The organism is Streptomyces griseoluteus (assembly GCF_004784465.1).
Taxonomy (GTDB): Bacteria; Actinomycetota; Actinomycetes; order Streptomycetales; family Streptomycetaceae; genus Streptomyces; species Streptomyces griseoluteus.
On record NZ_SRRU01000007.1, the window covers coordinates 284,305 to 341,975 of the forward strand.

General features: G+C 71.6%; 52 protein-coding genes (2 of these 52 only partly in view). 48 read left to right on the forward strand and 4 right to left on the reverse strand.

The window, feature by feature from the left end:
* The 6 genes from ruvB to E5082_RS20835 form a co-directional block, all read left to right on the forward strand.
* Window positions 1-530: the 3' portion of a Holliday junction branch migration DNA helicase RuvB gene (gene ruvB / locus E5082_RS20805; RefSeq protein ID WP_135792743.1), read on the forward strand. The gene continues 541 nt to the left of window position 1, outside the view; only the last 530 of its 1,071 coding nucleotides appear in the window; its start codon lies off the left edge, out of view; it ends in the stop codon at window positions 528-530.
* Between the two features lie 163 nt (window positions 531-693).
* A complete protein-coding gene (gene yajC / locus E5082_RS20810; protein WP_135792744.1) occupies window positions 694-1,236 on the forward strand; it encodes a preprotein translocase subunit YajC in 543 nt (180 codons plus the stop codon).
* 144 nt (window positions 1,237-1,380) lie between these two features.
* On the forward strand, window positions 1,381-3,162 hold the full coding sequence (gene secD, locus E5082_RS20815) for a protein translocase subunit SecD (protein WP_190045347.1): 1,782 nt from the start codon (window positions 1,381-1,383) through the stop codon (window positions 3,160-3,162).
* A 3-nt stretch (window positions 3,163-3,165) separates the two neighbouring features.
* Window positions 3,166-4,275: a protein translocase subunit SecF gene (gene secF, locus E5082_RS20820; RefSeq protein ID WP_135792746.1), complete on the forward strand. Its 1,110-nt coding sequence runs from the start codon at window positions 3,166-3,168 to the stop codon at window positions 4,273-4,275.
* Complete coding sequence (locus E5082_RS20825) at window positions 4,272-4,811, forward strand: adenine phosphoribosyltransferase (protein ID WP_086693881.1); 540 nt, start codon at window positions 4,272-4,274, stop codon at window positions 4,809-4,811. Before secF ends, E5082_RS20825 begins: the two co-directional genes overlap by 4 nt.
* Before the next feature lie 239 nt (window positions 4,812-5,050).
* Window positions 5,051-7,564, forward strand: coding sequence for a RelA/SpoT family protein (locus E5082_RS20835; RefSeq protein ID WP_135792747.1), 2,514 nt, complete (start codon window positions 5,051-5,053; stop codon window positions 7,562-7,564).
* A 69-nt stretch (window positions 7,565-7,633) separates the two neighbouring features.
* Here E5082_RS20835 and E5082_RS20840 read toward each other — a convergent pair whose 3' ends face one another.
* Entirely contained in the window at window positions 7,634-8,863 is a 1,230-nt protein-coding gene (locus E5082_RS20840; protein ID WP_135792748.1) for a DUF349 domain-containing protein, read from the reverse strand.
* Window positions 8,864-9,031: 168 nt separating this feature from the next.
* Window positions 9,032-9,856, reverse strand: a complete 825-nt coding sequence (locus E5082_RS20845; RefSeq protein WP_135792749.1) for a peptidylprolyl isomerase — start codon at window positions 9,854-9,856, stop codon at window positions 9,032-9,034.
* 190 nt (window positions 9,857-10,046) lie between these two features.
* Here E5082_RS20845 and E5082_RS20850 point away from each other — a divergent pair, with 190 nt between their 5' ends.
* The 18 genes from E5082_RS20850 to nusB all read left to right on the forward strand — a co-directional run bounded on the left by E5082_RS20850 (window position 10,047) and on the right by nusB (window position 28,224).
* Window positions 10,047-10,754, forward strand: coding sequence for an MBL fold metallo-hydrolase (locus E5082_RS20850; protein WP_135792750.1), 708 nt, complete (start codon window positions 10,047-10,049; stop codon window positions 10,752-10,754).
* Window positions 10,755-10,767: 13 nt separating this feature from the next.
* Window positions 10,768-12,027, forward strand: coding sequence for a histidine--tRNA ligase (gene hisS, locus E5082_RS20855; RefSeq protein WP_135792751.1), 1,260 nt, complete (start codon window positions 10,768-10,770; stop codon window positions 12,025-12,027).
* Window positions 12,028-12,259: 232 nt separating this feature from the next.
* Complete coding sequence (locus E5082_RS20860; protein ID WP_135792752.1) at window positions 12,260-12,916, forward strand: vitamin K epoxide reductase family protein; 657 nt, start codon at window positions 12,260-12,262, stop codon at window positions 12,914-12,916.
* A 60-nt stretch (window positions 12,917-12,976) separates the two neighbouring features.
* Window positions 12,977-14,332: a replication-associated recombination protein A gene (locus E5082_RS20865; protein WP_135792753.1), complete on the forward strand. Its 1,356-nt coding sequence runs from the start codon at window positions 12,977-12,979 to the stop codon at window positions 14,330-14,332.
* A gap of 343 nt (window positions 14,333-14,675) precedes the next feature.
* Window positions 14,676-15,290, forward strand: coding sequence for a 30S ribosomal protein S4 (rpsD, locus tag E5082_RS20870; protein WP_135788065.1), 615 nt, complete (start codon window positions 14,676-14,678; stop codon window positions 15,288-15,290).
* Between the two features lie 181 nt (window positions 15,291-15,471).
* On the forward strand, window positions 15,472-15,915 hold the full coding sequence (locus tag E5082_RS20875) for a DUF948 domain-containing protein (RefSeq protein WP_031180163.1): 444 nt from the start codon (window positions 15,472-15,474) through the stop codon (window positions 15,913-15,915).
* Between the two features lie 8 nt (window positions 15,916-15,923).
* Window positions 15,924-16,271 (forward strand): hypothetical protein, encoded by a 348-nt coding sequence (locus tag E5082_RS20880; RefSeq protein ID WP_030810645.1) that lies wholly within the window; start codon window positions 15,924-15,926, stop codon window positions 16,269-16,271.
* Window positions 16,271-18,943, forward strand: a complete 2,673-nt coding sequence (gene alaS / locus E5082_RS20885; RefSeq protein ID WP_135792754.1) for an alanine--tRNA ligase — start codon at window positions 16,271-16,273, stop codon at window positions 18,941-18,943. The genes E5082_RS20880 and alaS overlap by 1 nt, the downstream gene beginning before the upstream one ends.
* A gap of 11 nt (window positions 18,944-18,954) precedes the next feature.
* Window positions 18,955-19,419 (forward strand): Holliday junction resolvase RuvX, encoded by a 465-nt coding sequence (ruvX, locus tag E5082_RS20890; RefSeq protein WP_135792755.1) that lies wholly within the window; start codon window positions 18,955-18,957, stop codon window positions 19,417-19,419.
* A 122-nt stretch (window positions 19,420-19,541) separates the two neighbouring features.
* Complete coding sequence (gene mltG / locus E5082_RS20895; protein ID WP_135792756.1) at window positions 19,542-21,176, forward strand: endolytic transglycosylase MltG; 1,635 nt, start codon at window positions 19,542-19,544, stop codon at window positions 21,174-21,176.
* On the forward strand, window positions 21,157-21,996 hold the full coding sequence (locus E5082_RS20900; protein WP_135792757.1) for a shikimate dehydrogenase: 840 nt from the start codon (window positions 21,157-21,159) through the stop codon (window positions 21,994-21,996). Before mltG ends, E5082_RS20900 begins: the two co-directional genes overlap by 20 nt.
* 177 nt (window positions 21,997-22,173) lie before the next feature.
* The gene (gene aroC / locus E5082_RS20905) at window positions 22,174-23,358 is read left to right on the forward strand and encodes a chorismate synthase (RefSeq protein ID WP_135792758.1); all 1,185 of its coding nucleotides are present in this window, start codon (window positions 22,174-22,176) and stop codon (window positions 23,356-23,358) included.
* Window positions 23,355-23,873 (forward strand): shikimate kinase, encoded by a 519-nt coding sequence (locus E5082_RS20910; protein ID WP_135792759.1) that lies wholly within the window; start codon window positions 23,355-23,357, stop codon window positions 23,871-23,873. Before aroC ends, E5082_RS20910 begins: the two co-directional genes overlap by 4 nt.
* On the forward strand, window positions 23,870-24,961 hold the full coding sequence (gene aroB / locus E5082_RS20915) for a 3-dehydroquinate synthase (RefSeq protein WP_135792760.1): 1,092 nt from the start codon (window positions 23,870-23,872) through the stop codon (window positions 24,959-24,961). Before E5082_RS20910 ends, aroB begins: the two co-directional genes overlap by 4 nt.
* Before the next feature lie 166 nt (window positions 24,962-25,127).
* On the forward strand, window positions 25,128-26,000 hold the full coding sequence (locus tag E5082_RS20920; protein ID WP_135792761.1) for a Pro-rich N-terminal domain-containing protein: 873 nt from the start codon (window positions 25,128-25,130) through the stop codon (window positions 25,998-26,000).
* A gap of 70 nt (window positions 26,001-26,070) precedes the next feature.
* Window positions 26,071-27,177: an aminopeptidase P family protein gene (locus tag E5082_RS20925; protein WP_135792762.1), complete on the forward strand. Its 1,107-nt coding sequence runs from the start codon at window positions 26,071-26,073 to the stop codon at window positions 27,175-27,177.
* A 49-nt stretch (window positions 27,178-27,226) separates the two neighbouring features.
* Window positions 27,227-27,793, forward strand: a complete 567-nt coding sequence (efp, locus tag E5082_RS20930) for an elongation factor P (protein WP_030810617.1) — start codon at window positions 27,227-27,229, stop codon at window positions 27,791-27,793.
* A 2-nt stretch (window positions 27,794-27,795) separates the two neighbouring features.
* Window positions 27,796-28,224, forward strand: coding sequence for a transcription antitermination factor NusB (nusB, locus tag E5082_RS20935; protein WP_135792763.1), 429 nt, complete (start codon window positions 27,796-27,798; stop codon window positions 28,222-28,224).
* A gap of 190 nt (window positions 28,225-28,414) precedes the next feature.
* Here nusB and bldD read toward each other — a convergent pair whose 3' ends face one another.
* A complete protein-coding gene (gene bldD / locus E5082_RS20940; protein ID WP_018549006.1) occupies window positions 28,415-28,915 on the reverse strand; it encodes a transcriptional regulator BldD in 501 nt (166 codons plus the stop codon).
* Between the two features lie 252 nt (window positions 28,916-29,167).
* Between bldD and pyrR the strand changes: the two genes are divergently transcribed.
* The 14 genes from pyrR to E5082_RS21010 all read left to right on the forward strand — a co-directional run bounded on the left by pyrR (window position 29,168) and on the right by E5082_RS21010 (window position 45,813).
* Window positions 29,168-29,740, forward strand: coding sequence for a bifunctional pyr operon transcriptional regulator/uracil phosphoribosyltransferase PyrR (gene pyrR / locus E5082_RS20945; RefSeq protein ID WP_135792764.1), 573 nt, complete (start codon window positions 29,168-29,170; stop codon window positions 29,738-29,740).
* Window positions 29,741-29,831: 91 nt separating this feature from the next.
* Window positions 29,832-30,812, forward strand: coding sequence for an aspartate carbamoyltransferase catalytic subunit (locus E5082_RS20950; RefSeq protein ID WP_135792765.1), 981 nt, complete (start codon window positions 29,832-29,834; stop codon window positions 30,810-30,812).
* Between the two features lie 5 nt (window positions 30,813-30,817).
* Window positions 30,818-32,104 carry a dihydroorotase gene (locus E5082_RS20955; RefSeq protein ID WP_135792766.1) on the forward strand — a complete coding sequence of 429 codons (1,287 nt, stop codon included), beginning with the start codon at window positions 30,818-30,820 and terminating at the stop codon, window positions 32,102-32,104.
* Window positions 32,101-32,685 carry a PH-like domain-containing protein gene (locus E5082_RS20960; RefSeq protein ID WP_167514110.1) on the forward strand — a complete coding sequence of 195 codons (585 nt, stop codon included), beginning with the start codon at window positions 32,101-32,103 and terminating at the stop codon, window positions 32,683-32,685. Before E5082_RS20955 ends, E5082_RS20960 begins: the two co-directional genes overlap by 4 nt.
* Complete coding sequence (gene carA, locus E5082_RS20965) at window positions 32,682-33,836, forward strand: glutamine-hydrolyzing carbamoyl-phosphate synthase small subunit (protein WP_135792767.1); 1,155 nt, start codon at window positions 32,682-32,684, stop codon at window positions 33,834-33,836. Before E5082_RS20960 ends, carA begins: the two co-directional genes overlap by 4 nt.
* Window positions 33,829-37,137, forward strand: a complete 3,309-nt coding sequence (gene carB, locus E5082_RS20970) for a carbamoyl-phosphate synthase large subunit (RefSeq protein WP_135792768.1) — start codon at window positions 33,829-33,831, stop codon at window positions 37,135-37,137. The genes carA and carB overlap by 8 nt, the downstream gene beginning before the upstream one ends.
* Window positions 37,138-37,215: 78 nt before the next feature.
* On the forward strand, window positions 37,216-38,322 hold the full coding sequence (locus E5082_RS20975; protein WP_135792769.1) for a quinone-dependent dihydroorotate dehydrogenase: 1,107 nt from the start codon (window positions 37,216-37,218) through the stop codon (window positions 38,320-38,322).
* Complete coding sequence (gene pyrF / locus E5082_RS20980) at window positions 38,319-39,158, forward strand: orotidine-5'-phosphate decarboxylase (RefSeq protein ID WP_135792770.1); 840 nt, start codon at window positions 38,319-38,321, stop codon at window positions 39,156-39,158. The genes E5082_RS20975 and pyrF overlap by 4 nt, the downstream gene beginning before the upstream one ends.
* 256 nt (window positions 39,159-39,414) lie before the next feature.
* Window positions 39,415-39,738, forward strand: a complete 324-nt coding sequence (locus tag E5082_RS20985) for an integration host factor (RefSeq protein ID WP_030810589.1) — start codon at window positions 39,415-39,417, stop codon at window positions 39,736-39,738.
* Between the two features lie 60 nt (window positions 39,739-39,798).
* Window positions 39,799-40,392, forward strand: coding sequence for a guanylate kinase (gene gmk, locus E5082_RS20990; RefSeq protein ID WP_135792771.1), 594 nt, complete (start codon window positions 39,799-39,801; stop codon window positions 40,390-40,392).
* An 84-nt stretch (window positions 40,393-40,476) separates the two neighbouring features.
* Window positions 40,477-40,749 (forward strand): DNA-directed RNA polymerase subunit omega, encoded by a 273-nt coding sequence (gene rpoZ, locus E5082_RS20995; RefSeq protein WP_005319902.1) that lies wholly within the window; start codon window positions 40,477-40,479, stop codon window positions 40,747-40,749.
* A gap of 85 nt (window positions 40,750-40,834) precedes the next feature.
* Window positions 40,835-42,082, forward strand: coding sequence for a bifunctional phosphopantothenoylcysteine decarboxylase/phosphopantothenate--cysteine ligase CoaBC (coaBC, locus tag E5082_RS21000; RefSeq protein ID WP_229918943.1), 1,248 nt, complete (start codon window positions 40,835-40,837; stop codon window positions 42,080-42,082).
* 263 nt (window positions 42,083-42,345) lie between these two features.
* Window positions 42,346-43,554: a methionine adenosyltransferase gene (gene metK / locus E5082_RS21005; RefSeq protein ID WP_086694212.1), complete on the forward strand. Its 1,209-nt coding sequence runs from the start codon at window positions 42,346-42,348 to the stop codon at window positions 43,552-43,554.
* 111 nt (window positions 43,555-43,665) lie between these two features.
* Window positions 43,666-45,813, forward strand: coding sequence for a primosomal protein N' (locus E5082_RS21010; protein WP_135792772.1), 2,148 nt, complete (start codon window positions 43,666-43,668; stop codon window positions 45,811-45,813).
* A gap of 63 nt (window positions 45,814-45,876) precedes the next feature.
* On the opposite strand, the gene E5082_RS21015 is transcribed toward E5082_RS21010, so the two are convergent.
* Window positions 45,877-46,404 carry a hypothetical protein gene (locus tag E5082_RS21015; RefSeq protein ID WP_135788046.1) on the reverse strand — a complete coding sequence of 176 codons (528 nt, stop codon included), beginning with the start codon at window positions 46,402-46,404 and terminating at the stop codon, window positions 45,877-45,879.
* A gap of 398 nt (window positions 46,405-46,802) precedes the next feature.
* On the opposite strand from E5082_RS21015, the gene fmt reads away from it, so the two are divergent.
* The 10 genes from fmt to E5082_RS21065 form a co-directional block, all read left to right on the forward strand.
* On the forward strand, window positions 46,803-47,735 hold the full coding sequence (gene fmt / locus E5082_RS21020) for a methionyl-tRNA formyltransferase (protein ID WP_135792773.1): 933 nt from the start codon (window positions 46,803-46,805) through the stop codon (window positions 47,733-47,735).
* Window positions 47,736-47,815: 80 nt separating this feature from the next.
* On the forward strand, window positions 47,816-49,234 hold the full coding sequence (locus E5082_RS21025) for an RsmB/NOP family class I SAM-dependent RNA methyltransferase (protein ID WP_135792774.1): 1,419 nt from the start codon (window positions 47,816-47,818) through the stop codon (window positions 49,232-49,234).
* A 178-nt stretch (window positions 49,235-49,412) separates the two neighbouring features.
* The gene (rpe, locus tag E5082_RS21030; RefSeq protein ID WP_135792775.1) at window positions 49,413-50,099 is read left to right on the forward strand and encodes a ribulose-phosphate 3-epimerase; all 687 of its coding nucleotides are present in this window, start codon (window positions 49,413-49,415) and stop codon (window positions 50,097-50,099) included.
* A 90-nt stretch (window positions 50,100-50,189) separates the two neighbouring features.
* Window positions 50,190-51,233, forward strand: coding sequence for a sugar-binding transcriptional regulator (locus E5082_RS21035; RefSeq protein ID WP_030810559.1), 1,044 nt, complete (start codon window positions 50,190-50,192; stop codon window positions 51,231-51,233).
* Window positions 51,234-51,323: 90 nt separating this feature from the next.
* A complete protein-coding gene (locus E5082_RS21040; RefSeq protein WP_135792776.1) occupies window positions 51,324-51,776 on the forward strand; it encodes a guanyl-specific ribonuclease in 453 nt (150 codons plus the stop codon).
* The gene (locus E5082_RS21045) at window positions 51,773-52,108 is read left to right on the forward strand and encodes a barstar family protein (protein ID WP_135792777.1); all 336 of its coding nucleotides are present in this window, start codon (window positions 51,773-51,775) and stop codon (window positions 52,106-52,108) included. The genes E5082_RS21040 and E5082_RS21045 overlap by 4 nt, the downstream gene beginning before the upstream one ends.
* Window positions 52,109-52,234: 126 nt before the next feature.
* A complete protein-coding gene (locus tag E5082_RS21050) occupies window positions 52,235-53,677 on the forward strand; it encodes a GuaB1 family IMP dehydrogenase-related protein (RefSeq protein WP_167513636.1) in 1,443 nt (480 codons plus the stop codon).
* Window positions 53,678-54,008: 331 nt separating this feature from the next.
* On the forward strand, window positions 54,009-55,493 hold the full coding sequence (locus E5082_RS21055; RefSeq protein ID WP_135792778.1) for an amino acid permease: 1,485 nt from the start codon (window positions 54,009-54,011) through the stop codon (window positions 55,491-55,493).
* A gap of 30 nt (window positions 55,494-55,523) precedes the next feature.
* The gene (locus tag E5082_RS21060; RefSeq protein ID WP_135792779.1) at window positions 55,524-55,976 is read left to right on the forward strand and encodes an Lrp/AsnC family transcriptional regulator; all 453 of its coding nucleotides are present in this window, start codon (window positions 55,524-55,526) and stop codon (window positions 55,974-55,976) included.
* Between the two features lie 106 nt (window positions 55,977-56,082).
* Window positions 56,083-57,671, forward strand: the 5' portion of a protein-coding gene (locus E5082_RS21065; RefSeq protein ID WP_135792780.1) for a sensor histidine kinase. The gene runs 616 nt beyond the window's last position; only the first 1,589 of its 2,205 coding nucleotides appear in the window; it begins with the start codon at window positions 56,083-56,085; its stop codon lies off the right edge, out of view.

Genomic DNA, 57,671 nt, shown 5'->3' on the forward strand with positions numbered 1-57,671 from the left:
ACCGCTTCGGTTTCACCGCGCACATGGAGTTCTACGAGCCGCGCGAACTCCAGCGGGTCGTGCACCGCTCGGCCGCCCTGCTGGACGTCGAGATCGACCCGTCCGGCGCCGCCGAGATCGCCGGCCGCTCGCGCGGCACGCCCCGGATCGCCAACCGCCTGCTGCGCCGGGTGCGGGACTACGCCCAGGTCAAGGCGGACGGCCTGATCACCGAGGACATCGCGGCCGCCGCCCTCGCCGTCTACGAGGTGGACGAGCGCGGCCTCGACCGGCTCGACCGGGGCGTGCTGGAGGCGCTGCTGAAACTGTTCGGCGGCGGCCCGGTGGGCCTTTCCACGCTGGCCGTCGCGGTGGGGGAGGAGCGGGAGACGGTGGAGGAGGTCGCCGAACCGTTCCTGGTGCGCGAGGGCCTGCTCGCGCGCACCCCGCGCGGGCGCGTGGCCACCCCGGCCGCCTGGAACCACCTGGGGCTCACCCCACCGCAGCGGCCGGCCACGGGAAACGGACAACAAGACTTGTTCGGGGCGTGAGAGCGGCGCACTGGCCCCAGGAGGAACCCAGGTGCCATGCTGAGCGTTGTTCCATGCGCGCGGACTCGCTTAGACTCCGCCGATGCCGCCCTTGTGGGCGACGCCGACCAGCCCCCTCCAACAGGCCGCTCCCCGCGCGGTCGCGCGAAGGAAATTCCGTCCCGTGAATGTCTATACCCTTCTCCCCTTCATCGTGCTCATCGCGGTCATGTTCCTGATGACGCGCTCGGCCAAGAAGAAGCAGCAGCAGGCCGCCAACATGCGGAACGAGATGCAGCCCGGTTCGGGCGTCCGCACGATCGGGGGAATGTACGCGACGGTCAAGGAGGTCACGGAGGACACCGTCCTCCTCGACGCCGGGCCGGGCGTCGAGCTGATCTTCGCCAAGAACGCGATCGGCGCCGTCCTCTCCGACGACGAGTACAACCGCATCATCCACGGCATCGAGCACGACCTTAAGCCGGACGCCGAGATCGTCCCGGACGACGCCTCCTCCCTCACCGCCGCCGACGCCGAGCACAAGGCCGTCGACTTCGGCAAGAAGGACGCCGCCGAGGAGACCGCCGTGGCCGAGGACAAGACGCTCGCCGACAAGGCCGAGACCGTCGAGCCCGCCGCCAAGGACGACACCGTCGTGAACAAGCCGGAGACGGCCGAGCCGGCCGAGGCGCCGAAGAAGACCGACGGCGACACCGACGCGAAGTAGTCACGTCCCCGGGGCGTCCCGGCGCCTCTCACGGGGCGCGCGGCACGCCCCGGACGCCTCTGTTTCCCGCACGGAATCCCGACACCATGTCATGGCCACCGGCGCCCACGGCGCACCGGGCGGCCCGAGAGGGAGTACGAGAAGGTGGCAGCACCTAAGAAGGGCCGGGGCGCGAGTGCCCAGAGCAAGCCAGGGCGCTCGCTGGTCCTCATCCTGATCGCCATCGTGGCGATGACCGGGGGCATGTTCCTCGCCGGTCACACCACCCCGCGTCTCGGCATCGACCTTGCCGGCGGTACGAGCATCACGCTCAAGGCGAAGGCCGACCAGGGGTCGGCGATCAACAAGGCCAACATGGACACCGCGGTCGACATCATGAACCGCCGTGTCAACGGCCTTGGTGTCTCCGAGGCCGAGGTGCAGACCCAGGGCGACGATCACATCATCGTCAACATCCCCAAGGGCACCAACTCCAAGGAGGCCCAGCAGCAGGTCGGCACCACCGCCAAGCTGTACTTCCGCCCGGTCCTGGCCAGCGAGCCCAGCGGCGGCGCGGCCCCCAAGCCGTCGCCGAGCACCTCCTCCGGCGCCAGCGGCTCCCCGAGCCCGGCCGCCAGCCCCTCCGGCGACCAGAAGGCGACCTCGCCCTCCGGTGCCCCCTCGCCGAACGCCACGGCCACCTCGCAGGGCCGCGCCGTCAGCGACGCGCTGAAGGCCGACGCCACCCCGTCGCCCGCCGGCTCCGCGAGCGCCAAGTCCTCCGGCGCCCCGGCGAAGCCCTCGCCGACGCCCAGCGCCAACGCGGACGCCGCGAAGCTCCAGGCCCAGTACGCGGCCCTGGACTGCACCAAGCCCGCCGAGCGCGCCAAGGTCGGCAAGGCCGGCAAGCCCGGTGAGCCCACCGTGGCCTGCGGCGAGATCGACAAGGTCTGGTACAAGTACGTGCTCGGCCCCGCCGCCGTGGACGGCACCGAGGTGAAGAACGCCAAGGCGGTCTTCGACACCCAGGGCGCCTCCGGCTGGCAGGTGCAGATGAACTTCACCTCCTCCGGCGCCAAGAAGTTCGCCGACATCACCGGCGAGCTGGCCAAGAACCAGCAGCCGCAGAACGAGTTCGGCATCGTCCTCGACGGCGACGTGGTCTCCAGCCCGTACGTGCAGCAGGCCATCACCGGCGGCCAGGCCGAGATCTCCGGCCGGTTCACGCAGGAGGAGGCCCAGAGCCTCGCCAACATGCTGTCCTACGGCGCGCTCCCGCTGTCCTTCCAGGAGGAGACCGTCACCACGGTCACCGCGGCCCTCGGCGGCGAGCAGCTCAAGGCGGGCCTCCTCGCGGGCGCCATCGGCCTCGTGCTGGTCGTGATCTACCTGGTGGCCTACTACCGCGGTCTGTCGCTGGTGGCCATGGCCTCCCTGCTGGTCTCCGCGATCCTCACCTACGTGATCATGTCGCTGCTCGGCCCGGCCATCGGCTTCGCGCTGAACCTGCCCGCCGTCTGCGGTGCCATCGTCGCCATCGGTATCACCGCGGACTCGTTCATCGTGTACTTCGAACGCATCCGGGACGAGATCCGCGAGGGCCGCAGCCTGCGCCCCGCCGTGGAGCGGGCCTGGCCGCGCGCCCGGCGCACCATCCTGGTCTCCGACTTCGTGTCGTTCCTCGCCGCCGCCGTACTGTTCATCGTCACCGTCGGCAAGGTCCAGGGCTTCGCGTTCACGCTCGGCCTGACCACCGTCCTCGACGTCGTGGTGGTCTTCTTCTTCACCAAGCCGCTCATGACGCTGCTGGCCCGCCGCAGGTTCTTCGCCGACGGTCACAAGTGGTCCGGCCTCGACCCGCGGAGCCTGGGCGCCAAGCCCCCGCTGCGCCGCACCCGCCGTCCTTCCGGTCCCACCACGGGCCCCGTCGACCCCAAGGGGGCGTGAGCGATGTCGAAACTCGGTAACCTCGGCGCGCGGCTGCACCGCGGCGAAGTCAGCTACGACTTCATCGGCAAGCGCAAGATCTGGTACGGCGTCTCCATCCTGATCACCATCACGGCCATCCTCGGCCTGGCGGTGCGCGGCCTGAACATGGGCATCGACTTCCAGGGCGGCGCCGTCTTCACCACCCCGACCAAGATGAGCGCCTCGGTCGCCCAGGTCGAGAAGTACGCCCACGACGCAGCCGGTCACGAGGCCGTCGTGCAGAAGCTCGGCAACGGCAGCCTGCGCATCCAGATCGCCGGCCTCGACACCGCCAAGTCCGACCAGGTCAAGCAGACCCTGGCCAAGGACCTGAAGCTCGACCCCGAGCGGCTCAACGCCGACCTGGTCGGCCCGAGCTGGGGCGAGCAGATCGCCAACAAGGCGTGGCAGGGCCTGGCGATCTTCATGGTGCTCGTGGTGATCTACCTGGCGATCGCCTTCGAGTGGCGCATGGCCGTCGCGGCCCTCGTCGCGCTGATCCACGACATCACCATCACCGTCGGCATCTACGCCCTCGTCGGCTTCGAGGTCACGCCCGGCACGGTCATCGGTCTGCTGACCATCCTCGGTTACTCGCTCTACGACACGGTCGTCGTCTTCGACAGCCTCAAGGAGCAGACCAAGGACATCACCAAGCAGACCCGCTTCACCTACAGCGACATCGCCAACCACTCGATCAACAGCACCCTGGTGCGCTCCATCAACACCACGGTGGTCGCCCTCCTCCCGGTGGCGGGCCTGCTGTTCATCGGCGGCGGTTTCCTCGGAGCGGGCACCCTCAACGACATCTCCCTGTCGCTGTTCGTCGGCCTCGCGGCCGGCGCGTACTCCTCGATCTTCATCGCCACGCCGCTCGTCGCCGACCTCAAGGAGCGCGAGCCGGCGATGAAGGCCCTCAGGAAGCGGGTCATGGCCAAGCGTGCCCAGGCCGCGGCCGGAGAGGCCCAGGGGGAGTCCCGGTCCGCCACCGGAGAACCGTCCGACGGCGCGGCGCCCGCTGTGGTGGGCCCGCGCGACCAGTCCGTGACCCGCAACCGGGGCCGCGGCCGACCCTCTGGAAAGCGCCGATGACCTCCATCCAGGAGCTGCTGCTCAGCCGTATCCGCGACGTGGCCGACTACCCGGAGCCGGGTGTGATGTTCAAGGACATCACCCCGCTCCTGGCCGACCCCGCCGCGTTCACGGCCCTCACCGACACGCTGGCCGAACTCGCCACGGCCACCGGGGCCACCAAGATCGTCGGCCTGGAGGCGCGGGGCTTCATCCTGGGCGCGCCGGTCGCCGTCCGCGCGGGACTCGGCTTCATCCCCGTCCGCAAGGCCGGCAAGCTCCCCGGAGCGACGCTGCGCCAGGCGTACGACCTGGAGTACGGCTCCGCCGAGATCGAGGTGCACGCCGAGGACCTGTCCGACGGTGACCGCGTGTTCATCGTGGACGACGTGCTCGCCACCGGCGGCACCGCCGAGGCCGCGATCAAGCTGATCGAGCGCGCCGGCGCACGCGTCTCGGGCGTAGCCGTCCTCATGGAACTGGGCTTCCTCCAGGGCCGGGCCCGCCTGGAGTCCGCCCTGAACGGCGCGCCCCTGGAGGCGCTGCTCCAGGTCTGAACCGGACCGAGCGGACCCTGAGCGGCCGCGAGCGCACCGGGCCGTCCCGGCCCGCGCTCGCGGCCGCTCCGCGTTTCACGGCCTCCGGGATCCGGCCGCCGGAATCCACCATCCGTCCCACGTGTTCCACTGGTGGGCCGTTCTCCCCACCGCCTGAAGGCGATGGCGGGGCGCGGGATCGCTACCATGGGGTTTCCGGAGCCTGACCGGGGGACCCGGATCGCGCACTAGGAGTCCTCTTGCCAGACGAGGCCCAGCCACTGACCGCCGCCAAGCCGGAGTCCGCCTCGGCGCCCGCGGTGAAGCCCGCGCCGAACGCGTCCGACGCGAAGAACGACCGGCGCGGCTCGGTCGAGCACGCCCAGTCGGCGCCGGTGGAGAAGACCGCCGACACCGCGCGCCCCAAGCCCGCCCCCGTGCGCCCCGCGGCCGGTCAGACCGCGCCCCGCTCCGGCTCCTCCAACCGGGTCCGCGCCCGCCTGGCCCGTCTGGGCGTGCAGCGCGCGAACCCGTACAACCCTGTGCTGGAGCCGCTGCTGCGGATAGTGCGCAGCAACGACCCCAAGATCGAGAACGCGACGCTCCGCCAGATCGAGCGCGCCTACCAGGTGGCCGAGCGCTGGCACCGCGGCCAGAAGCGCAAGAGCGGCGACCCGTACATCACCCACCCGCTCGCCGTCACCACCATCCTGGCCGAGCTGGGCATGGACCCGGCGACCCTGATGGCCGGCCTGCTGCACGACACCGTCGAGGACACCGAGTACGGCCTGGACGACCTGCGCCGGGACTTCGGTGACGTGGTCGCCCTGCTGGTGGACGGCGTCACCAAGCTGGACAAGGTCAAGTTCGGCGAGGCCGCGCAGGCCGAGACCGTGCGCAAGATGGTCGTCGCCATGGCCAAGGACCCCCGCGTCCTGGTCATCAAGCTCGCCGACCGCCTGCACAACATGCGCACCATGCGCTACCTCAAGCGCGAGAAGCAGGAGAAGAAGGCGCGCGAGACCCTGGAGATCTACGCGCCGCTCGCCCACCGGCTGGGCATGAACACCATCAAGTGGGAGCTGGAGGACCTGGCCTTCGCCATCCTCTACCCCAAGATGTACGACGAGATCGTGCGGCTGGTGGCCGAGCGCGCCCCCAAGCGCGACGAGTACCTGGCCATAGTCACCGACGAGGTCCAGGCCGACCTGCGCGCCGCCCGCATCAAGGCGACCGTCACCGGCCGGCCCAAGCACTACTACAGCGTCTACCAGAAGATGATCGTCCGCGGCCGGGACTTCGCGGAGATCTACGACCTGGTCGGCATCCGCGTCCTGGTGGAGACCGTCCGGGACTGCTACGCGGCGCTCGGCACCATCCACGCGCGATGGAACCCGGTCCCCGGCCGGTTCAAGGACTACATCGCGATGCCGAAGTTCAACATGTACCAGTCGCTGCACACGACGGTCATCGGCCCCAACGGCAAGCCGGTCGAACTGCAGATCCGCACCTTCGACATGCACCGCCGCGCCGAGTACGGCATCGCGGCGCACTGGAAGTACAAGCAGGAGGCCGTCGCCGGCGCCTCCAAGGTGCGCACCGACGCGCCGAAGTCGTCCGGCAAGGGCAAGGACGACCACCTCAACGACATGGCGTGGCTGCGCCAGCTGCTGGACTGGCAGAAGGAGACCGAGGACCCCGGCGAGTTCCTGGAGTCCCTGCGCTTCGACCTGTCCCGCAACGAGGTCTTCGTCTTCACGCCCAAGGGCGACGTGATAGCGCTCCCGGCCGGGGCCACCCCGGTCGACTTCGCCTACGCGGTGCACACCGAGGTCGGCCACCGGACCATAGGGGCACGCGTCAACGGTCGCCTCGTCCCGCTGGAGTCCACCCTGGACAACGGCGACCTGGTGGAGGTCTTCACCTCCAAGGCGCCCGGCGCCGGGCCCTCCCGCGACTGGCTGGGCTTCGTCAAGTCGCCCCGCGCCCGCAACAAGATCCGCGCCTGGTTCTCCAAGGAGCGCCGGGACGAGGCGATCGAGCAGGGCAAGGACGCGATCGTCCGCGCGATGCGCAAGCAGAACCTGCCGATCCAGCGCATCCTGACCGGCGACTCCCTGGTCACCCTGGCGCACGAGATGCGGTACTCCGACATCTCCGCGCTGTACGCGGCGATAGGCGAGGGTCATGTCTCCGCGCAGAACATCGTGCAGAAGCTCGTCCACGCGCTCGGCGGCGAGGAGGCGGCCACCGAGGAGATCGAGGAGCCGGTCCCGCCGACCCGGCGCAGCCGCAAGCGCCGCTCCAGCGCCGACCCCGGTGTCGTGGTCAAGGGCGTCGACGACGTGTGGGTGAAGCTGGCCCGCTGCTGCACCCCGGTACCGGGCGACCCGATCATCGGGTTCGTCACCCGGGGCAGTGGGGTCTCGGTGCACCGCAGCGACTGCGTCAACGTGGACTCGCTCTCCCGCGAGCCCGAGCGCATCCTCGACGTGGAGTGGGCGCCCACCCAGTCCTCGGTCTTCCTGGTCGCCATCCAGGTCGAGGCGCTGGACCGCTCCCGGCTGCTCTCGGACGTCACCCGCGTCCTGTCCGACCAGCACGTCAACATCCTGTCCGCGGCCGTGCAGACCTCCCGCGACCGGGTCGCCACCTCCCGCTTCACCTTCGAGATGGGCGACCCCAAGCACCTGGGCCACGTCCTGAAGGCGGTCCGGGGCGTGGAGGGCGTCTACGACGTCTACCGCGTGACCTCCGCCCGCAACCGCGGCTAGCGACGCATACGCCGAGGGGCTCCGTACGGTGTGTACGGAGCCCCTCGGCGTATGCGGTGGGGGAGTGTCTCAGCCCCCGAACTCCTCAAGACCCTTCAGCGCCTGGTCCAGCAGTGCCTGGCGGCCCTCCAGCTCACGCTCCAGCTTGTCGGCGCGGGAGGTGTTGCCCTGGGCACGGGCCTGCTCGACCTGGCCGCGGAGCTTGTCCACGGCGGCCTGGAGCTGACCGGTCAGACCCGCGGCACGCGCACGCGCCTCCGGGTTGGTCCGGCGCCACTCGGCCTCCTCGGCCTCCTGGATCGCCCGCTCCACCGCGTGCATCCGGCCCTCGACCTTGCCCCGCGCGTCGCGCGGCACGTGCCCGATGGCCTCCCACCGCTCGTTGACCGAACGGAACGCGGCACGCGCGGCCTTCAGGTCCCGCACCGGGAGGATCTGCTCGGCCTCCTCGGCCAGCGCCTCCTTGAGCTTCAGGTTCTCGCCCTGCTCCGCGTCCCGCTCGGCGAACACCGAGCTGCGCGCGGCGAAGAACACGTCCTGCGCGCCCCGGAAGCGGTTCCACAAATCGTCCTCGTGCTCGCGCTGGGCGCGGCCCGCGGCCTTCCAGTCCGCCATCAGCTCGCGGTACCGGGCCGCCGTGGCACCCCAGTCCGTCGAGCCCGACAGCGCCTCCGCCTCCGCGACCAGCCGCTCCTTCAGGCGCCGGGCGTCCTCGCGCTGCGAGTCGAGCTGGGCGAAGTGCGCCTTGCGGCGCTTGGAGAAAGCCGACCGGGCGTGCGAGAAGCGGTGCCACAGCTCGTCGTCGGACTTGCGGTCGAGCCGGGGCAGACCCTTCCACGTGTCCACCAGGGCCCGCAGCCGCTCACCGGCCACCCGCCACTGGTCGGACGCCGCGAGCTGCTCCGCCTCCGCGACCAGGTCCTCCTTGGCCTTGCGGGCCTCGTCGGACTGCTTGGCCCGCTGCGCCTTGCGCTCCTCGCGGCGCGACTCGACCTTCTCGACGAGCTTGTCCAGCCGGGCCCGCAGCGCGTCCAGGTCGCCCACCGCGTGGTGCGCGTCCACCTGCTCGCGGATGTGGCCGATCGCGGCCTGGGCGTCCTTCGCGGACAGATCGGTGGTCTGCACGCGCTTTTCGAGGAGGCCGATCTCGACCACCAGGCCCTCGTACTTGCGCTCGAAGTAGGCCAGCGCCTCCTCGGGGGAGCCGGCCGCCCACGATCCGACGACCTGCTCGCCGTCGGCCGTACGCACGTACACGGTCCCCGTCTCGTCGACGCGGCCCCACGGGTCGCTGCTCACAGCGCCTCCTCCACATGATGCCTGCGGGGAGCCTCCCGGCCCCCTGGCATCGTCCACAGTTTCGTCATCGCCAACATAGGCGACCGGCAGGGGGCCTGTCCGCATCCGGAGGCACCCAATTCCGCAGGCGACCGGCCCGCGGGGGCGGACCGGAACGCCCCGGCGGAGTCAGGACTTCGTGACCGTCGCCTTGTCGATCACGACCGTGGCGTTCGGGGCGCCGTCGCCCTGGCCGGTGTTCTCGCCCGCCTTGGCGATCTTGTCCAGCACCTTCAGCCCGGCCTTGTCGATCGTGCCGAAGGGGGTGTACGACGGCGGCAGCGGGCTGTCCTTGTACACCAGGAAGAACTGGCTGCCGCCGGTGTGCGGCTGCCCGGTGTTGGCCATCGCCACCGTGCCCGCCGGGTAGGTGTTCTTCTTGAGGCTCTTGTCCTTCAGGTTCTCGTCCGGGATCGTGTAGCCCGGTCCGCCGGTGCCGGTACCCGTCGGGTCACCGCACTGCAGGACGTAGATCCCGTTCGTGGTCAGCCGGTGGCACTTGGTGTGGTCGAAGAAGCCCTTGTCCGCGAGGTAGGAGAAGGAGTTCACCGTGTGCGGGGCCGCCGAGGCCTTCAGGGCCAGGCCGATGTCGCCGCAGGTGGTGGCCAGCTTCATCGTGTAGCCGGCCGACGTGTCGATCGACATCGCCGGCTCCTTCTTCCAGGACTGCTTCTTCACCGAGCCCTTGGCCGGCTTCTCGCAGGGGTCCGGGGCCTTGCTGGGGCTCGCGGACGCGCTCGGCGAGGAGCCGGCGGCGTCCACCTTCTTGTCGCCGTCGTCCTTCATCACGCCCGTCGTGTAGAGCGCCACACTGCCGATCACGATCACGCCGAGCACCGACGCGATCACCGAGTTGCGCATGCGCGCCTTGCGTCGCGCGTCCGTGCGCCGCTGCTGCTGCCGCAAGAACTTCTCCCGTGCGAGCTGACGCCGTCGCTGCTCCTGGCTGACCACCGGGTTTCTCCCTCATGCGTGTCGTATGCCGACCGGTACGTGTGCGTCCTGTGATCCGACAGGCGCGTGTAGCCCCGTACCGTATATGGGTTCGCTGAGGAAACGGCAGCGCCGGTAGGCTCTAGGGGGCTTCAGCACGCGGGTCCGCCCGCGCGCGAGCCCTCCCGTACCGACACAACGAAGGACGATCGTGCTCATTGCCGGGTTCCCCGCCGGGGCCTGGGGGACGAACTGTTATCTCGTCGCCCCCGCCGCCGGTGAGGAGTGCGTGATCATCGACCCCGGCCATCAGGCCGCCCCCGGCGTCGAGGAAGCGCTGAAGAAGCATCGCCTCAAGCCGACCGCCGTCGTCCTCACCCACGGCCACATCGACCACGTCGCCTCCGTCGTCCCCGTGTGCGGCGCGCACGACGTGCCCGCGTGGATTCATCCCGACGACCGCTACATGCTGAGCGACCCGGAGAAGGCGCTCGGCCGGTCCATCGGGATGCCGCTCATGGGCGAACTCACCGTGGGGGAGCCGGACGACGTCCGGGAGCTGACCGACGGGGCGAAACTGGACCTGGCCGGGATGGAGTTCTCCGTCGCCCACGCGCCGGGCCATACCAAGGGGTCGGTGACCTTCCGGATGCCCGAGAGCGCCGACGTGCCGTCGGTCTTCTTCTCCGGGGATCTGCTGTTCGCCGGCTCCGTGGGACGCACCGACCTGCCGGGCGGATCGATGGAGGACATGCTCGGGTCGCTGGCACGCGTCTGCCTGCCGCTCGACGACTCCACCGTGGTCCTGTCCGGCCACGGCCCCCAGACCACCATCGGCCAGGAACGCGCCACCAACCCCTATCTGCGGCAGGTGGCCGTCGGCCAGGGAACCGACCCGGCTCCCCGACGAGGAATGTGACGAGAGAGCTTCCGTGAGCACCTTCAAGGCCCCCAAGGGCACGTACGACCTGATCCCGCCGCAGTCCGCGCAGTACCTCGCCGTCCGGGAGGCCATCGCCGCCCCCCTGCGCAACTCCGGGTACGGCTACATCGAGACGCCGGGTTTCGAGAACGTCGAGCTGTTCGCGCGCGGTGTCGGCGAGTCCACCGACATCGTCACCAAGGAGATGTACGCCTTCGAGACCAAGGGCGGCGACCGCCTCGCCCTGCGTCCCGAAGGCACCGCCTCCGTGCTCCGCGCCGCTCTGGAGGCCAACCTGCACAAGGCGGGCAACCTCCCGGTCAAGCTCTGGTACTCCGGCTCCTACTACCGCTACGAGCGCCCGCAGAAGGGTCGTTACCGCCACTTCTCCCAGGTCGGCGCCGAGGCGATCGGTGCCGAGGACCCCGCGCTGGACGCCGAGCTGATCATTCTGGCCGACCAGGCGTACCGCTCGCTGGGCCTGCGCCAGTTCCGCATCCTGCTCAACAGCCTGGGCGACGCCGAGTGCCGTCCGGTGTACCGGGCCGCGCTCCAGGACTTCCTGCGCGGACTCGACCTCGACGAGGACACCCTGCGCCGCGCCGAGATCAACCCGCTGCGCGTCCTGGACGACAAGCGCGAGTCGGTGCAGAAGCAGCTCACCGGCGCCCCCCTGCTGCGTGACTACCTGTGCGACGCCTGCAAGGCGTACCACGAGGAGGTCCGCGAGCTGATCACCGCCGCCGGCGTCGCCTTCGAGGACGACCCCAAGCTGGTCCGGGGCCTGGACTACTACACCCGCACCACCTTCGAGTTCGTCCACGACGGTCTCGGCTCCCAGTCCGCCGTCGGCGGCGGCGGCCGGTACGACGGCCTCTCCGAGATGATCGGCGGCCCCGCGCTGCCCTCGGTCGGCTGGGCGCTCGGCGTGGACCGCACCGTCCTCGCCCTGGAGGCCGAGGGCGTGGAGCTGGACCTGCCGTCCACCACCAGTGTCTTCGCCGTCCCGCTCGGCGAGGAGGCCCGGCGGGTGCTGTTCGCCAAGGTCACCGAGTTGCGCAAGGTCGGCGTCGCGGCCGACTTCTCCTACGGCGGCAAGGGCCTGAAGGCCGCGATGAAGGCCGCCAACCGCTCCGGCGCCCGCTACGCGCTGGTGCTGGGCGAGCGCGACCTCGCCGAGGGCCAGGTCCAGGTCAAGGACATGGAGTCCGGCGAGCAGACGGCGGTCGGCCTGAACGAGGTCGTCGCGGAGCTGGAGTCCCGGCTCTGAGCCGCTGAGTCGCTGAGAGCAGTGAGGGGTCGACGGGCCGGACGGATCGCCGTCCGGCCCGTCACCGTTCGATCGCCTGTGCTGCCGTCCGGCCCGAACCGGCCGAAAATAGAGAAAGCGTGCCCCGCCCGCCTCGAACTTATGCACAGCGAACGGTGCGCGGGGGCGCCTGTGCGGCACAATGACCGATGCCCGAAGCAGGTCCGATCTAGCGAGTGACGGAATCGGCGTGATGAGCAAGACGACAGTCAACGACGTCTCCACCCAGTCCGGGCCCGAGCGTTCTCGCGGCACGGCCCGCGTCGAGGGCGGCAGCCGCGCCTTCGCCCTGATGCTGGTGATCACCGGCGCGGCCGGACTGCTCGCCGCCTGGGTCATCACACTCGACAAGTTCAAGCTGCTCGAGGCCAAGGTCGAGGGCAAGACCTTCGTCCCCGGCTGCAGCCTCAACCCGGTGGTCTCCTGCGGCAGCGTCATGGAGAGCAAGCAGGCCGCCGCCTTCGGCTTCCCCAACCCCATGCTGGGCCTGGTCGCCTACGGCATCGTGATCTGCGTCGGGGTGAGCCTGCTCGCCCGTGCCCGCTTCCCCCGCTGGTACTGGCTGACCTTCAACGCCGGCACGCTGTTCGGGGTCGGTTTCTGCACCTGGCTCCAGTTCCAGTCCCTGTACCGGATCAACGCCCTGTGCCTGTGGTGCTCGCTGGCCTGGGTCGCCACGATCATCATGTTCTGGTACGTCACCTCCTTCAACGTGCGCCAGGGCTTCCTGCCCGCCCCGCGCCCGCTGCGCTCGTTCTTCGGCGAGTTCACCTGGGTCCTGCCCGGGCTGCACATCGGGATCATCGGCATGCTGATCCTGACCCGCTGGTGGAGCTTCTGGACGAGCTGACCGACCGGTCCCGGCCGGCGGCCGGGGTCGTTGTCAGTGGCGTGATTTAGGGTTTTCGGTGTGGAAGCCGACCTGTTCACCGCCGCAGCCGAAGAACGCCAGGAGAAGGAGCCCGCGGGCAGTCCCCTGGCGGCGCGCATGCGTCCGCGCACCCTCGACGAGGTGGTGGGCCAGCGCCATCTGCTCAAGCCCGGCTCACCGCTGCGCAGACTGGTCGGCGAGGGCGGCCGGGGTCCGGCCGGACCCTCCTCGGTGATCCTCTGGGGCCCGCCCGGCACCGGCAAGACCACCCTCGCCCATGTCGTCTCCCGCGCCACCGACCAGCGCTTCGTGGAGCTGAGCGCGATCAGCGCCGGCGTCAAGGAGGTCCGCGCGGTCATCGACGGCGCCCGCCGCGCCGCCGGCGGCTTCGGCAAGGAGACCGTTCTCTTCCTCGACGAGATCCACCGCTTCAGCAAGGCCCAGCAGGACTCCCTGCTCCCGGCCGTGGAGAACCGCTGGGTCACCCTGATCGCGGCCACCACCGAGAACCCGTACTTCTCGGTCATCTCCCCGCTGCTCTCCCGCTCTCTGCTCCTCACCCTCGAACCGCTCACCGACGACGACGTACGCGACCTGGTGCGCCGCGCCCTCGCCGACGAGCGGGGCCTCGGCGGGACGCTCACCCTCCCCGAGGAGTCCGAGGAGCACATCCTGCGGGTGGCCGGCGGCGACGCCCGCCGCGCCCTCACCGTGCTGGAGGCCGCCGCCGGCGCCTCCCTCGACAAGGGCGACGACGACATCACCCTGACCACGCTGGAGGAGACCGTCGACCGCGCGGCGGTGAAGTACGACCGCGACGGCGACCAGCACTACGACGTGGCCAGCGCCCTGATCAAGTCCATCCGGGGCTCCGACGTGGACGCCGCCCTGCACTACCTGGCCCGCATGATCGAGGCTGGCGAGGACCCCCGCTTCATCGCCCGGCGCCTGATGATCTCCGCCAGCGAGGACATCGGCGTCGCCGACCCGGGCGCGCTGCCGATAGCCGTCGCGGCCGCGCAGGCCGTCGCGATGATCGGCTTCCCCGAGGCCGCGCTCACCCTCAGCCACGCCACCATCGCGCTCGCGCTGGCCCCCAAGTCCAATTCCGCGACCACCGCGATCGGCGAGGCCCTGGCCGACGTGCGCAAGGGCTTCGCGGGCCCGGTCCCGCCCCACCTGCGGGACGGGCACTACCAGGGCGCCAAGAAGCTGGGCCACGCCAAGGGGTACGTCTACCCGCACAACCAGGCCGACGGCATCGCCGCCCAGCAGTACGCCCCGGACGCCCTCAAGGACCGCGAGTACTACAACCCGACCCGGCACGGCGCCGAGGCGCGGTACGCGGACGCGGTCGAATGGACCAGGAAGCACCTGGGTCGAAAGCGGTCCTGAGCGCCCTGTAGACTGCCTCGAAGTGCTGAGTCCCGTGTCCGGGCCCCCGACAAGGGGGAACGGCTCACCAGAGCGGGACATCCAGCCGGAGAGTCCGGCCCCAGGGCGGGGTTCTCCAGGAGCGTCGCGCACCGTCGAAGGTGTCGCGGGCAGCCCACCACCCTCCGGCCGAGCGCCGGGACCGGTCGGTGGGCCACTCGCGTGCTGCACGTATGTGCCCAGTTCGGGGAACGGCTGCCCGGCCCGTCCGGCAAGGACAGGCAGGGTCTCCCCGGCTGCGGATGCGACCTCCCCTAACCCTGGTGAAGCCGTATTCGCATAAGAAACACGAGGTGTCGGTTCCATGGCGAACCAGTCCCGCCCCAAGGTCAAGAAGTCGCGTGCTCTCGGCATCGCGCTGACCCCGAAGGCCGTCAAGTACTTCGAGGCCCGCCCCTACCCGCCGGGCGAGCACGGCCGCGGCCGCAAGCAGAACTCGGACTACAAGGTCCGTCTGCTCGAGAAGCAGCGTCTGCGCGCGCAGTACGACGTGTCCGAGCGTCAGCTCGTCCGCGCCTACGAGCGTGCCTCCAAGGTTCAGGGCAAGACCGGTGAGGCCCTGATCATCGAGCTCGAGCGCCGCCTCGACGCGCTGGTCCTGCGTTCGGGCATCGCCCGCACGATCTACCAGGCCCGCCAGATGGTCGTCCACGGCCACATCCAGGTCAACGGCCAGAAGGTCGACAAGCCGTCCTTCCGTGTCCGTCCGGACGACGTCGTGCAGGTCCGCGACCGCTCCAAGGACAAGACCCTCTTCCAGGTCGCGCGCGAGGGTGGCTTCGCCGCCGACGGTGAGACCCCGCGCTACCTCCAGGTGAACCTCAAGGCCCTGGCGTTCCGCCTGGACCGTGAGCCGAACCGCAAGGAGATCCCGGTGATCTGCGACGAGCAGCTCGTCGTCGAGTACTACGCCCGCTGATCCCAGCCCCGGCGCAGCACCACGGCCCGTCGTCCCCCCGCCCTCCGGCGGACGGGACGGCGGGCTCGCGCGTTCCCGGCATCCCCCGTCGGAGCCCGGTAATCCGGTACGGAGCCCCGCCGGTGGCGCGATAGGCTCGGTGCACGACTTTATCGATGCTCAAGCACGTTTCAGGGAGCTGGTGCGCACAGTGTCCGGTGGAGAGGTTGCCGGGATTCTGGTGGCCGTCTTCTGGGCGATCCTGGTCTCCTTCCTCGCCGTAGCGCTGGCGAGGCTGGCCCAGACGCTCAAGGCGACCACCAAGCTCGTGGCGGACGTGACCGACCAGGCCGTCCCGCTGCTGGCGGACGCGTCCACGGCGGTGCGCTCGGCGCAGACCCAGATCGAGCGCGTCGACGCCATCGCCTCCGACGTGCAGGAGGTGACGTCGAACGCCTCCGCGCTCTCCTCCACCGTCGCCTCCACCTTCGGCGGCCCCCTGGTCAAGGTCGCCGCCTTCGGCTACGGCGTCCGCCGCGCGCTCGGCGGCCGCGACGAGGCCAAGCCCGCGAAGACGCCGCGCCGTACGGTGATCGTGGGCCGGACGGTCCCGGCCGCACGGCGGGGCAAGCGAAAGAAGGACTGAGGACCGCGATGTTCCGCCGTACGTTCTGGTTCGGCACCGGCGTCGCCGCCGGTGTGTGGGCCACCACCAAGGTCAACCGCAAGCTGAAGCAGCTCACCCCCGAGAGCCTCGCCGTCACCGCGGCCAACAAGGCGCTGGAGACCGGGCACCGGCTCAAGGACGCGGCGGTCGGCTTCGCACTCGACGTCCGCGACAACATGGTCCAGCGCGAGGCGGAGCTGGAGGAGGCGCTCGGCATCCACGAGAGCCCCGCCCTGCCGGAGCCCCGTCGGATCACCGCCATCGAGAACAACAGCAGCACAGTGAAGTACATCGAGAACACGACGTACTCGTACAACCGGAATGAGGACCACTGATGGAGTCGGCCGAGATTCGCCGCCGCTGGCTGAGCTTCTTCGAGGAGCGCGGGCACACCGTCGTCCCTTCGGCGTCGCTCATCGCGGACGACCCGACTCTGCTCCTCGTCCCGGCCGGCATGGTGCCCTTCAAGCCCTACTTCCTGGGTGAGGTCAAGCCGCCCTTCCAGCGCGCCACCAGCGTGCAGAAGTGCGTGCGCACGCCCGACATCGAAGAGGTCGGCAAGACCACCCGCCACGGCACCTTCTTCCAGATGTGCGGCAACTTCTCCTTCGGCGACTACTTCAAGGAAGGCGCCATCAAGTTCGCCTGGGAGCTGCTCACCAGCCCCCAGGACAAGGGTGGTTACGGCCTCGACCCCGAGCGCCTGTGGATCACCGTCTACAAGGACGACGACGAGGCCGAGCGCATCTGGCACGACGTCGTCGGCGTGCCCAGGGAGCGCATCCAGCGCCTGGGCATGAAGGACAACTACTGGTCCATGGGCGTCCCCGGCCCCTGCGGCCCCTGCTCCGAGATCAACTACGACCGCGGCCCCGAGTTCGGCGTCGAGGGCGGCCCCGCCGTCAACGACGAGCGGTACGTCGAGATCTGGAACCTCGTCTTCATGCAGTACGAGCGGGGCGAGGGCATCGGCAAGGACGACTTCGAGATCCTCGGGGACCTGCCGAGCCAGAACATCGACACGGGCCTCGGCCTGGAGCGCCTCGCCATGATTCTGCAGGGCGTGCAGAACATGTACGAGATCGACACCTCCATGGCCGTCATCGAGAAGGCCACCGAGCTGACCGGTGTGGCCTACGGCGACGCCCAGGCCTCGGACGTCTCGCTGCGCGTGGTCACCGACCACATGCGCACCGCCGTCATGCTGATCGGCGACGGTGTCACCCCCGGCAACGAGGGCCGCGGCTACGTGCTGCGCCGCATCATGCGCCGCGCCATCCGCAACATGCGCCTGCTGGGCGCCGACGGTCCCGTGGTCAAGCCGCTGATCGACGTCGTGATCGCCATGATGGGCCAGCAGTACCCCGAGCTGATCACCGACCGCGAGCGCATCGAGAAGGTCGCCGTCGCCGAGGAGAACGCCTTCCTCAAGACGCTCAAGGCCGGCACCAACATCCTCGATACCGCCGTCACCGAGACCAAGCAGTCCGGCGGCAGCATGCTCTCCGGCGACAAGGCGTTCCTGCTCCACGACACCTGGGGCTTCCCGATCGACCTCACCCTGGAGATGGCCGCCGAGCAGGGCCTCTCCGTGGACGAGACCGGGTTCCGCCGCCTGATGACGGAGCAGCGGGAGCGCGCCAAGGCCGACGCCCGCGCCAAGAAGACCGGCCACGCCGACCTCGGCGCCTACCGGGAGATCGCGGACGCCTCCGGCGCCACCGACTTCATCGGCTACAGCGACACCGAGAGCGAGACCACGATCGTCGGCATCCTCGTCGACGGCGTCTCCTCGCCGGCCGCCACCGAGGGCGACGAGGTCGAGATCGTGCTCGACCGCACCCCGTTCTACGCCGAGGGCGGCGGCCAGATCGGTGACACCGGCCGCATCAAGGTCGACACCGGTGCCGTCATCGAGGTCCGCGACACCCAGAAGCCGGTGCCGGGCGTCTACGTCCACAAGGGCGTCGTCCAGGTGGGCGAGGTCACGGTCGGTGCCAAGGCCCAGGCGTCCATCGACGCCCGCCGCCGCAAGGCCATCGCCCGCGCCCACTCGGCCACCCACCTGACCCACCAGGCGCTGCGCGACGCCCTCGGCCCGACGGCCGCCCAGGCCGGTTCGGAGAACCAGCCCGGCCGCTTCCGCTTCGACTTCGGCTCCCCGGCCGCCGTCCCGACGGCCGTGATGACCGACGTCGAGCAGAAGATCAACGAGGTGCTCTCCCGCGACCTGGACGTGCACGCCGAGGTCATGGGCATCGACGAGGCCAAGAAGCAGGGCGCCATCGCCGAGTTCGGCGAGAAGTACGGCGAGCGGGTCCGCGTGGTCACCATCGGCGACTTCTCCAAGGAGCTGTGCGGCGGCACGCATGTGCACAACACCGCCCAGCTGGGCCTGGTGAAGCTGCTCGGCGAGTCCTCCATCGGCTCCGGCGTGCGCCGGATCGAGGCGCTGGTCGGCATGGACGCCTACAACTTCCTCGCCCGCGAGCACACGGTCGTCAACCAGCTCAGCGAGCTGATCAAGGGACGCCCGGAGGAGCTGCCGGAGAAGGTCTCCGCGATGCTCGGCAAGCTGAAGGACGCCGAGAAGGAGATCGAGAAGTTCCGCGCGGAGAAGGTGCTCCAGGCCGCCGCCGGTCTCGCCGCGTCCGCCAAGGACGTGCGCGGCGTCGCCCTGGTCGCAGGCCAGGTCCCCGACGGCACCACTCCGGACGACCTGCGCAAGCTGGTGCTGGACGTGCGTGGGCGCATCCAGGGCGGCCGGGCCGCCGTGGTCGCCCTGTTCACGGTGAACAACGGCAAGCCGCTCACCGTGATCGCCACCAACGAGGCGGCCCGCGAGCGCGGCCTCAAGGCCGGTGAACTGGTCCGCACCGCCGCCAAGACCCTCGGCGGCGGCGGTGGCGGCAAGCCGGACGTCGCCCAGGGCGGCGGCCAGAACCCGGCCGCCGTCGGCGAGGCCGTCGACGCCGTCGAGCGCCTCGTCGCCGACACCGCGAAGTAGGCCGGGCCGTCATGCGCAGAGGACGCCGGCTCGCCGTCGACGTCGGGGACGCCCGGATCGGGGTCGCCTCGTGCGACCCCGACGGAATCCTCGCCACCCCGGTGGAGACCGTCCCCGGCCGCGACATCCCGGCCGCGCACCGCAGGCTGCGGCAACTGGTCGAGGAGTACGAGCCGATCGAGGTCGTCGTCGGGCTCCCTCGCTCCCTCAAGGGGGGCGAGGGCCCGGCGGCGGTGAAGGTGCGCGCGTTCACCCAGGAGCTGGCACGGGGCATCAAGCCGGTGCCGGTCAGGCTGGTGGACGAGCGGATGACCACGGTGACGGCCAGTCAGGGACTGCGCGCCTCGGGCGTGAAGTCCAAGAAGGGCCGCTCCGTGATCGACCAGGCGGCCGCGGTGATCATCCTCCAGCAGGCGCTGGAATCCGAACGGGTGTCAGGTGCACCACCCGGCGAGGGCGTCGAAGTGGTCATCTGATCGCGGTGCGGTAACGTTCCGCGCGATGCGGCGGTGTTCGAACAGCCGCCGCACAGCAAGAGGCGGAACGGAAGCCGGTCCTGGAGCCGGGCGACCGTCGGCCTCGCGGCTCTAGGGGATCGATGACTGAGTATGGCCGGGGCCCAGGCACCGAACCGTGGCATCCGGAGGACCCGTTGTACGGGGACGCCGGGTGGGGAGAGCAGGCGGCCCACGCGGGACAGCAGTACCCCTACGGCGGCCAGCCGCAGCACCCGCAGTACGACGGCTGGTCCCAGGACCAGCAGCCGCACTACGGGGGTCAGCAGTACCCCCAGTACGACGGTCAGGGCCAGCACTTCGATCCCCAGCAGACCGGGCAGCACCCGCATCCCCAGCAGCACCAGGGCGGCTGGGACGCCACGGGCACGCACGGCCATGTGCCCTACGCCGCCGATCCGGGCGACCCCTACGGGCAGCACCCCGTCGCCTACGGCGCCGAGCAGCCCGACCTCTACGGCACCGAGGACGCATACCCGCCGCCCCAGCCGCCCGGCCACCGGGACCCGGAGCCGGACCCCGAGCCCGGCTGGGACCCCCGGGGCGACGACGAGCACCCCACGCCCCCCGGGGACGACGACGGCACGGAGGAGCCGGCCGAGCGGCGCGGCAAGGGCCGCAAGCCCGTCAAGAGCAAGAAGGGCCGCACCGGCTGCGCCCTGATGGTCGTCGTCCTCGTCTTCGGCGGCGGCCTCGGCGGCGTCGCCTACTTCGGCTACCAGTTCTACAAAAATCGTTTCGCCCCCGCCCCGGACTACGCGGGCAGCGGCAACGGCGAGACGGTGACGGTCGAGATCCCCAAGGGTGCGGTCGGCGCCGACATCGGCCGCAAACTGAAGGAGGCCGGCGTCGTCCAGAGCGTCGACGCCTTCGTCTCGGCCCAGCTCGCGAACCCCAGGGGCAAGTCCCTCCAGGACGGCGTCTACACCCTCCAGAAGCACATGTCCGCCGCCAGCGCGGTGGAACTGATGCTCAGCCCGAAGAGCCGCAACAACCTCATCATCGCCGAGGGCACCCGCAACGCGGCCGTCTACGCGCTGATCGACAAGCGGCTGAAGCTGGCGAACGGCACCACCCAGAAGGTGGCCGCGAAGGACTACAAGTCCCTCGGCCTGCCCGCCTGGGCGCTCAACCACCCCGGCCTGAAGGACCCGCTGGAGGGCTTCCTCTTCCCGTCCAGCTACCCGGTCGGCAAGGACCAGAAGCCCAAGGACGTCCTGAAGGCGATGGTCGGCCGGGCCAACGAGAAGTACACGGCCCTGGGCCTCGACAAGAAGGCGTCCGCCGTGGGGCTCGAATCGCCCTGGGAGCTCCTGACCGCCGCGAGCCTGGTCCAGGCCGAGGGCAAGACGCACGACGATTTCCGCAAGATGGCCGAAGTCATCTACAACCGCCTCAAGCCGGACAACACCGAGACGAACCGGCTCCTCCAGTTCGACTCGACGTACAACTACCTCAAGGGCGCCAGCAACATCCACATCTCCGAGACGGAGATCAACGCCAACCGCAACCCGTACAACACGTACACCAACAAGGGTCTGCCGCCCGGCCCGATCGGCAACCCGGGTGACGAGGCGCTCAACGCGGCCCTGTCGCCGACGCACGAGGGCTGGATGTACTTCGTGGCCACGGACGGCATGAACAAGACCGAGTTCGCCAGGACGAACGCGGAATTCGAGAAGCTCAAGGAAAAGTTCAATGCCAGCTCGGGCAACTGACGCCCACCGTGCCGCCGTGCTCGGCAAGCCCATCGCCCATTCGCTCTCCCCGGTGCTGCACCGGGCCGCCTACGCCGAACTCGGGCTCGACGACTGGTCGTACGACCGGTTCGAGGTCGACGAGGCGGGGCTGGCCGGGTTCTTCGAGGGGCTGGGGCCCGAGTGGGCCGGGCTGTCGTTGACGATGCCGCTCAAGCGGGCCGTGATGCCCCTGCTGGACGAGGTCAGTGAGACGGCGGCCTCCGTGGATGCCGTCAACACGGTGGTGTTCACGGAGGACGGGCGCAAGGTCGGGGACAACACCGACATCCCCGGCATGGTGGCCGCGCTGCGCGAGCACGGGATCGAGGAGGTGGAGTCCGCCGCCGTCCTCGGCGCCGGCGCCACCGCCTCCTCCGCGCTCGCCGCCCTCGCCCGGATCTGCCCGGGCGAGGTCGTGGTGTACGTCCGCAGCGCCGCCCGCGCCGCCGAGATGCGGGAGTGGGGCGAGCGCCTCGACATGGACGTCCGCACCGCCGACTGGGCGGACGCCGCCGAGGCCCTGCACGCGCCCCTGGTGATCGCCACCACCCCCGCCGGCGCCGCCGACGCCCTCGCCACCGCCGTACCCGAGCGCCCCACCACCCTCTTCGACGTGCTCTACGACCCCTGGCCCACCGAGCTGGCGGCCCGCTGGTCGATGTTCGGCGGGGCCGTGGTCGGCGGCCTGGACCTGCTGGTCCACCAGGCCGTGCTCCAGGTGGAACGGATGACCGGCCGCACCCCGGCCCCGCTGGAGGCGATGCGCCGGGCGGGCGAACGGGCCCTCGCCGCCCGCTGACCCGCCGCACCCCGCCCCGCACCCGGGTCCCGAAATCCGGACCGAGGCCCGGATACCGGGCCCGGCGTGGGAGGATCGGAGGTGGCGGGCCGGGATCGCGCACCCGGTCGGGCCGCCGCCGTACGCGCGGACACGCGTAAGCGGGGCAGTACCGGGCGCGAAATCTGAGGAGCACCGTTGAGCAGGCTGCGTTGGCTGACCGCGGGGGAGTCCCACGGTCCCGCACTCGTCGCGACGTTGGAGGGACTTCCCGCCGGCGTGCCGATCACCACGGAGATGGTGGCGGATCATCTCGCGCGGCGGCGGCTCGGCTATGGGCGTGGCGCGCGGATGAAGTTCGAGCGTGACGAGGTCACGTTCCTCGGCGGTGTGCGGCACGGGCTCACCCTCGGCTCCCCGGTGGCGGTCATGGTCGGCAACACCGAGTGGCCCAAGTGGGAGCAGGTCATGGCGGCCGACCCGGTGGACGAGGAGGTGCTGGCCGGCCTCGCGCGCAACGCCCCGCTGACCCGCCCGCGCCCCGGCCACGCGGACCTGGCCGGCATGCAGAAGTACGGTTTCGACGAGGCCCGGCCGATCCTGGAGCGCGCCTCCGCGCGGGAGACGGCGGCACGGGTCGCGCTCGGCGCGGTCGCACGGTCGTACCTGAAGGAGACCGCCGGGATCGAGATCGTCAGCCACGTCGTGGAGCTGGCCGCCGCGAAGGCGCCGTACGGCGTGTACCCGACCCCGGCCGATGTCGAGCGGCTCGATCAGGACCCGGTGCGCTGCCTGGACGCGGACGCCTCGAAGGCCATGGTCGCGGAGATCGACCAGGCCCACAAGGACGGCGACACCCTCGGCGGCGTGGTCGAGGTGCTGGCGTACGGCGTCCCGGTCGGCCTCGGCTCGCACGTGCACTGGGACCGCAGGCTGGACGCCCGGCTCGCGGCCGCTCTCATGGGTATCCAGGCGATCAAGGGCGTCGAGGTCGGCGACGGCTTCGACCTGGCCCGCGTGCCGGGCTCGAAGGCGCACGACGAGATCCTCAGCACCCCCGAGGGCATCAAGCGCGCCACCGGCCGCTCCGGCGGCACCGAGGGCGGCCTGACCACCGGTGAGCTGCTGCGGGTGCGCGCGGCGATGAAGCCGATCGCCACCGTGCCGCGCGCGCTGGCCACGATCGACGTCGCCACCGGCGAGGCCGCGCAGGCCCACCACCAGCGCTCCGACGTGTGCGCGGTCCCGGCCGCCGGCATCGTGGCCGAGGCGATGGTGGCCCTGGTCCTCGCGGACGCGGTCGCGGAGAAGTTCGGCGGCGACAGCGTGGCCGAGACCCGGCGCAACGTCCGCTCCTACCTCGACAACCTGGCGATCGGATGAGCGCCGTGCCCGTGGTCGTCCTGGTGGGACCGATGGGCGTGGGCAAGTCCACCGTCGGACGGCTGCTGGCCGACCGGCTGGGCGCCCCGTTCCGGGACACCGACGACGACATCGTGGCCGCCCAGGGCCGCACCATCGCCGAGATCTTCGTGGACGACGGCGAGGATGCCTTCCGCGCGCTGGAGAAGCGCGCGGTGGCCGAGGCGCTCGCCGGGCACGCGGGCGTCCTCGCGCTGGGCGGCGGCGCCGTCCTCGACGCGGACACCCGGGCGCTGCTGGCCGCGCAGCGGGTGGTCTACCTCTCGATGGACGTCGAGGAGGCCGTGCGCCGCACCGGGCTGAACGCCGCCCGTCCGCTGCTCGCCGTCAACCCGCGCCAGCAGTGGCGCGTGCTGATGGAGGCCCGCCGCCATCTGTACGAAGAGGTCGCCACCGCCGTCGTGCCGACCGACGGACGCGGTCCCGAGGACGTCGCCCGAGCCGTCCTGGACGCACTGGAGTTGAAGGAAGCATGAGCGAGGCAGTCACCCGCATCCAGATCGCCGGCACGGCGGGCACCGAACCCTACGAGGTCCTGGTGGGCCGCCAGTTGCTGGGCGAGCTGGCCGGACTGATCGGCCAGAAGGCCAAGCGGGTCGCCGTCATCCACCCCGAGGCGCTCGCCGAGACCGGCGACGCGCTCCGCGCCGACCTGGTGGAGCAGGGGTACGAGGCGGTCGCCATCCAGGTGCCCAACGCCGAGGAGGCGAAGACCGCCGAGGTCGCCGCCTACTGCTGGAAGGCCCTCGGCCAGTCCGGCTTCACCCGCACCGACGTGGTCGTGGGCGTCGGCGGCGGCGCCACCACCGACCTCGCCGGCTTCGTCGCGGCGACCTGGCTGCGCGGGGTGCGCTGGATCGCCGTACCCACCACCGTGCTGGCCATGGTGGACGCGGCGGTCGGCGGCAAGACCGGCATCAACACCGCCGAGGGCAAGAACCTCGTCGGCGCCTTCCACCCCCCGGCCGGCGTCCTGTGCGACCTGGCCGCGCTGGACTCCCTCCCGGTGCACGACTACGTCTCCGGGCTCGCGGAGGTGATCAAGGCCGGCTTCATCGCCGACCCGGTGATCCTCGACCTCATCGAGTCCGACCCGGAGGCCGCCCGCACCCCGGCGGGACCGCACACCGCCGAGCTGATCGAGCGGTCGATCCGGGTCAAGGCCGACGTGGTCTCCTCCGACCTCAAGGAGACCGGCCGCCGGGAGATCCTCAACTACGGCCACACGCTCGGGCACGCCATCGAGAAGAACGAGCGCTACAAGTGGCGGCACGGCGCGGCCGTCGCCGTCGGCATGCACTTCGCCGCCGAACTCGGCCGTCTGGCAGGCCGGTTGGACGACGCGACCGCCGACCGGCACCGCGCGGTCCTGGAGTCCGTCGGCCTGCCCCTGCACTACCGCTACGACCAGTGGCCCAAGCTGGTGGAGGCGATGAAGGTCGACAAGAAGTCCCGCGGCGACCTGCTCCGCTTCATCGTGCTGGACGGCCTCGCCCGGCCGACCGTGCTGGAGGGCCCCGACCCGGCCGTGCTCCTCGCCGCCTACGGCGAGGTCGGCCAGTAGGTCCCGTACCGCCCGGTGTGCCCCGATTCCCCGCGAGGGGCGGGCACTTCGCACCGCCCCCGGCCGTTTCACCGAATGACGGCCGGGGGCGGTACCGTTCGGTAGGGTGCGGGCTCCGTACCCGCCTTCCGGCGCCGAGCGTGTGTACGAGATGGAGTGGCAACGGATGCAGCACGCAGTGGGATCTCCGCTGCCGCCGCCCCACCAGCCGGGGCACGGGCCGCACACCACCTGGGCACCGGCCGCGGGGGCGCCACAGGGTCCCAGCGTCCCGCCACCCGGTTTCTCGGGTGCCGTACCGCCCGCGCCGCTCACGCCACCGGCTCCGCCCGCGCAGGTCCCGGCTCCGCAGCACCCCGCCCCCCAGCACCCGGCGGCCCCGCCGCCCGCGCCCGATGTCTCCGGGCATGTGACGCTGCCGCCCGGCGGCCCCGTCGGCGTTCCCGCGGCGCCGCCCCACATGGCCGCGCCCGACCCCGCGGCCACCACGCTCGCTGTGCTGCTGATCGGTCCGGCGGGCGCGGGCAAGACCAGCGTGGCCAAGTACTGGGCCGACACCCGCCGGGTGCCCACCGCCCACATCAGCCTGGACGACGTCCGCGAGTGGGTCCGCTCCGGCTTCGCCGACCCGCAGACCGGGTGGAACGACCACTCCGAGGCCCAGTACCGCCTGGCCCGCCGCACCTGCGGCTTCGCCGCCCGCAACTTCCTGGCCAACGGGATCTCCTGCATCCTCGACGACGCGGTCTTCCCCGACCGCCCCGTCGTGGGGCTCGGCGGCTGGAAGCGCCATGTGGGCCCCGGCCTGCTCCCGGTGGTGCTGCTGCCGGGGCTGGACATCGTCCTGGAGCGCAACGCCGAGCGCTCGGGCAACCGCCGCCTCACCGACGAGGAGGTGGCCCGCATCCACGGCCGCATGGCCGGCTGGTACGGCTCCGGGCTGCCCATCATCGACAACTCCCAGCTGGACGTCCCCGGCACCGCACGGGTCCTCGACGAGGTGCTGGCCCGCGCGATCGCCAGCCCGCCGAACTGGTAGGGACACCGGCCGCACCCCACTCGGCCCCCGCCAACCGGCACAAACCGGTTACAACTTCTACGCTCGTGTCATGTCAGAGGTGTACGCGACCCGCCGATCCCGGCTGAGGGAACGCTGCAACGCGGCCGGTACCGCGGCAGCGCTCATCTCCCGCCCCGCCAATGTGCGCTACCTGGCGGGCGCCGCGCCCCAGGGCGCCGTCCTGCTGCTCGGCGGGGAGCAGGACCAGTTGGTGTGCCCCGTCCCGCCGGAGGACAGGCCCGCGGACGGGCGCCCCGACGAGTCCCTGGTCCTGCACATCCTGTCCACGCCCGGCCGCGACCCGGCCGTGGCCGCCGCCGACCTGGCCGGGAGCCAGGGCAGCGAGGCCCTCGCCGTGGAGGAGCACCACCTCACCGTCGCCCGGTACCGCGCCCTGGACGCCGTGGCGCCCAAGGTGCGCCTCGCCGGGCTCGGTACGGCCGTGGAGCAGCTCAGGCTGATCAAGGACGAGGAGGAGATCTCCTGTCTGCGCATCGGCGCCGAGATCGCCGACCAGGCCCTCGGCGAGCTGCTGGAGTCCATCCTGGTCGGCCGTACCGAGCGCCATCTCGCGCTGGAGCTGGAGCGCCGGCTGGTCGACCACGGCGCCGAGGGGCCCGCCTTCCCGACCTCGGTCGCCACCGGCCCCAACTCCGGCCGCGCGGGGCACCGTCCGACCGACCGGCGGGTGGAGGAGGGCGACTTCCTCTCCGTCTGCCTGGGCGCCGCCTACCGCGGTTACCGGTGCGAGATCGGCCGGACCTTCGTGATCGGCACCTCGCCGGCCGACTGGCAGGTCGAGCTGTACGACCTGGTCTTCGCCGCCCAGCGGGCCGGCCGTGAGGCTCTCGCACCCGGTGCCGCCTGCCGTGACGTGGACCGTGCCGCGCGCCAGGTGCTGGACTCCGCCGGGCACGGCGCGGCCCTCCAGGCGGCCACCGGTCACGGGGTCGGCCTCGAAATCGACGAGGACCCGCAGCTCGCCCCCGCGGCCATGGGTAAACTTGACGCTTGCGTGCCGGTCACCGTCGAGCCGGGGGTCCACCTTCCGGGCCGGGGCGGAGTCCGGATCGATGACACGCTCGTCGTCCGCCCCGAGGCGGACGGCGGACCCGAGCTACTCACCATCACGACCAAGGAACTGCTCGCCCTGTAGACAGGTGCGTGCGCCGGGGTCGTACGTCAGTCCAGGAGATTCCGCAACCGTGGCTTCCACGAACGACCTCAAGAACGGCATGGTGCTCAAGCTCGACGGGGGCCAGCTTTGGTCCGTCGTCGAGTTCCAGCACGTCAAGCCCGGTAAGGGCCCGGCCTTCGTGCGCACCAAGCTCAAGAACGTCCTCTCCGGCAAGGTGGTCGACAAGACCTTCAACGCCGGTGTCAAGGTCGAGACGGCCACCGTCGACAAGCGCGACATGCAGTACTCGTACAAGGACGGCGAGTACTTCGTCTTCATGGACATGGAGACGTACGACCAGCTCCACATCGACCCGAAGGCCGTCGGCGACGCCGCGAACTTCCTGATCGAGGGCTTCACCGCCGTCGTCGCCCAGCACGAGGGCGAGGTGCTCTTCGTGGAGCTGCCGGCCGCCGTCGAGCTGGTCATCCAGGAGACCGAGCCGGGCGTCCAGGGCGACCGCTCCACCGGTGGCACCAAGCCCGCCATCCTGGAGACCGGCCACCAGATCCAGGTCCCGCTCTTCATCACCACCGGCGAGAAGATCAAGGTCGACACCCGCACGAGCGACTACCTCGGCCGGGTGAACAGCTAACCGTGGCCGCCCGCAACACGGCCCGCAAGCGCGCCTTCCAGATCCTCTTCGAGGGTGACCAGCGCGGCACCGACGTCATCACGGTCCTCGCCGACTGGGTCCGGCTCTCCCGGAGCGACACCCGGCAGCCGCCCGTCAGCGAGTACACCATGCAGCTCGTCGAGGGGTACGCCGACCGCGCCCGCCGTATCGACGACCTGATCGCCCAGTACGCGGTGGGCTGGACGATCGACCGGATGCCGGTCGTCGACCGCAACCTGCTGCGCCTCGGCGCGTACGAGCTGATCTGGGAGGACGAGACCCCGGACGCGGTCGTCCTCGACGAGATGGTGCAGCTCGCGAAGGAGTTCTCGACGGACGAGTCGCCGGCCTTCGTGAACGGCCTCCTGGGCCGCTTCAAGGAGTTGAAGCCGAGCCTGCGGCGCGAGTAGTTCTTCGCCGGAGAGCGCCGTCGGGGCGCGGAGGGACTTCGTGTGCCGGCCCGTCAGGGCTGGTCGCGCGGTTCCCCGCGCCCCTTCGGGTTTCTCCGGGCCTGCCATGCCAAAAAGGCCGCCGGGGTGGCAGGGAAGATCTCCCCGCCACCCCGGCGGCACGTTTCTGCTGCTGAACCCGGCGGAGCGGTCAGCTGTCCTCGTGGGCGACCGCGCGGCGCGCGTCCGCGTCCAGGACGCCCCAGCTGATGAGCTGCTCGGTGAGGACCGAGGGCGACTGGTCGTAGATGACGGCGAGGGTGCGCAGGTCGTCCTGGCGGATCGACAGCACCTTGCCGTTGTAGTCACCGCGCTGGGACTGGATCGTCGCCGCGTACCGCTGGAGGGGGCCCGCCTTCTCGGCCGGCACGGTGGCCAGCCGCTCCAGGTCCAGGACCAGCTTCGGCGGCGGCTCGGCGGCCCCGCCCGGCGTGGTTCCCGGCAGCAGCTCCTGCACCGGAACGCCGTAGAAATCGGCCAGCTCGGCCAGGCGCTGTACGGTCACGGCACGGTCGCCGCGCTCGTAGGAACCGACCACCACGGCCTTCCAGCGCCCCTGGGACTTCTCCTCGACACCGTGGAGGGAAAGGCCCTGCTGGGTGCGGATGGCCCGGAGCTTGGCCCCGAGCTGTTTGGCGTATTCGCTGGACATATAGCTCCCCGGACACTGTGTAGACGCGGGCGGCAGGTGATCCCACCGCGCGGCTGGTAACTCACTGTGAGGTTACGCAGCGTGATTCTCCTGCGTCAAGCCGAATGGTCCACACCGACTCTTCCGTGGTAGTGGCCGCCCATTGGGCCAAGCGGGTGAAGAAGCCGCTCCGGCGACCTGCTAGGGTGGCTGGCGCAAATCCGACGTCCTTTAAAGTCCGTCCCGTGAGGCGGAGAAGGAGGTCCGTTTCGTATGGACACGCACGCCAATCAGCTGAACTCCGATGCCCGGCCCGTACTCGAAGGCCCGGACATCGCTCGCGTTCTGACCCGCATCGCCCACGAGATCGTCGAACGCGCCAAGGGCGCCGACGACGTGGTGCTCCTCGGCATCCCCACGCGAGGCGTCTTCCTCGCCCAGCGGCTCGCCGTCAAGCTGGAGCAGGTCACCGGCCGGAAGATCCCCGTCGGCTCGCTCGACATCACGATGTACCGCGACGACCTGCGCATGCACCCCCCGCGCGCCCTCGCCCGCACCGAGATCCCCGCTGAGGGTGTCGACGGCCGTCTGGTGGTGCTCGTCGACGACGTGCTCTTCTCCGGCCGCACCATCCGCGCCGCCCTCGACGCCCTGAACGACATCGGGCGCCCCCGCGCGGTGCAGCTCGCCGTCCTGGTCGACCGCGGACACCGGGAACTCCCGATCCGCGCCGACTACGTCGGCAAGAACCTCCCCACGTCGCTGCGGGAGACGGTCAAGGTCCAGCTCGCCGAGGAGGACGGACGGGACACCGTGCTGCTCGGTGCCAAGTCTGCCGACCAGTAGCGCTCACGGGTGCCCGGCCGCCTCGGCGCGCCCTGACGCACCCCGGCCCGCCCGAAACCTCCCGTATTAACTGCCTTACGGAGCCTGACAGATGCAGCGTCATCTCATCTCGGCCGCCGACCTCACCCGCGACGACGCCGTCCTGATCCTCGACACCGCCGAGGAGATGGCCCGGGTCGCGGACCGGCCGATCAAGAAACTGCCGACCCTGCGCGGCCGCACGATCTGCAACCTCTTCTTCGAGGACTCGACCCGCACCCGAATCTCGTTCGAGGCCGCCGAGAAGCGCCTCTCCGCCGATGTCATCAACTTCGCGGCCAAGGGCTCCAGCGTCTCCAAGGGCGAGTCCCTCAAGGACACCGCCCAGACGCTGGAGGCGATGGGAGTGGACGCCGTCGTCATCCGGCACAGTGCCTCCGGCGCCCCCTACCGCCTCGCCAACTCCGGCTGGATCGACGCCCCGGTCATCAACGCCGGCGACGGCACCCACCAGCACCCCACCCAGGCCCTGCTGGACGCCTTCACCATGCGCCGCCGCCTGATCGGCGCCGACGCCGGCCTCGGCCGGGACCTCGACGGCAAGCGCGTCACCCTCGTCGGCGACGTCCTGCACAGCCGGGTCGCCCGCTCCAACGTGGACCTGCTGCACACCCTGGGCGCCGAGGTCACCCTGGTCGCGCCGCCCACCCTGCTGCCGGTCGGCGTGGAGACCTGGCCCTGCGAGGTCTCCTACGACCTCGACTCCACGCTGCCCAAGTCCGACGCGGTGATGATGCTCCGCGTGCAGCGCGAGCGGATGAAGGCCGCGTTCTTCCCCACCGAGCGCGAGTACTCCCGCCGCTACGGGCTCGACGGCGACCGCATGGCCAAGCTGCCGGAGCACGCCATCGTGATGCACCCCGGTCCGATGGTCCGGGGCATGGAGATCACCGCCGAGGTCGCCGACTCCGACCGCTGCACGGTCGTGGAGCAGGTCGCCAACGGCGTCTCCATCCGCATGGCCGTCCTCTACCTGCTGCTCGGCGGCAAAGAGCCCGCCGGCACCGCCCACCTTCGTACCGAGGAGAAGTAAGACCCATGAGCAAGATCCTGATCCGTGGTGCGAAGGTGCTCGGGGGCGAGCCGCAGGACGTACTGATCGACGGCGAGCTGATCGCGGCGGTCGGCACCGGGCTGAGCGCCGAGGGCGCCGAGGTGGTCGAGGCCGACGGCAAGGTGCTGCTGCCGGGCCTGGTCGACCTGCACACCCATCTGCGCGAGCCGGGCCGCGAGGACTCCGAGACCGTGCTCACCGGCACCCGCGCCGCCGCCTCCGGCGGCTTCACCGCCGTCTTCGCCATGGCCAACACCTTCCCCGTCGCCGACACCGCCGGCGTGGTCGAGCAGGTCTGGCGGCTCGGCAAGGAGTCCGGCTACTGCGACGTACGCCCCATCGGCGCCGTCACCGTGGGCCTGGAGGGCAAGAAGCTGGCCGAGCTGGGCGCCATGCACGACTCGGCCGCCCAGGTCAGCGTCTTCTCCGACGACGGCAAGTGCGTGGACGACGCGGTGATCATGCGCCGCGCCCTGGAGTACGTGAAGGCGTTCGGCGGGGTCGTCGCCCAGCACGCCCAGGAGCCCCGGCTCACCGAGGGCGCCCAGATGAACGAGGGCGTCGTCTCCGCCGAGCTGGGCCTGGGCGGCTGGCCGGCCGTCGCCGAGGAGTCGATCATCGCGCGGGACGTGCTGCTCGCCGAGCATGTCGGCTCCCGCCTGCACATCTGCCACCTCTCCACGGCCGGCTCGGTGGAGATCGTCCGCTGGGCCAAGTCCCGCGGCATCGACGTCACCGCCGAGGTGTGCCCGCACCACCTGCTCCTGACCGAGGAGATGGTGCGCACCTACAACCCCGCCTACAAGGTCAACCCGCCGCTGCGCACCGAGCGCGATGTGCGCGCCCTGCGCGAGGCGCTGGCCGACGGCACGATCGACATCGTCGCCACCGACCACGCCCCGCACCCGCACGAGGACAAGGACTGCGAGTGGGCCGCGGCCGCCATGGGCATGGTCGGCCTGGAGACCGCGCTGTCCGTGGTGCAGGAGACCATGGTGGAGACCGGCCTGCTGGACTGGGCCGCGGTCGCCGACCGGATGTCCTTCACCCCGGCCCGGATCGGCAGCGCCACCGGCCACGGCCGCCCGGTCGCGGCGGGCGAGCCCGCCAACCTCACCCTCGTGGACACGGCCTACCGTGGACAGGTGGACCCCGCGCGCTTCGCCTCGCGCAGCCGCAACACCCCCTACGAGGGCCGCGAGCTGCCGGGCCGTGTCACCCACACCTGGCTGCGGGGCAAGGCCACGCTCATGGACGGGAAGCTCACGTGACACCTGCAACTCAGCTCGCCGTATCGCTCGCCACCGGGCTGGCGGACGAGAAGAAGTCGGCCGCGGTGACCGACTGGGCCGCCCGCCTGGGCTGGCTCGTCGGCCTGGCCCTCTTCGTCGCCCTCGTCTACTGGCTGATGCGCGAGGGCTGGAAGTGGCGCGGCACCCTCCAGAGCGACCTGCCCGGACTCCCCGAGGTGCCGGACGACCTCGGCGCCGGGAAACTCACACTCAGCGGCCGCTACCACGGCTCCACCACCGCGGGGCAGTGGCTGGACCGGATCGTGGCCCACGGCCTGGGCTCCCGCAGCCGGGCCGAGCTGACCCTCACCGACGCGGGGCTGGCCGTCGAGCGCCCCGGCGCCACCGACTTCTTCATCCCCGCCGGAGCGCTGCGCGGCGCCCGGCTCGACAAGGGCATCGCGGGCAAGGTCCTCACCGAGGGCGGACTGCTCGTGGTGACCTGGGCGCACGGCGAGAAGCTGATCGACTCCGGCTTCCGCTCCGACCACGCGGCCGAACACACCACCTGGGTCGACACCCTGAACCAGATGACCAACCACACGGAAGGCGCACGATGACGACCTCCACCAGGGGAGCCTCCAGGACTCCCGCCGTACTCGTCCTGGAGGACGGCCGTACCTTCCGCGGCCGCGCCTACGGGGCCGTGGGGGAGACCTTCGGCGAGGCCGTGTTCTCCACCGGCATGACCGGCTACCAGGAGACCCTGACCGACCCCTCCTACGACCGCCAGATCGTCGTCGCCACCGCCCCCCAGATCGGCAACACCGGCTGGAACGACGAGGACGACGAGTCCGGCCGCATCTGGGTCTCCGGCTACGTGGTGCGCGACCCAGCCCGCGTGCCGTCCAACTGGCGCTCCCGGCGCTCCCTGGACGACGAGCTGACCGCCCAGGGCGTCGTCGGCATCAGCGGCATCGACACCCGCGCCCTCACCCGCCACCTGCGCGAGCGCGGCTCCATGCGCGCCGGCATCTTCTCCGGCGAGGCGCTCGCCCCCGACGCCGAACTGGTGCAGCGGGTGCAGGCCCAGCCGCACATGAAGGGCGCGAGCCTCTACGAGGAGGTCGCCACCAAGGAGGCGTACGTCGTCCCCGCGGTCGGCGAGAAGAAGTTCACCGTCGCCGCGATCGACCTCGGCATCAAGGGGATGACCCCGCAGCGGATGGCCGAGCGCGGCATCGAGGTCCACGTGCTCCCGGCGACCGCCACGGCCGAGGACGTCTACGCCGTGGAGCCCGACGGCGTGTTCTTCTCCAACGGCCCCGGCGACCCGGCCACGGCCGACGGCCCGGTGGCCCTGATGACCGCCGTGCTGGAGCGGAAGACCCCGCTGTTCGGCATCTGCTTCGGCAACCAGATCCTCGGCCGCGCCCTCGGCTTCGGCACCTACAAGCTGAAGTACGGCCACCGAGGCATCAACCAGCCGGTCCAGGACCGCACCACCGGCAAGGTGGAGGTCACCGCGCACAACCACGGCTTCGCCGTCGACGCGCCGCTGGACAAGGTCAGCGAGACGAAGTTCGGCCGCGCCGAGGTCTCCCACGTCTGCCTGAACGACGACGTGGTGGAGGGCCTCCAGCTCCTCGACCAGCCGGCCTTCTCCGTGCAGTACCACCCCGAGGCGGCGGCCGGTCCGCACGACGCCGCCTACCTGTTCGACCGCTTCACGTCTTTGATGAGCACCGTCCGGGAGGGCCAGCGTGCCTAAGCGCTCCGACATCCAGTCCGTCCTGGTCATCGGCTCCGGCCCGATCGTGATCGGTCAGGCCGCCGAGTTCGACTACTCCGGCACCCAGGCGTGCCGCGTGCTCAAGGCCGAGGGCCTGCGCGTGATCCTGGTCAACTCCAACCCGGCGACGATCATGACCGACCCGGAGATCGCCGACGCCACCTACGTCGAGCCGATCACCCCCGAGTTCGTCGAGAAGATCATCGCCAAGGAGCGCCCCGACGCCCTCCTGCCCACCCTCGGCGGCCAGACCGCTCTGAACACCGCCATCTCGCTGCACGACAGCGGGGTGCTGGAGAAGTACGGCGTCGAACTGATCGGCGCCCGGCCCGAGGCGATCCACAAGGGCGAGGACCGCGACCTTTTCAAGGGCGTCGTGGAGGAGGTCCGCAAGAAGACCGGCCACGGCGAGTCCGCCCGCTCGGTCATCTGCCACACCATGGACGACGTCCTCCGCGGCGTGGAGACGCTCGGCGGCTACCCCGTCGTCGTCCGCCCCTCCTTCACCATGGGCGGCGCCGGCTCCGGCTTCGCCCACGACGAGGACGAGCTGCGCCGCATCGCCGGCCAGGGCCTCACGCTCTCCCCGACCACCGAGGTGCTCCTGGAGGAGTCCATCCTCGGCTGGAAGGAGTACGAGCTGGAGCTGATGCGCGACAAGAACGACAACGTCGTGGTCGTCTGCTCCATCGAGAACTTCGACCCGATGGGCGTGCACACCGGCGACTCGATCACCGTCGCCCCCGCGATGACGCTGACCGACCGCGAGTACCAGCTGCTGCGCGACGTCGGCATCGCCATCATCCGCGAGGTCGGCGTCGACACCGGCGGCTGCAACATCCAGTTCGCCGTCAACCCCGAGGACGGCCGGGTCATCGTCATCGAGATGAACCCGCGCGTCTCGCGGTCCTCCGCGCTCGCCTCCAAGGCCACCGGCTTCCCGATCGCCAAGATCGCCGCCAAGCTGGCCGTCGGCTACACGCTGGACGAGATCCCGAACGACATCACGCGGGAGACCCCGGCCTCCTTCGAGCCCACGCTCGACTACGTCGTCGTCAAGGCCCCCCGCTTCGCCTTCGAGAAGTTCCCGCAGGCCGACTCCACGCTCACCACCACGATGAAGTCGGTCGGCGAGGCCATGGCCATCGGCCGCAACTTCACCGAGGCGTTCCAGAAGGCGCTGCGCTCGCTGGAGAAGAAGGGCAGCCAGTTCACCTTCATCGGTGACCCCGGCGACAAGAAGGCCCTCCTCGAAGAGGCGGTACGCCCCACCGACGGCCGGATCAACACCGTCATGCAGGCGATCCGCGCGGGTGCCACCCCGGAGGAGATCTTCGAGTACACGAAGATCGACCCCTGGTTCGTGGACCAGCTCTTCCTCATCAAGGAGACCGCGGACGAGCTGGCCGAGGCCTCCGAGCTGACCGCCGAGCTGCTCGCCGAGGCCAAGCGGCACGGCTTCTCCGACCTCCAGATCGGTGAGATCCGGGGCCTGCGCGAGGACGTCGTCCGCGAGGTCCGGCACGTGCTCGGCATCCGCCCGGTCTACAAGACGGTCGACACCTGCGCCGCCGAGTTCGCCGCCCGGACGCCGTACTTCTACTCCTCCTACGACGAGGAGAGCGAGGTCGCGCCGCGCGAGAAGCCCGCCGTGATCATCCTCGGCTCCGGGCCCAACCGCATCGGCCAGGGCATCGAGTTCGACTACTCCTGCGTCCACGCCTCCTTCGCGCTCTCCGACGCCGGGTACGAGACCGTGATGGTCAACTGCAACCCGGAGACCGTCTCCACCGACTACGACACCTCCGACCGGCTCTACTTCGAGCCGCTCACCCTGGAGGACGTGCTGGAGATCGTGCACGCGGAGTCCCTCGCCGGCCCCGTCGCCGGTGTGGTCGTGCAGCTCGGCGGGCAGACCCCGCTGGGCCTCGCGCAGGCCCTGAAGGACAACGGCGTGCCGGTGGTCGGCACGCCGCCCGAGGCCATCCACGCCGCCGAGGACCGGGGCGCCTTCGGCCGCGTGCTCGCCGAGGCCGGCCTGCCCGCGCCCAAGCACGGCACCGCCACCACCTTCGCCGAGGCCAAGGCCATCGCGGACGAGATCGGCTACCCGGTCCTGGTCCGCCCCTCCTACGTCCTCGGCGGACGCGGCATGGAGATCGTGTACGAGGAGGAGCGGCTCTCCGCGTACATCGAGGAGTCCACCGAGATCAGCCCGTCCCGGCCGGTCCTCGTGGACCGCTTCCTGGACGACGCCATCGAGATCGACGTCGACGCCCTCTACGACGGCGAGGAGCTGTACCTCGGCGGCGTCATGGAGCACATCGAGGAGGCCGGCATCCACTCCGGCGACTCGGCGTGCGCCCTGCCCCCCATCACGCTGGGCGGCTTCGACATCAAGCGGCTGCGCGCCTCCACCGAGGCCATCGCCAAGGGCGTCGGCGTCCGCGGACTGATCAACATCCAGTTCGCCATGTCGGGCGACATCCTCTACGTCCTGGAGGCCAACCCGCGCGCCTCCCGCACGGTCCCCTTCACCTCCAAGGCGACCGCGGTCCCGCTCGCCAAGGCCGCCGCCCGCATCTCGCTGGGCACGACCATCGCCGAGCTGCGTGCCGAGGGCCTGCTGCCCGCGACCGGGGACGGCGGCGAGCTCCCGCTGGACGCGCCGATCTCCGTCAAGGAGGCCGTGATGCCCTGGTCCCGCTTCCGGGACATCCAGGGCCGCGGCGTGGACACCGTGCTCGGCCCGGAGATGCGCTCCACCGGCGAGGTCATGGGCATCGACTCCGTCTTCGGCACGGCGTACGCCAAGTCGCAGGCGGGCGCGTACGGCCCGCTGCCCACCAAGGGCCGCGCGTTCATCTCGGTCGCCAACCGCGACAAGCGCTCGATGATCTTCCCGGCCCGCGAGCTGGTCGCGCACGGCTTCGAGCTGCTGGCCACCTCCGGCACCGCCGAGGTCCTCAAGCGCAACGGCATCAACGCCACCGTCGTGCGCAAGCAGTCCGAGGGCACCGGCCCGAACGGCGAGCGGACCATCGTCCAGCTCATCCACGACGGCGAGGTCGACCTCATCGTCAACACGCCCTACGGCACCGGCGGCCGCCTCGACGGCTACGACATCCGTACGGCGGCCGTGGCCCGCTCGGTGCCCTGCCTGACGACCGTCCAGGCGCTCGCCGCCGCCGTCCAGGGCATCGACGCCCTCGGCCGCGGGGACGTGGGCGTCCGCTCCCTCCAGGAGCACGCGGAACATCTGAACGCGGCCCGCGACTAGCCGCGCCGAGGGGGACACCGGAAACGGTGTCCCCCTCTTCATGAGCCACGCCCGCCCCCGCCTTCGAGGACTCTCCCCATGTACAAGCTGTTCTTCCGGCTGATCTTCCAGCGGATGGACCCGGAACAGGCCCACCACCTCGCCTTCCGCTGGATCCGTCTGCTCGCCCGCATCCCGGTCCTGCGCACCTTCGCCGCCGCCGCGCTGGCCCCCCGGCATGAGGAACTGCGCACCGAGGCCCTCGGCCTGCGCATGCACGGCCCCTTCGGACTCGCCGCCGGCTTCGACAAGAACGCCGTCGGCATCGACGGACTCTCCATGCTCGGCTTCGACCACGTCGAGATCGGCACCGTCACCGGCGAGGCCCAGCCCGGCAACCCGAAGAAGCGGCTGTTCCGGCTGGTCGCCGACCGCGCCCTGATCAACCGCATGGGCTTCAACAACGAGGGCTCCCTCGCCGTCGCCGCCCGCCTCGCCTCCCGGCGCCCGGTGTTCCGTACGGTCGTCGGCGTCAACATCGGCAAGACCAAGGCCGTCCCCGAGGCGGACGCGGTCGCCGACTACGTGAAGTCCGCCGAGCGGCTCGCCCCGCACGCCGACTACCTCGTGGTCAACGTCTCCTCCCCGAACACCCCCGGCCTGCGCAACCTCCAGGCGACCGAGGCGCTGCGCCCGCTGCTCGGCGCCGTGCGCGAGGCCGCCGACCGCGCCACCGGCGACCGCCGCGTGCCGCTCCTGGTGAAAATCGCCCCCGACCTCGCGGACGAGGACGTCGACGCCGTGGCCGACCTCGCCGTGGAACTCGGCCTGGACGGCATCATCGCCACCAACACCACCATCGCCCGCGAGGGCCTCGGCCTGCGTTCCGCGCCCTCGGTGGTCAAGGAGACCGGCGGGCTGTCCGGCGCGCCGCTGAAGGCACGCTCGCTCCAGGTGCTGCGCCGCCTGTACGCGCGCGTGGGCGACCGCATCACCCTGGTGGGCGTGGGCGGCGTCGAGACCGCCGAGGACGCCTGGCAGCGCATCCTGGCCGGCGCCACCCTGGTCCAGGGCTACAGCGCCTTCGTCTACGAGGGCCCCTTCTGGACCCGCGCCGTGCACAAGGGCCTCGCCGCCCGGCTCAAGGCCAGCCCGTACGCCACCCTCGCCGACGCGGTCGGCGCCGACGTCAGGAACCCCGCATGACCGAGCCCTTCGGTACCCGTCTGCGCCGTGCCATGGACGAGCGCGGCCCGCTGTGCGTCGGCATCGACCCGCACGCCTCGCTGCTCGCCGACTGGGGCCTGAACGACGACGTGACCGGCCTGGAGCGGTTCAGCCGCACGGTCGTGGAGGCCGTCGCCGACCGGGTCGCCGTCGTGAAGCCGCAGAGCGCGTTCTTCGAGCGGTTCGGCTCGCGCGGTGTCGCCGTCCTGGAGCGCGTCGTCGAGGAGACCCGGGCGGCGGGCGCCCTGGTCGTGATGGACGCCAAGCGCGGCGACATCGGCTCCACCATGGCCGGGTACGCGGAGGCGTTCCTGCACAAGGACGCCCCGCTGTTCTCGGACGCGCTCACCGTCTCCCCGTACCTCGGCTACGGCTCGCTCGCCCCTGCGGTCGAGCTGGCCCGCGAGAGCGGCACCGGGCTGTTCGTGCTCGCGCTGACCTCCAACCCGGAGGGTCCCGAGGTGCAGCACGCGGTCCGCGCGGACGGGCGCAGCGTCGCCGCGACCATGCTGGCCCATCTCGCCGCCGAGAACGCGGGCGCCGAGCCGCTGGGCTCCTTCGGCGCGGTCGTGGGCGCCACGGTGGGGGACCTGTCGTCCTACGACCTCGCCATCAACGGGCCGCTGCTCGCCCCCGGCGTCGGTGCCCAGGGCGCCACCCCGGAGGACCTCCCGGCGGTGTTCGGGAGCGCGGTGGGCAACGTGGTGCCGAACGTCAGCCGGGGCGTGCTGCGGCACGGTCCCGACATCGCGGCGCTGCGGGCGGCCACGGCGGCCTTCGCGGGCGAGATCCGGGCCGCCGTCGCGGGCTCCTGAGCACGGCGGACGGGCTCGGCCGGGGGTCCGGGAGGCGAATACATCCACGAATCGTGGGCAGTATGCCCGAAAAGTCCGTCCTCACGGAGGCTGACCAGGACTTTTCCGCTGTTCTCGCTGACTCCGGCGGACATGCCCGCTAGTCTCCGAGGCAGTGAGAGCGGGCGAGCGTGTTGCTCGTGGCTCCCCAGGTGTGGGGCGACTAGGTTCCTCACCGGTCCGTATCCGACAGTTCGACATCCGAGGTGACGTAGGCGTGGCTCTTCCGCCCCTTACCCCTGAACAGCGCGCAGCCGCGCTCGAAAAGGCCGCCGCGGCTCGCCGGGAGCGGGCCGAGGTCAAGAATCGACTCAAGCACTCCGGCGCCTCGCTGCACGAGGTCATCAAGCAGGGCCAGGAGAACGAGGTCATCGGCAAGATGAAGGTCTCGGCCCTGCTGGAGTCCCTGCCGGGCGTGGGCAAGGTCCGCGCCAAGCAGATCATGGAGCGACTGGGCATCTCCGAGAGCCGCCGTGTCCGCGGCCTCGGTTCCAACCAGATCGCCTCCCTGGAGCGTGAGTTCGGCAGCACCGGCTCCTGAGTCCGGGCGCAGCCCGGACCGGAGTCCCGGACACTCCGGGATTGCTGGAATAATCGCTGCATGGCTGGAACATTCCGGGGGACGTCCCCCGTACCCCCGGACGCACGTCCGCGGCTGACCGTGCTCTCCGGCCCCTCCGGGGTCGGCAAGAGCACGGTCGTCGCCCATATGCGCAAAGAGCACCCCGACGTCTGGCTGTCGGTGTCCGCGACCACCCGCAAGCCGCGCCCCGGTGAGCAGCACGGCGTCCACTACTTCTTCGTCACCGACGAGGAGATGGACAAGCTGATCGCCAACGGCGAGCTGCTGGAGTGGGCCGAGTTCGCCGGCAACCGCTACGGCACGCCCCGCGCGGCCGTGCTGGAGCGGCTGGAGAAGGGCGAGCCGGTGCTGCTGGAGATCGACCTCCAGGGCGCCCGGCAGGTCCGCGAGTCGATGTCCGACGCCCAACTGGTCTTCCTCGCCCCGCCGTCCTGGGACGAGCTGGTGCGCAGGCTCACCGGCCGGGGCACCGAGCCGCCGGAGGTCATCGAGCGCCGGCTGGAGGCGGCCCGGACGGAACTGGCCGCCGAGCCCGAGTTCGACGTCACCCTGGTCAACACCTCCGTCGAGGACGTGGCCGGGGAGCTGCTAGCCTTGATGGACGTTGTGTGATCGTGACCGCCGTCCATCAACAGGACCTACCGGTCACGGTGCTCCACACCGACTGATTCTTTCCCACCCATCGGAAGGCAGAGCGTGTCCTCTTCCATCACCGCGCCCGAGGGCATCATCAACCCTCCGATCGACGAGCTCCTCGAGGCCACCGACTCGAAGTACAGCCTGGTGATCTACGCGGCCAAGCGCGCCCGTCAGATCAACGCGTACTACTCGCAGCTCGGTGAGGGCCTCCTCGAGTACGTCGGTCCGCTCGTCGACACCCACGTCCACGAGAAGCCGCTCTCGATCGCGCTGCGCGAGATCAACGCCGGTCTGCTGACCTCCGAGGCCATCGAGGGCCCGGCCCAGTAGTTCCCTCCGCTCGCGGTCGTACTTTCAGATCGCGGTCGACTTGTCCACAGGCCCGGCAGTCATGCTGCCGGGCCTGTGGTGTGTCATGGGTGTCATAGGTTCTCGAAAGTCCGGGGAGACGGTGGAGACGGTGGACAAGCCGAAGGTCGTGCTGGGCGTCAGCGGGGGCATCGCCGCGTACAAGTCCTGTGAGCTGCTCAGACGGTTCACCGAGTCGGGGCACGACGTGCGGGTGGTGCCGACCGCCTCCGCGCTGCACTTCGTCGGCGCCGCCACCTGGTCCGCGCTGTCGGGCAACCCGGTCACCACCGAGGTCTGGGACAGCGTCCACGAGGTGCCGCACGTCCGCATCGGGCAGCACGCCGACCTCGTGGTGGTCGCGCCCGCCACCGCCGACATGCTCGCCAAGGCCGCGCACGGCCTTGCCGACGACCTGCTCACCAACACGCTGCTCACCGCGCGCTGTCCGGTGGTCTTCGCCCCGGCGATGCACACCGAGATGTGGGAGCACCCGGCCACCCAGGAGAACGTGGCCACCCTGCGCCGCCGGGGCGCGGTCGTCATCGAGCCCGCCGTGGGCCGCCTCACCGGCGTCGACACCGGCAAGGGGCGGCTGCCCGACCCGGCCGAGATCTTCGAGGTGTGCCGCCGGGTGCTGGCGCGGGGCGTGAGCGAACCCGACCTCGCGGGCCGCCATGTGGTGGTCTCGGCGGGCGGCACCCGTGAACCGCTCGACCCGGTGCGCTTCCTCGGCAACCGCTCCTCCGGCAAGCAGGGGTACGCCCTCGCCCGGACCGCCGCCGCGCGCGGGGCCCGCGTGACCTTGGTCTCGGCCAACGCCTCCCTGCCCGACCCGGCCGGGGTGGACATCGTGCACGTCGGCACCGCCGTCCAGCTCCGCGAGGCGGTGCTCAAGGCCGCGGCCGACGCCGACGCCGTGGTCATGGCCGCCGCCGTCGCCGATTTCCGCCCGGCGGTCTACGCGAGCGGGAAGATCAAGAAGAAGGACGGCCAGGAGCCCGAGCCAGTCGCCCTGGTCCGCAACCCCGACGTGCTCGCCGAGGTCTCCGCCGAGCGCGCCCGCCCCGGCCAGGTCGTCGTCGGCTTCGCCGCCGAGACCGACGACGTGCTGGCCAACGGCCGCGCCAAGCTGGCCCGCAAGGGCTGCGACCTGCTGGTGGTCAACGAGGTGGGGGAGCGCCGGACCTTCGGCTCGGAGGAGAACGAGGCGGTGGTCCTCGGCGCCGACGGCACCGAGACGGCCGTACCGCACGGGCCGAAGGAGGCCCTCGCGGACACCGTCTGGGACCTGGTGGCGGCCCGGCTGGGCTGAGCGGCTGGGCCGTTCGGGGCGGTCCGTTGTCGGCCACCCGGAGTCTTTTTTTCACACCGCGATGGCGCGTGGCGGATCTGTTCAAGGCCGCGCTCCAGCGTGCAGAATGCCTGTGCCGCAGGTCACAGCGTTCTCGCTGGGCGAGAACGGGTGGCCCTGCGGCCAGGTGCGACCGATAAACTGTTCGCGGACGACGTTGGGCGCAGCTCCCGACGTGGTCCTTCAATGATCAGCCAGCAGCCGCTGCAACCCCAGGGAGCGTTGTGTCCCGTCGCCTGTTCACCTCGGAGTCCGTGACCGAAGGTCACCCCGACAAGATCGCTGACCAGATCAGCGACACCATTCTCGACGCGCTGCTCCGTGAGGACCCCTCGTCCCGCGTCGCCGTCGAGACGCTGATCACCACCGGCCTGGTGCACGTGGCCGGCGAGGTCACGACCAAGGCTTACGCGCCCATCGCCCAGTTGGTGCGCGAGAAGATCCTCGAGATCGGCTACGACTCCTCCAAGAAGGGCTTCGACGGCGCCTCCTGCGGCGTCTCGGTGTCCATCGGCGCGCAGTCCCCGGACATCGCGCAGGGCGTCGACACGGCGTACGAGTCCCGGGTCGAGGGCGACGAGGACGAGCTGGACAAGCAGGGCGCGGGCGACCAGGGCCTGATGTTCGGCTACGCCTCGGACGAGACGCCGACGCTGATGCCGCTGCCGATCTTCCTGGCGCACCGCCTGTCCAAGCGCCTGTCCGAGGTCCGCAAGAACGGCACCATCCCCTACCTGCGCCCCGACGGCAAGACCCAGGTCACCATCGAGTACGACGGCGACAAGGCCGTCCGTCTCGACACGGTCGTGGTCTCCTCCCAGCACGCCTCGGACATCGACCTCGAGTCGCTGCTCGCGCCCGACATCCGCGAGTTCGTGGTCGAGCCCGAGCTGAAGGCCCTGCTGGACGAGGGCATCAAGATCGACACCGAGGGCTATCGCCTGCTGGTCAACCCGACCGGCCGCTTCGAGATCGGCGGCCCGATGGGCGACGCCGGCCTCACCGGCCGCAAGATCATCATCGACACCTACGGCGGCTTCGCCCGTCACGGTGGCGGCGCCTTCTCGGGCAAGGACCCGTCCAAGGTGGACCGCTCGGCCGCGTACGCGATGCGCTGGGTCGCCAAGAACGTGGTGGCCGCGGGCCTCGCCTCGCGCTGCGAGGTCCAGGTCGCCTACGCGATCGGCAAGGCCGAGCCGGTCGGTCTCTTCGTGGAGACCTTCGGCACCGCCAAGATCGACCCCGAGAAGATCGAGAAGGCCATCGACGAGGTCTTCGACCTCCGCCCGGCCGCGATCATCCGCGACCTCGACCTGCTGCGCCCGATCTACGCCCAGACGGCGGCCTACGGCCACTTCGGCCGTGAGCTCCCCGACTTCACCTGGGAGCGCACCGACCGCGTCGACGCCCTGCGCAAGGCCGCCGGCGTCTGATCCGCACCACGTGAACCGGGGCCCGGCCTCCCTTCGGGGACGCCGGGCCCCGGCATGTTCCGGGTGGCTCGGCGGGCGGTGCTGTCAGTGGTCTTTGGTAAGAATGCAAGCGTGAGCAGCGACAACGGGCCGGGGGACGGCGGGGCCGAGGGGCCGCCGCCGGAGCAGCTCGCGCTCATCCGGGAGAGCGTGCGCGGCGCCGATGTACCGCGCGCCAAACCGCGCACCTGGCGTGGGGCCGCGCTCGCCAAGGACCGGCCGGTCGCGCGCGTGCTCGTCGACAAGGGCGTCCTGCATCTCGACCGGTACTTCGACTACGCGGTGCCCGAGGAACTCGACGCCGACGCCCAGCCCGGCGTCCGGGTCCGGGTGCGGTTCGGCGCCGGGCGGCACCGGGTGCGGGACGGGCGGCGCGAGGGCGGCGGCCTGATCGACGGCTACCTGATCGAGCGGCGGGACGAGTCCGACTACGCGGGGCCGCTCGCCGCCCTCGCCCAGGTCGTCTCCCCGGAGCCGGTGCTCGGTGAGGAACTCCTCGGGCTGGCCCGCGCCGTCGCCGACCGGTACGCGGGCAGCCTCGCCGACGTGCTGCAACTGGCCGTACCGCCGCGCAGCGCCCGCGCGGAGAAGCGCGCTTCCCCCCAGCCCCTCCCCGCGCCCCCCGCCCCGGACGCGGGCACCTGGGCCCGCTACGAGCACGGTCCCGCCTTCCTCGACGCCCTGGCCTCCGGCGGTTCGCCCCGTGCGGCGTGGAACGCGCTGCCCGGACCCGAGTGGAGCGAGGAGATCGCCCGCGCCGTCGCCGCCACCCTCACCTCGGGACGCGGCGCCCTGGTCGTCGTCCCCGACGGGCGGACCGCCGCGCGGGTCGACGCCGCGCTGACCGGGCTGCTCGGCAAGGGCCGCCACGCGCTGCTCACCGCCGACGCCGGACCCGAGAAGCGGTACGCGCAGTGGCTCGCGGTCCGGCGCGGCTCCGTACGGGCGGTCGTCGGCACCCGCGCCGCCATGTTCGCCCCCGTGCGGGACCTCGGGCTCGTGGCCGTCTGGGACGACGGCGACGACAGCCACAGCGAGCAGCACGCGCCCCAGCCGCACGCCCGCGACGTCCTGCTGCTGCGCGCCTCCCTCGACAAGTGCGCGTTCCTGGTGGGCAGTTGGAGCTGCACGGTGGAGGCCGCGCAGCTCGTCGAGAGCGGCTGGGCACGGCCCCTGACCGCTGGCCGCGAGCAGGTCCGCCGGGCCGCGCCGCTGGTACGCACCGTCGGGGACACCGACCTCGCCCGTGACGAGGCCGCCCGTGCCGCCCGGCTGCCCAGCCTCGCCTGGCAGGCCGTCCGGGAGGGGCTCAGGACCGGCCCGGTGCTGGTGCAGGTGCCCCGGCGCGGATACGTACCCCGCCTGGCCTGTGCCCAGTGCCGGGCGCCCGCGCGGTGCGCGCACTGCGCCGGGCCGCTCCAGGCGCAGGACGCGGGGGCGCTGCGGTGCGAGTGGTGCGGGCGGGAGGAGCACTCCTGGCACTGTCCCGAGTGCGGAGGCTTCCGGCTGCGCGCCCAGGTCGTCGGCGCGCGCCGTACCGCCGAGGAGCTGGGGCGCGCCTTCCCTGCCGTGCCGGTGCGCACCTCCGGGCGCGAGCACGTGCTCGACACGGTGCCGGCCGCGCCCGCCCTGGTCGTCAGCACGCCGGGCGCCGAGCCGGTCGCCGAGGGCGGTTACGCGGCCGCGCTGCTGCTCGACGGCTGGGCCATGCTCGGCCGGCCGGACCTGCGCTCCGGCGAGGACGCGCTGCGCCGGTGGATCGGCGCGGCCGCGCTGGTCCGGCCGCAGAGCGACGGCGGGACCGTGGTGGTCGTGGCCGAGCCGACGCTGCGGCCCGTGCAGGCGCTGGTCCGCTGGGACCCCGTCGGGTTCGCGGTCCGGGAGCTGGCCGAACGGTCCGAGCTGGGATTTCCGCCGGTGTCCCGGATGGCCGCGGTGTCCGGGACGGCGGAGGCGGTCGCGGAGTTCCTCGCGGCCGTGGAGTCACCCCCGGACGCGGAGGTACTGGGGCCGGTGCCGCTGCCGCCGACCCTGCCCGGCCGGCCCCGCCGCCCCGGCGCGCCCCCGCCGGGGGAGCAGTGGGAACGGGCGCTGATCCGGGTACCGCCCGGCAGCGGCTCCGCCCTGGCGGCCGCCCTGAAGACGGCCCAGGCGGCGCGGATGGCGCGGGGGAGTGGAGAGCCGGTCCGGGTGCGGATCGATCCGCCGGACATCGGCTGAGGGTTCGTCCCGGCACACGAACGCCCTCCCGGTCGGTCGCCGGGAGGGCGCGGGTCGGGCCGGTCAGCCGCTGCGGGGGCCGGGGAAGGCCGGGGGCCTCGGGTCGTCGCGGAGGGTGGGGCTGCCCGAGGTCGGCTGGGTCGGCATGGAGCGGGCCGCGGGGACGGTCGGCATGCCGGTGTTGATGGTGCGGGTGCCCGAGGGCTCGCCGGCCCGCTCGGCCTCGGCCGCGGCCTGGGCGGCGGCCCGGCGGGCGCCGTAACGGCGGTGCACGGCCTGCTTGGTGACGCCGAGCGCGGAGCCCACCGCGTCCCACGAGAAGCCGAGCGAACGGTCGAAGTCCACGGCCGCCGTCACCAGGGTCTCGACGCTGTCCCGGAGTTCCTGGGCGAGGCGGACCGTCGGGGCCGGGGCGCGTCCGTAGACGACAAAGCCGGTGGACGGGCCGGAGCGGCGGGGACGGTAGACGTTGCCGAGCTGGGCGGTGAGGGTGCGCAGCGCGTCCACCTGCCGGCGGACCCGCTCGATGTCGCGCACCAGCAAGTGCAGGCTGGCACGGGCCTGGGCGTCGTGCGTTGCGTGGTCGGCCATGAACAAGCCTCTCGAACCGGCGTTGAAAGGAAGTGGGCGGCCGAAGCGGCCCGAAGTGGTCAACTCTCTCTTGACCAACGCGTGGGCGCTCCGCTGGTCACGGGGTGGGGCGTGCGGGGTGTGTCTGTACGCCGGGGTCTCCCACCCGCGCACCACCCGTTCGCTGTTGGCCGGTGGGCTGGACAACATGTGGGGCGCTCACCGTCGGCGGCCTCGGGCCGCTGGGCGGCGGCGCCTGCGGCGATCCGGCGTCCGCGGCCATCGTCCCGCCGCGCGGGCATCACTCTGGCGTCCGCGGCCATCTCCCGGCGTCCACAGGCTGGCGATCTGGTGCCCCTCGGCGGTCATAGACTTGTCCGTCGGCCGTCTGCCGTCGTTCGAGAGGCTTGTTGTTGACCATGAGGCTTGTCTTCGCCGGTACCCCAGAGGTCGCCGTTCCCGCTCTGGACGCTCTGATCGAATCCGGGCGGCACGAGGTGGCCGCTGTCGTCACGCGGCCCGACGCGCCCGCCGGGCGGGGCCGCAGGCTGGTCGCGTCGCCCGTGGCCGAGCGGGCGGAGGAGGCCGGGATCGAGGTGCTGAAGCCGTCCAGCCCGCGCGACCCTGCCTTCCTGGAGCGGCTGCGGGAGATCGGCCCGGACTGCTGCCCGGTCGTCGCCTACGGCGCCCTGCTGCCCCGCGTCGCCCTGGACATCCCCGCCCACGGCTGGGTCAACCTGCACTTCTCGCTGCTGCCCGCCTGGCGCGGAGCCGCGCCCGTGCAGCACTCGATCATGTCGGGCGACCAGATCACCGGCGCCTCCACCTTCCTCATCGAGGAGGGCCTGGACTCCGGCCCGGTCTACGGCACCGTCACCGAGGAGATCCGGCCCACCGACACCAGCGGCGACCTGCTCACCCGGCTCGCCTTCGCCGGTTCCGGGCTGCTCGCGGCCACCATGGACGGCATCGCGGACGGCACCCTGAAGGCCGTACCGCAGCCCGCCGAGGGCATCACGCTCGCGCCGAAGATCACGGTCGAGGACGCCAAGGTCGACTGGGCGGCGCCCGCGCTGCGCGTCGACCGGGTGGTGCGCGGCTGCACGCCGGCCCCCGGCGCGTGGACCGTGTTCCGGGGCGAGCGGCTCAAGCTCGTGCAGCTCGCGCCGGTGCCCGAGCGGACCGACCTCGCGCCTGGCAGGCTCGCCGTCGGGAAGAACAGCGTGCACGTCGGCACGGGTTCGTACGCGGTCGAGCTGCTCTGGGTGCAGGCGCAGGGCAAGAAGCCGATGCGGGCCGCCGACTGGGCGCGCGGGGCGCGGATCGCCGAGGGCGAGTCGCTCGGGGGCTGACACCCCGCGAGTGGGGGGTGACGGTCCACCGACGTACGCTGGTGACCGCACCCCCTGACCACATCCGGAGCACCTTTCCCGTGAGCGAGCAGTCCCGTCGGCCGCACCGGCCCGCCAAGCCCTACCGGCGCCCCCAGAAGGACCCCGTCCGCGTCCTCGCCTTCGACGCGCTGCGCGCGGTGGACGAACGGGACGCCTACGCCAACCTCGTGCTGCCCCCGCTGCTGCGCAAGGCGCGGGAGAACGGCGACTTCGGCGCGCGGGACGCCGCCCTCGCCACCGAGCTGGTCTACGGCACGCTGCGCCGCCAGGGGACGTACGACGCGATCATCGCCGAGTGCGTGGACCGCCCGCTGCGCGAGGTGGACCCGCCGGTGCTCGACGTACTCAGCCTCGGCGCGCACCAGTTGCTCGGCACGCGCATCCCCACCCACGCCGCCGTCTCGGCCTCGGTCGAGCTGGCGCGGGTGGTGCTCGGCGACGGCCGGGCCAAGTTCGTCAACGCCGTGCTGCGCAAGATCGCCCAGCACGACCTGGACGGCTGGCTGGAGCGGGTCGCGCCGCCCTACGACGAGGACCCCGAGGACCACCTCGCCGTCGTCCACTCCCACCCCCGCTGGATCGTCTCCGCGCTGTGGGACTCCCTCGGCGGCGGCCGCGCCGGCATCGAGGAACTCCTCGCGGCGGACAACGAGCGCCCCGAGGTCACCCTCGTCGCGCGGCCCGGCCGGTCCACCCCGGAGGAACTGCTGACCGAGGACGCGGCCGTGGCCGGTGACTGGTCCCCGTACGCGGTACGCCTCACCGAGGGCGGCGAGCCGGGCGCGGTGGAGGCCGTGCGCGAGGGCCGGGCCGGTGTGCAGGACGAGGGCAGCCAGCTGGTCGCCCTCGCCCTCGCCAACGCGCCCATCGACGGCCCCGACGAGAAGTGGCTCGACGGCTGCGCCGGCCCCGGCGGCAAGGCCGCGCTGCTGGCCGCCCTGGCCGCCCGGCGCGGTGCCACCCTGGTCGCCTCCGAGAAGCAGCCGCACCGTGCGGGCCTGGTGGCCAAGGCGCTGGCTGGCAACCCCGGCCCGTACCAGGTGATCACCGCCGACGGCACCCGTCCGCCGTGGCGCCCCGGCACCTTCGACCGCGTCCTGATGGACGTCCCCTGTACCGGCCTCGGCGCCCTGCGCCGCCGCCCCGAGGCCCGCTGGCGCCGCCGCCCCGAGGACCTCGAGAACTTCGCCCCGGTCCAGCGAGCCCTGCTGCGCACCGCCCTGGACTCCGTCCGCGTGGGCGGAGTGGTCGGCTACGCCACCTGCTCCCCCCACCTGGCAGAGACCCGGGCCGTGGTGGCCGACCTCCTGAAGCAGCACCCCGACACCGAACTGATCGACGCCCGCCCCCTCCTCCCCGGCGTCCCCGACCTGGGCGAGGGCCCCGACATCCAGCTCTGGCCCCACAAACACGGCACGGACGCGATGTACCTGGCGTTGATCCGCCGCACGGCGTGAGCAGGTTCCTGACGGCCTGCCCCTGATCCCGGGCGCCCTGGAAACCCCGCCCAGGCGAGTCAGCTCAGGGGCGCGGGGAACTGCGCGAACGACCCCCACCGGGCCGGCACCCGAAGAACGACCGCACCTCCGACGGCCCGACGCCGCACCCCCCGGAGGGGCATGGCAGGCTTGGTCCATGGCCGCGCAGATCAACCCCAGCATCCTGTCCGCAGACTTCGCCCGCCTCGCCGACGAGGCGAAGGCGGTCGAGGGCGCCGACTATCTCCACGTCGACGTCATGGACAACCACTTCGTCCCGAACCTCACGCTCGGCACCCCCGTCGTGGAGTCCCTGGCCCGTGCCACGGACATCCCGCTGGACTGCCACCTGATGATCGAGGACCCCGACCGCTGGGCCCCGCAGTACGTCGAGGCGGGCGCCTCCTCGGTGACCTTCCACGTCGAGGCGGCGCACGCCCCCGTCCGGCTCGCCCGCGAGATCCGCGCCAAGGGCGCCCGCGCCGCCATGGCCCTCAAGCCCGCGACGCCGATCGAGTCGTACGAGGACATGCTCCCCGAGCTGGACATGCTGCTGATCATGACGGTCGAGCCGGGCTTCGGCGGGCAGGCGTTCCTCGACATCACGCTGCCCAAGATCCGCCGTACCCGCGACCTGATCGCCAAGCACGGCCTGCAGATGTGGCTCCAGGTGGACGGCGGTGTCTCGGCCGAGACGATCGAGCGCTGCGCCGAGGCGGGGGCGGACGTCTTCGTCGCCGGATCGGCCGTGTACGGGGCCCAGGACCCGGCCGAGGCGGTCCGTGCGCTGCGCGCGCAGGCGGACCGCGCGATCGCCGATTCGACCTGGGCGTGCGGCCACTGAGTCACGCGTAGGTGAACGGTTGAGAGAAGGCCGCCCATCAGGGCGGATTCACGGCGCCGGATCTGCGAGGATGAACGGCGAATCCAGAGTGTGAACAGCAGTGAGGAGAGCGCCGTGTCGGGTATGTCGGCGGGCCGGTCAGCCATGCGGATGGGACCCGCTGAGCTGGTGCAGGCGGCGGCCATGGCCCGCCGCTTCTACCTGGAGGGCAAGTCCAAGATCCAGATCGCCGAGGAGTTCGGCGTCAGCCGCTTCAAGGTGGCCCGGGTCCTGGAGACCGCCCTCGAACGGGATCTCGTCCGTATCGAGATCCGCGTCCCGGCCGAGCTGGACGCGGAGCGCTCGGACGCGCTCCGGGCCCGGTACGGCCTCAGGCACGCCGTCGTGGTCGAGTCCCCGGCCGACGCCGAGGAGACCCCCGACCCGGAGAACCTGGGCGAGGTCGCCGCCGACCTGCTCGGTGAACTCGTCGACGAGGGCGATGTCCTCGGCCTCGCCTGGGGCCGCTCCACCATCCACATGGCGGCCGCGCTCGACCGGCTTCCGCCGTGCACGGTGGTGCAGCTGACGGGCGTGTACGACGCCGGGACCGCCGAGCGCGGCTCGGTGGAGGCCGTCCGCCGCGCCGCCCAGGTGTCCGGCGGGGACGCCCACCCCATCTACGCGCCGATGCTGCTGCCGGACGAGGCCACGGCCGCCGCCCTGCGCAACCAGACCGGGATCGCCCGCGCCTTTGAGTACTTCGACAAGGTCACGGTCGCCTGCGTCTCCATCGGTTCCTGGGAGCCGGGCATCTCCACGGTGCACGACATGCTCAGCGACGAGGAGCGCGCGCACTACGCCTCGCTCGGCGTCGCCGCCGAGATGTCCGCGCACCTCTTCGACGCCGACGGGCGCCGGATCGGACGGGACCTGGGCGAGCGGTGCATCACGGTCAAGACCGACCAGTTGCGCCGTATCCCCGAGGTCGTGGCCATCGCGGGCGGCCAGCGCAAGGCCCCGGCGATCGACGCGGTGCTGCGCTCCGGGCTGGTCACCAGCCTGGTGACGGACACCTCGGCCGCGGACTACCTGCTCACCGCGGGCGCCGCGCCGAAGCCCGCGCTCAGCCGCGCCGACCCCGACGGGGTCTGAGTCCCGACGGGGTCTCGAGTCCCGGCGGGGTCCGAGGACGAATCCGGCGGAAGGCTGCCACGGCGGGCGGGCCGTGGCAGCATCTTCGGCATGCTGTCGCGGTTCGTCCCCCGGATCCCGAAGAGATACAGCGGCCGGGCGCGCCTGCTCGCCGGTGTGCTGGCCGTCCTCGGTGCCCTGCTGGCCGGCTGCGCCGGTACGGACGCGGCCACCGAACCCCCGGCCGCCTCCCGGAACGCCGCCTCGGTCCCGGCCTGGGCCGCGGGCATGGCCGCCGTCCCCGAGTCCCGGCTGCCTGTCGAGGCCCGGCGCACCCTCGCCCTCGTCGACAAGGGCGGCCCCTACCCGTACGCGCGGGACGGGACCGTCTTCGGGAACTTCGAGGGCCGTCTCCCCAGGCACCAGCGCGGTTACTACCACGAGTACACCGTGCCCACCCCCGGCTCCAGCGGCCGGGGCGCCCGGCGCATGGTCACCGGGGACGGCGGGGAGTTCTACTACACCGATGATCATTACAACTCGTTCCGGGCGGTGCTGAGATGAGCGAAGACCTTGTCGACCGGGTCGCGGTCACCCTCGACCTCAAGGGGGTCCGCGACAAGGCCGGGCTGATGGACCGGGTCGTGGCCGCGCTGGACCTGCCCGACTGGTTCGGCCGCAACTGGGACGCCCTGCTGGACTCGCTCTCCGACACCAGCGTGTGGCCCCCGGCCGCCATCGAGCGCGGGCTGCTGATCGTCGTACGGAACTGGGAGCCGTTCGCCGAGCTGAACGGGCAGGAGTGGCGCATCGCGCGGGACGTGTTCTCCGAGGCGGTGGACCGCACCTCGTTCCTCGACGTGGTGCTCGCCCTTGGAGGAACCTCCGAGCTGTGACCGCGGGTCCCTGGAGGTTCCGTGAGGGCATGGTCAAGGCCCTGGCATGGGAGAATGAAGTACGTGCTCTTTCCCCCTGGCGCACCCGTCGGGGGGTCACCTCTGATCGACTGGGATGTGCGGCACGTGCGTTTCCTCAATGACATCCAGCCCGCCTACGACCTGACGTACGACGACGTCTTCATGGTGCCGAGCCGATCGGCGGTCGGTTCCCGGCAGGCGGTGGACCTCGGCTCTCCCGATGGCACCGGTACCACCATCCCGCTGGTCGTCGCCAACATGACCGCCATCGCGGGACGCCGGATGGCGGAGACGATGGCCCGGCGCGGCGGCCTGGTGGTCATCCCGCAGGACATCCCGATCGACGTCGTCACCGAGGTCGTCTCCTGGGTCAAGAGCCGCCACCTCGTCCTGGACACCCCGATCGTGCTGTCCCCGCACCAGACGGTGGCCGACGCGCTGGCCCTGCTGCCCAAGCGGTCGCACAACGCCGGTGTCGTCGTGGACGCCGACTACCGTCCCGTCGGTGTCGTCACCGACCAGGACCTCAGCGGGGTCGACCGCTTCACCCAGCTCGAAGTGGTCATGTCCCGCGACCTGCTGCTGCTCGACGCCGGCATCGACCCGCGCGAGGCGTTCAACATCCTGGACGCGGCCAACCGCCGCTATGCCCCGGCCGTCGACGCCGAGGGCCGCCTGGCCGGCATCCTCACCCGCAAGGGCGCCCTGCGCGCCACCCTGTACACCCCGGCCGTGGACGCCGACGGCAAGCTCCGCATCGCGGCGGCCGTGGGCATCAACGGCGACGTGGCGGGCAAGGCCAAGCAGCTTCTCGACGCCGGCGTGGACACCCTCGTCATCGACACCGCGCACGGCCACCAGGAGTCGATGATCAGCGCGGTCCGCACCGTGCGCGCCCTCGACCCGCAGGTGCCGATCGTCGCGGGCAACATCGTCTCCGCCGAGGGCGTCCGCGACCTGATCGAGGCGGGCGCCGACATCATCAAGGTCGGCGTCGGACCGGGGGCCATGTGCACCACCCGGATGATGACCGGCGTGGGCCGCCCGCAGTTCTCCGCCGTGCTGGAGTGCGCCGCCGAGGCGAAGAAGCACGGCAAGCACGTATGGGCCGACGGCGGTGTCCGCCACCCGCGCGACGTCGCCATGGCGCTCGCGGCCGGTGCCTCCAACGTCATGGTCGGCTCCTGGTTCGCCGGCACCTACGAGTCGCCCGGCGACCTCCAGCAGGACGCCAACGGCCGCCTGTACAAGGAGTCGTTCGGCATGGCGTCCGCCCGCGCGGTGCGCAACCGCACCTCCGAGGAGTCGTCGTACGACCGCGCCCGCAAGGGCCTCTTCGAGGAGGGCATCTCCACCTCCCGCATGTTCCTCGACCCGGCCCGGCCGGGCGTGGAGGACCTGGTCGACTCGATCATCGCGGGCGTCCGCTCCTCCTGCACCTACGCCGGTGCCGGTTCGCTGGAGGAGTTCGCGGAGAAGGCCATCGTCGGCATCCAGAGCGCGGCCGGGTACGCCGAGGGCATGCCCCTGCACGCCAGCTGGAGCTGATCACCCGCTCGTTCCCCGTACGGCCCCCGCCCCCCTCTCCGGGAGCGGGGGCCGTACGCGTGCGGGGCCGTCCCCCAGGCTCCCCGGCCGCCCGGACGTCACCTCGCGCAACCATCGAAAAGCCCCGCGCAACGAACTCGCGCCGGGATGCGATGAACGCAACGATCTTGCGGAGATGCGCAAGGTTGCTCCATTACGCCCGTGAAACCCGACCTCATAGGGTCGGGCGCTGTACACAGGCGTGGCGGGGACCCCGCTCGGCGGGTCCCGGCTGTCAGGGGTTCCGCCGGTCCCCGTCCTCTTCGACCGGCAGCGATGAAGGAGCCAGCGCGTGCTCGACCAAGGCGCACCCCTGCAGTCCCCACCCACCACTGCCCCGTCCTCCCCGGGCCTCGGCGCGCGCCTCATGCGCCGCAAGCCGGTGGAACGCCTGGTGCAGGAGGGCGGACACGGTGAGGGAGGCTCGCTGCGGCGCTCCCTCGGCCTGTGGCAGCTCACCATGATCAGCATCGGTGCCACGCTCGGCACCGGCATCTTCGTCGTCCTCGGCGAGGCCGTCCCCAAGGCCGGACCCGCGGTCACCCTGTCGTTCGTCATCGCCGGTCTGACGGCGCTGTTCTCGGCCCTCTCCTACGCGGAGCTGGCCGGCACCATCCCGGTCGCCGGCTCCTCGTACTCGTACGCGTACGCGACGATGGGCGAGCTGATCGCCTGGATCTGCGGCTGGTGCCTGGTCCTGGAGTACGGCGTCTCCGTCGCGGCCGTCGCCGTCGGCTGGGGCGAGTACCTGAACGAGCTGCTCGACGGCACCATCGGCGTCACCATCCCGGACGCGCTCTCCGCGCCGCCCGGTGACGGCGGCGTCTTCAACCTGCCCGCGCTGATCGTCGTCCTGCTCGCGATGGCGTTCCTGCTCGGCGGAGCCCGCGAGTCGGCACGCGCCAACACCATCATGGTAGCCGTGAAGATCGCCGCGCTGGTGCTGTTCTGCGCGATCGGGGTACAGGGCCTGCGCTCCGGCAACTACGAGCACTTCATGCCGCTCGGCATGGCGGGCGTCAGCGCGGCCGGCGCCACCCTGTTCTTCTCCTACATCGGCTTCGACGCCGCCTCCACCGCCGGCGAGGAAGCCAGGGACCCGCAGCGCGACCTGCCGCGCGCGATCATGCTCTCGCTCGTCATCGTGACCGCGCTGTACGTCCTCGTCGCGGCCGTCGCCGTCGGCGCGAAGCCCTGGCGGCAGTTCGGCGACTCGGAGGCCGCGCTCGCCGAGATCATGAGGGACGTCACCGGGCAGACCTTCTGGGGCACGCTCCTGGCGGCCTGCGCCGTCATCGCGATCGCCAGCGTCGTGCTGACCGTCCTCTACGGCCAGACCCGCATCCTGTTCGCGATGGCCCGCGACGGCCTGGTGCCCAAGGTGTTCGCCCGGGTCCACCCGAAGACCGGCACGCCCCGCGCCAACACGGTCATCGTCTCGCTGTTCTGCGGTGTCCTCGCCGCCGCGATCCCGCTCGGCCAGCTCGCCGATGCCACCAGCATCGGCACGCTGTTCGCCTTCGCGCTGGTCAACGTCGCCGTCGTGGTGCTGCGCCGGACGCGCCCGGCCATGCGCCGCACGTTCCGGGTTCCGTTCGCTCCGGTGATGCCCGCGATCGGCTTCCTGCTGTGCCTGTGGATGATGGCCTCCCTCTCCGCCGTCACCTGGGTGGTCTTCGGCGTCTGGATGGCCGTCGGGCTCGTGTTCTACTTCAGTTACGGCTACCGCCGGTCCCGGATGGCGAACGCGGAACCCACCGTCGCCGAGCAACCGTAGAACTCCTCCCAGAAAAGTGAACCACCCGCAGTGCTGAACGATCTCGACGAACGCATCGTGCACGCCCTCGCCGAGGACGCCCGCCGCTCCTACGCGGACATCGGGCAACTGGTCGGCCTGTCCGCGCCCGCCGTGAAGCGGCGCGTGGACCGGCTGCGGGCCGTCGGAGCCATCACCGGGTTCACCGTCCGGGTGGAGCCGGCGGCCCTCGGCTGGGAGACCGAGGGGTACATCGAGATCTACTGCCGCAGCAACACCTCGCCGGAGACCATCCTGCGCGGTCTGGAGCGCTACCAGGAGGTGGTGGCCGCGTCCACGGTCACCGGGGACGCGGACGCCATCGCGCAGGTCTTCGCCTCCGACATGCGGCACTTCGAGCGGGTGCTGGAGCGGATCGCCGGGGAGCCCTTCGTGGAGCGGACCAAGTCGGTGCTGGTGCTCTCGCCGCTGCTGCGCCGCTTCTCCTCGGGCGCGCCGGGCTGACCGGCTGTCGGTACGGTCGGGCTACCCAAGGTAACCATTGCGCTCCCCGGAGCGATCCCGTAGGTTGTCCGGCACTTTCTACCCACTGGTAACCGGCAGGTGATCCATGCGTCGGCCCCTCTGCCGTCCCCGGACCGTGCGCGCCCGGATCGTTGCCCTGGCCCTGGCCCCGGCTCTCGCCCTGACGGTGCTGTGGAGTTTCGCCATGGTCTCCGTCACCGGCGAATTACGGGCCCTGATCCGGCTCCAGGGGGTCTACGAGGACTACGGCACCCCCGTGGACACCGCGGTCGGACAGATCCAGATCGAGCGCCGCCTGTCCGCGGCCTATCTGGGCGCACCGCGCACGACCGCGCCGGCCGCCGCCCTCCTCGCCCAGCAGCGCCGTACCGACCGCGCGGTCACCGCGATGCGGCGGGCCATGGCGAGCGGTGACCGGGACCGGCTCACCGCCCGGCAGCGGCGGGCCCTGGACGCCGTGGTCACGGCCACCGGGAAACTGGAGGCGCTGCGCCGCGACGTACTGGCGCGGCGGATCGTCTGGGACCGGGCCGTCACCGAGTACAGCGCCCTCGTCGAGCCCGGCTTCGCTGTCCAGTCCGCGCTCACCGCGCTCCAGGCCGGACAGCTCGCCCGCGAGGCGCAGATCCTCGTCGAGCTGGTGCGCGTAAGGGAGTTCGTCTCCAGGGAGGACGCCCTGGTCGCCGGGGCGCGAGCCGCGGACACCCTCACCCCCGCCCAGTACGCCCTGCTGACCGCCACCATCGAGGACCGCCGTGTCTTCGAGCGGACCTACGCGCCCGACCTGCCCGCCGACTCCCGCGCCCTGTACGAGAAGTTCCGCGACGGCGGTCCGCACCGGGCGCTGGAACACGCGGAGGACGCGCTGCTCGCCGCCGGGGCCGGCGGCGCGGACGAGGCCGTCGGCGCCGACACCTGGCGGTCGGTCGCGGACCGGGCCGTGCACAGCTACATGCGGATGTGCTCCCGCGCCGCCGAGCTCTCCGCCGCACGCGGACGGGCCTTCGCCTACCGGGAGTTGACCAAGGCGGCCGTCGTCGGCGCGATCGGGCTGGCGGCCGCGGGCCTCTCCCTGTGGCTGGCGGTACGCGGTGCCCGGCGCGTCTCCCGGCGGTTGGAGAACCTGCGCGACGCGGCAGACCTGCTCAGCACCCGTCAACTCCCGGACGTGATGCGCCGGCTGAGCGCGGGGGAGCGGGTCGACGTGGTCGCCGAGGCCCCGCCACTCACCGCCGGCGAAGCGGGCGACGACGAGATCGCCCAGGTCGGCCGCTCCTTCAACACCGCCCGGCTCGCCGCCGTGGAGGCCGCCGTCCACCAGGCCACCCTGCGCCAGGGCCTGTCCGCAGTCCTGCTCAACATCGCGCGCCGCAACCAGGCGCTCGTACACCGGCAGTTGAAGCTCGTCGACACGCTGGAGCGGCGCACCGACGACCCGGACGTGCTGAGCGAGCTGTTCCGGATCGACCACCTCACCACCCGGATGCGCCGCCATGCCGAGAGCCTGATCATCCTCTCCGGCGCCGCACCCGGCCGCCGCTGGCGCGGACCGGTACCGATGGCGGACGTGGTCGCCTCGGCGGTGAGCGAGATCGAGGCGTACGCCCGCGTCGTGGTGCCGCCGATGCCGGGCGACGGGATCGCGGCCGACGCCGTCGCCGACGTCGTGCACCT

Excerpts from the sequence above, each read along its gene's own strand:
- secF (WP_135792746.1), top strand. The coding sequence starts at position 3,166 with ATGTCGAAACTCGGTAACCTCGGCGCGCGGCTGCACCGCGGCGAAGTC.
- E5082_RS20825 (WP_086693881.1), top strand. The coding sequence starts at position 4,272 with ATGACCTCCATCCAGGAGCTGCTGCTCAGCCGTATCCGCGACGTGGCC.
- E5082_RS20860 (WP_135792752.1), top strand. The coding sequence starts at position 12,260 with ATGAGCAAGACGACAGTCAACGACGTCTCCACCCAGTCCGGGCCCGAG.
- rpsD (WP_135788065.1), top strand. The coding sequence starts at position 14,676 with ATGGCGAACCAGTCCCGCCCCAAGGTCAAGAAGTCGCGTGCTCTCGGC.
- E5082_RS20880 (WP_030810645.1), top strand. The coding sequence starts at position 15,924 with ATGTTCCGCCGTACGTTCTGGTTCGGCACCGGCGTCGCCGCCGGTGTG.
- alaS (WP_135792754.1), top strand. The coding sequence starts at position 16,271 with ATGGAGTCGGCCGAGATTCGCCGCCGCTGGCTGAGCTTCTTCGAGGAG.
- ruvX (WP_135792755.1), top strand. The coding sequence starts at position 18,955 with ATGCGCAGAGGACGCCGGCTCGCCGTCGACGTCGGGGACGCCCGGATC.
- mltG (WP_135792756.1), top strand. The coding sequence starts at position 19,542 with ATGACTGAGTATGGCCGGGGCCCAGGCACCGAACCGTGGCATCCGGAG.
- E5082_RS20900 (WP_135792757.1), top strand. The coding sequence starts at position 21,157 with ATGCCAGCTCGGGCAACTGACGCCCACCGTGCCGCCGTGCTCGGCAAG.
- E5082_RS20910 (WP_135792759.1), top strand. The coding sequence starts at position 23,355 with ATGAGCGCCGTGCCCGTGGTCGTCCTGGTGGGACCGATGGGCGTGGGC.
- aroB (WP_135792760.1), top strand. The coding sequence starts at position 23,870 with ATGAGCGAGGCAGTCACCCGCATCCAGATCGCCGGCACGGCGGGCACC.
- E5082_RS20920 (WP_135792761.1), top strand. The coding sequence starts at position 25,128 with ATGCAGCACGCAGTGGGATCTCCGCTGCCGCCGCCCCACCAGCCGGGG.
- E5082_RS20925 (WP_135792762.1), top strand. The coding sequence starts at position 26,071 with ATGTCAGAGGTGTACGCGACCCGCCGATCCCGGCTGAGGGAACGCTGC.
- bldD (WP_018549006.1), bottom strand. The coding sequence starts at position 28,915 with ATGTCCAGCGAATACGCCAAACAGCTCGGGGCCAAGCTCCGGGCCATC.
- pyrR (WP_135792764.1), top strand. The coding sequence starts at position 29,168 with ATGGACACGCACGCCAATCAGCTGAACTCCGATGCCCGGCCCGTACTC.
- E5082_RS20950 (WP_135792765.1), top strand. The coding sequence starts at position 29,832 with ATGCAGCGTCATCTCATCTCGGCCGCCGACCTCACCCGCGACGACGCC.
- E5082_RS20955 (WP_135792766.1), top strand. The coding sequence starts at position 30,818 with ATGAGCAAGATCCTGATCCGTGGTGCGAAGGTGCTCGGGGGCGAGCCG.
- carA (WP_135792767.1), top strand. The coding sequence starts at position 32,682 with ATGACGACCTCCACCAGGGGAGCCTCCAGGACTCCCGCCGTACTCGTC.
- E5082_RS20975 (WP_135792769.1), top strand. The coding sequence starts at position 37,216 with ATGTACAAGCTGTTCTTCCGGCTGATCTTCCAGCGGATGGACCCGGAA.
- pyrF (WP_135792770.1), top strand. The coding sequence starts at position 38,319 with ATGACCGAGCCCTTCGGTACCCGTCTGCGCCGTGCCATGGACGAGCGC.
- gmk (WP_135792771.1), top strand. The coding sequence starts at position 39,799 with ATGGCTGGAACATTCCGGGGGACGTCCCCCGTACCCCCGGACGCACGT.
- coaBC (WP_229918943.1), top strand. The coding sequence starts at position 40,835 with ATGGGTGTCATAGGTTCTCGAAAGTCCGGGGAGACGGTGGAGACGGTG.
- E5082_RS21015 (WP_135788046.1), bottom strand. The coding sequence starts at position 46,404 with ATGGCCGACCACGCAACGCACGACGCCCAGGCCCGTGCCAGCCTGCAC.
- fmt (WP_135792773.1), top strand. The coding sequence starts at position 46,803 with ATGAGGCTTGTCTTCGCCGGTACCCCAGAGGTCGCCGTTCCCGCTCTG.
- rpe (WP_135792775.1), top strand. The coding sequence starts at position 49,413 with ATGGCCGCGCAGATCAACCCCAGCATCCTGTCCGCAGACTTCGCCCGC.
- E5082_RS21040 (WP_135792776.1), top strand. The coding sequence starts at position 51,324 with ATGCTGTCGCGGTTCGTCCCCCGGATCCCGAAGAGATACAGCGGCCGG.
- E5082_RS21045 (WP_135792777.1), top strand. The coding sequence starts at position 51,773 with ATGAGCGAAGACCTTGTCGACCGGGTCGCGGTCACCCTCGACCTCAAG.